57 protein-coding genes (2 of these 57 cut by a window edge) are annotated in these 57,030 nt (G+C 62.2%); 34 read left to right on the forward strand and 23 right to left on the reverse strand.

Going from position 1 to position 57,030, the window contains the following annotated elements:
• Positions 1-864 carry the 3' portion of a slipin family protein gene (locus tag AC27E8_RS04795; protein WP_487098300.1) on the forward strand. Its footprint begins 75 nt before the window's first position, so 864 of the gene's 939 nt are visible here — the last part of the coding sequence; its start codon lies beyond the left edge, outside the window; its stop codon occupies positions 862-864.
• Here AC27E8_RS04795 and AC27E8_RS04800 read toward each other — a convergent pair.
• The 6 genes from AC27E8_RS04800 to AC27E8_RS04825 all read right to left on the reverse strand — a co-directional run bounded on the left by AC27E8_RS04800 (position 861) and on the right by AC27E8_RS04825 (position 6,190).
• Positions 861-1,979: a nitric oxide synthase oxygenase gene (locus AC27E8_RS04800; RefSeq protein ID WP_487098298.1), complete on the reverse strand. Its 1,119-nt coding sequence runs from the start codon at positions 1,977-1,979 to the stop codon at positions 861-863. The two genes, AC27E8_RS04795 and AC27E8_RS04800, sit on opposite strands and share 4 nt — an antisense overlap.
• Positions 1,980-2,143: 164 nt before the next feature.
• Positions 2,144-2,395 carry a hypothetical protein gene (locus AC27E8_RS04805; RefSeq protein WP_487098297.1) on the reverse strand — a complete coding sequence of 84 codons (252 nt, stop codon included), beginning with the start codon at positions 2,393-2,395 and terminating at the stop codon, positions 2,144-2,146.
• A 101-nt stretch (positions 2,396-2,496) separates the two neighbouring features.
• A complete protein-coding gene (locus tag AC27E8_RS04810; protein WP_487098295.1) occupies positions 2,497-2,874 on the reverse strand; it encodes a hypothetical protein in 378 nt (125 codons plus the stop codon).
• Between the two features lie 35 nt (positions 2,875-2,909).
• The gene (locus AC27E8_RS04815; protein ID WP_487098294.1) at positions 2,910-3,632 is read right to left on the reverse strand and encodes a DUF1345 domain-containing protein; all 723 of its coding nucleotides are present in this window, start codon (positions 3,630-3,632) and stop codon (positions 2,910-2,912) included.
• 12 nt (positions 3,633-3,644) lie between these two features.
• Positions 3,645-4,898, reverse strand: a complete 1,254-nt coding sequence (locus tag AC27E8_RS04820; protein WP_487098293.1) for a glycosyltransferase family 2 protein — start codon at positions 4,896-4,898, stop codon at positions 3,645-3,647.
• Entirely contained in the window at positions 4,895-6,190 is a 1,296-nt protein-coding gene (locus AC27E8_RS04825; RefSeq protein ID WP_487098291.1) for an O-antigen ligase family protein, read from the reverse strand. Before AC27E8_RS04825 ends, AC27E8_RS04820 begins: the two co-directional genes overlap by 4 nt.
• A gap of 228 nt (positions 6,191-6,418) precedes the next feature.
• Between AC27E8_RS04825 and AC27E8_RS04830 the strand changes: the two genes are divergently transcribed.
• From AC27E8_RS04830 to AC27E8_RS04840, 3 genes are all read left to right on the forward strand, one after another.
• The gene (locus AC27E8_RS04830; protein ID WP_487098289.1) at positions 6,419-8,536 is read left to right on the forward strand and encodes a peptidoglycan D,D-transpeptidase FtsI family protein; all 2,118 of its coding nucleotides are present in this window, start codon (positions 6,419-6,421) and stop codon (positions 8,534-8,536) included.
• Between the two features lie 88 nt (positions 8,537-8,624).
• Positions 8,625-9,464, forward strand: a complete 840-nt coding sequence (locus AC27E8_RS04835; RefSeq protein ID WP_487098287.1) for a mechanosensitive ion channel domain-containing protein — start codon at positions 8,625-8,627, stop codon at positions 9,462-9,464.
• 81 nt (positions 9,465-9,545) lie between these two features.
• On the forward strand, positions 9,546-10,598 hold the full coding sequence (locus tag AC27E8_RS04840; protein WP_487098428.1) for an NAD(P)-dependent alcohol dehydrogenase: 1,053 nt from the start codon (positions 9,546-9,548) through the stop codon (positions 10,596-10,598).
• Positions 10,599-10,648: 50 nt separating this feature from the next.
• On the opposite strand, the gene AC27E8_RS04845 is transcribed toward AC27E8_RS04840, so the two are convergent.
• Positions 10,649-11,374 carry a VIT1/CCC1 transporter family protein gene (locus tag AC27E8_RS04845; RefSeq protein ID WP_487098285.1) on the reverse strand — a complete coding sequence of 242 codons (726 nt, stop codon included), beginning with the start codon at positions 11,372-11,374 and terminating at the stop codon, positions 10,649-10,651.
• Positions 11,375-11,542: 168 nt separating this feature from the next.
• Here AC27E8_RS04845 and AC27E8_RS04850 point away from each other — a divergent pair, with 168 nt between their 5' ends.
• The 3 genes from AC27E8_RS04850 (at position 11,543) to AC27E8_RS04860 (ending at position 13,874) form a co-directional block, all read left to right on the forward strand.
• Positions 11,543-12,559 carry an endo-1,4-beta-xylanase gene (locus AC27E8_RS04850; RefSeq protein WP_487098283.1) on the forward strand — a complete coding sequence of 339 codons (1,017 nt, stop codon included), beginning with the start codon at positions 11,543-11,545 and terminating at the stop codon, positions 12,557-12,559.
• Between the two features lie 62 nt (positions 12,560-12,621).
• Positions 12,622-13,575 (forward strand): hypothetical protein, encoded by a 954-nt coding sequence (locus AC27E8_RS04855; RefSeq protein ID WP_487098282.1) that lies wholly within the window; start codon positions 12,622-12,624, stop codon positions 13,573-13,575.
• A 26-nt stretch (positions 13,576-13,601) separates the two neighbouring features.
• Positions 13,602-13,874, forward strand: coding sequence for a GNAT family N-acetyltransferase (locus AC27E8_RS04860; protein ID WP_487098280.1), 273 nt, complete (start codon positions 13,602-13,604; stop codon positions 13,872-13,874).
• 63 nt (positions 13,875-13,937) lie between these two features.
• Here the strand turns inward: AC27E8_RS04860 and AC27E8_RS04865 are convergent, their stop codons facing one another.
• From AC27E8_RS04865 to AC27E8_RS04875, 3 genes are read right to left on the reverse strand one after another with little or no spacing between them, the layout of a single operon-like run.
• Positions 13,938-15,155 (reverse strand): galactokinase, encoded by a 1,218-nt coding sequence (locus AC27E8_RS04865; RefSeq protein ID WP_487098278.1) that lies wholly within the window; start codon positions 15,153-15,155, stop codon positions 13,938-13,940.
• A complete protein-coding gene (gene galT / locus AC27E8_RS04870; RefSeq protein ID WP_014465332.1) occupies positions 15,136-16,125 on the reverse strand; it encodes a galactose-1-phosphate uridylyltransferase in 990 nt (329 codons plus the stop codon). Before galT ends, AC27E8_RS04865 begins: the two co-directional genes overlap by 20 nt.
• On the reverse strand, positions 16,122-16,922 hold the full coding sequence (locus AC27E8_RS04875; RefSeq protein WP_487098276.1) for a DeoR/GlpR family DNA-binding transcription regulator: 801 nt from the start codon (positions 16,920-16,922) through the stop codon (positions 16,122-16,124). Before AC27E8_RS04875 ends, galT begins: the two co-directional genes overlap by 4 nt.
• A 173-nt stretch (positions 16,923-17,095) precedes the next feature.
• Between AC27E8_RS04875 and AC27E8_RS04880 the strand changes: the two genes are divergently transcribed.
• The 3 genes from AC27E8_RS04880 to AC27E8_RS04890 all read left to right on the forward strand — a co-directional run bounded on the left by AC27E8_RS04880 (position 17,096) and on the right by AC27E8_RS04890 (position 19,578).
• The gene (locus AC27E8_RS04880; RefSeq protein WP_487098275.1) at positions 17,096-17,770 is read left to right on the forward strand and encodes a spore coat protein; all 675 of its coding nucleotides are present in this window, start codon (positions 17,096-17,098) and stop codon (positions 17,768-17,770) included.
• A 114-nt stretch (positions 17,771-17,884) separates the two neighbouring features.
• Entirely contained in the window at positions 17,885-18,223 is a 339-nt protein-coding gene (locus AC27E8_RS04885; protein ID WP_041695905.1) for a hypothetical protein, read from the forward strand.
• Positions 18,224-18,381: 158 nt separating this feature from the next.
• Positions 18,382-19,578: a hypothetical protein gene (locus AC27E8_RS04890; RefSeq protein WP_487098274.1), complete on the forward strand. Its 1,197-nt coding sequence runs from the start codon at positions 18,382-18,384 to the stop codon at positions 19,576-19,578.
• Positions 19,579-19,594: 16 nt separating this feature from the next.
• Here the strand turns inward: AC27E8_RS04890 and AC27E8_RS04895 are convergent, their stop codons facing one another.
• Positions 19,595-20,818 (reverse strand): MFS transporter, encoded by a 1,224-nt coding sequence (locus AC27E8_RS04895; protein ID WP_487098272.1) that lies wholly within the window; start codon positions 20,816-20,818, stop codon positions 19,595-19,597.
• A 181-nt stretch (positions 20,819-20,999) separates the two neighbouring features.
• Between AC27E8_RS04895 and AC27E8_RS04900 the strand changes: the two genes are divergently transcribed.
• Positions 21,000-21,830 (forward strand): SPFH domain-containing protein, encoded by an 831-nt coding sequence (locus AC27E8_RS04900; protein WP_041695420.1) that lies wholly within the window; start codon positions 21,000-21,002, stop codon positions 21,828-21,830.
• Positions 21,831-21,842: 12 nt separating this feature from the next.
• Positions 21,843-22,358, forward strand: a complete 516-nt coding sequence (locus AC27E8_RS04905; RefSeq protein WP_487098270.1) for a hypothetical protein — start codon at positions 21,843-21,845, stop codon at positions 22,356-22,358.
• Here AC27E8_RS04905 and AC27E8_RS04910 read toward each other — a convergent pair whose 3' ends face one another.
• From AC27E8_RS04910 to AC27E8_RS04930, 5 genes are all read right to left on the reverse strand, one after another.
• On the reverse strand, positions 22,359-24,491 hold the full coding sequence (locus tag AC27E8_RS04910; RefSeq protein ID WP_487098269.1) for an RNA degradosome polyphosphate kinase: 2,133 nt from the start codon (positions 24,489-24,491) through the stop codon (positions 22,359-22,361).
• A gap of 142 nt (positions 24,492-24,633) precedes the next feature.
• Entirely contained in the window at positions 24,634-24,774 is a 141-nt protein-coding gene (locus tag AC27E8_RS04915; protein WP_487098267.1) for a hypothetical protein, read from the reverse strand.
• Between the two features lie 13 nt (positions 24,775-24,787).
• Entirely contained in the window at positions 24,788-25,642 is an 855-nt protein-coding gene (locus tag AC27E8_RS04920; protein WP_487111346.1) for an HD-GYP domain-containing protein, read from the reverse strand.
• Between the two features lie 246 nt (positions 25,643-25,888).
• Positions 25,889-26,236, reverse strand: a complete 348-nt coding sequence (locus AC27E8_RS04925; protein ID WP_367306226.1) for a hypothetical protein — start codon at positions 26,234-26,236, stop codon at positions 25,889-25,891.
• Between the two features lie 184 nt (positions 26,237-26,420).
• Positions 26,421-28,088, reverse strand: coding sequence for a purine-cytosine permease family protein (locus AC27E8_RS04930; RefSeq protein WP_487098264.1), 1,668 nt, complete (start codon positions 28,086-28,088; stop codon positions 26,421-26,423).
• 219 nt (positions 28,089-28,307) lie between these two features.
• On the opposite strand from AC27E8_RS04930, the gene fmdA reads away from it, so the two are divergent.
• Genes fmdA through AC27E8_RS04945 form a run of 3 tightly spaced genes read left to right on the forward strand, consistent with a single transcriptional unit; the run spans position 28,308 to position 30,877 of the window.
• A complete protein-coding gene (gene fmdA / locus AC27E8_RS04935) occupies positions 28,308-29,489 on the forward strand; it encodes a formamidase (RefSeq protein ID WP_487098262.1) in 1,182 nt (393 codons plus the stop codon).
• A gap of 7 nt (positions 29,490-29,496) precedes the next feature.
• Positions 29,497-29,802 carry an FmdB family zinc ribbon protein gene (locus AC27E8_RS04940; protein WP_487098260.1) on the forward strand — a complete coding sequence of 102 codons (306 nt, stop codon included), beginning with the start codon at positions 29,497-29,499 and terminating at the stop codon, positions 29,800-29,802.
• A gap of 31 nt (positions 29,803-29,833) precedes the next feature.
• Positions 29,834-30,877, forward strand: a complete 1,044-nt coding sequence (locus tag AC27E8_RS04945) for an aliphatic amidase (RefSeq protein WP_487098258.1) — start codon at positions 29,834-29,836, stop codon at positions 30,875-30,877.
• 7 nt (positions 30,878-30,884) lie between these two features.
• Here AC27E8_RS04945 and AC27E8_RS04950 read toward each other — a convergent pair whose 3' ends face one another.
• Both AC27E8_RS04950 and AC27E8_RS04955 read right to left on the reverse strand, forming a co-directional pair.
• Entirely contained in the window at positions 30,885-32,183 is a 1,299-nt protein-coding gene (locus AC27E8_RS04950) for an ABC transporter substrate-binding protein (RefSeq protein WP_487098256.1), read from the reverse strand.
• A 17-nt stretch (positions 32,184-32,200) separates the two neighbouring features.
• Positions 32,201-33,316 (reverse strand): HAMP domain-containing protein, encoded by a 1,116-nt coding sequence (locus AC27E8_RS04955; protein ID WP_487098255.1) that lies wholly within the window; start codon positions 33,314-33,316, stop codon positions 32,201-32,203.
• Between the two features lie 180 nt (positions 33,317-33,496).
• Here AC27E8_RS04955 and AC27E8_RS04960 point away from each other — a divergent pair, with 180 nt between their 5' ends.
• A complete protein-coding gene (locus AC27E8_RS04960; protein WP_487098254.1) occupies positions 33,497-34,696 on the forward strand; it encodes an ROK family protein in 1,200 nt (399 codons plus the stop codon).
• 89 nt (positions 34,697-34,785) lie between these two features.
• Complete coding sequence (locus AC27E8_RS04965) at positions 34,786-35,292, forward strand: LabA-like NYN domain-containing protein (protein WP_062305761.1); 507 nt, start codon at positions 34,786-34,788, stop codon at positions 35,290-35,292.
• Here AC27E8_RS04965 and AC27E8_RS04970 read toward each other — a convergent pair.
• Positions 35,268-36,443: an MFS transporter gene (locus AC27E8_RS04970; RefSeq protein WP_487098252.1), complete on the reverse strand. Its 1,176-nt coding sequence runs from the start codon at positions 36,441-36,443 to the stop codon at positions 35,268-35,270. The two genes, AC27E8_RS04965 and AC27E8_RS04970, sit on opposite strands and share 25 nt — an antisense overlap.
• Positions 36,444-36,573: 130 nt before the next feature.
• Positions 36,574-36,768 (reverse strand): hypothetical protein, encoded by a 195-nt coding sequence (locus tag AC27E8_RS04975; protein WP_041695416.1) that lies wholly within the window; start codon positions 36,766-36,768, stop codon positions 36,574-36,576.
• Positions 36,769-36,903: 135 nt separating this feature from the next.
• Between AC27E8_RS04975 and AC27E8_RS04980 the strand changes: the two genes are divergently transcribed.
• From AC27E8_RS04980 to AC27E8_RS05000, 5 genes are all read left to right on the forward strand, one after another.
• The gene (locus tag AC27E8_RS04980; protein ID WP_487098250.1) at positions 36,904-38,070 is read left to right on the forward strand and encodes a glycerate kinase; all 1,167 of its coding nucleotides are present in this window, start codon (positions 36,904-36,906) and stop codon (positions 38,068-38,070) included.
• A 301-nt stretch (positions 38,071-38,371) separates the two neighbouring features.
• The gene (locus tag AC27E8_RS04985; RefSeq protein ID WP_487098249.1) at positions 38,372-39,361 is read left to right on the forward strand and encodes a sugar kinase; all 990 of its coding nucleotides are present in this window, start codon (positions 38,372-38,374) and stop codon (positions 39,359-39,361) included.
• Positions 39,358-39,984, forward strand: a complete 627-nt coding sequence (locus tag AC27E8_RS04990) for a bifunctional 4-hydroxy-2-oxoglutarate aldolase/2-dehydro-3-deoxy-phosphogluconate aldolase (protein WP_487098248.1) — start codon at positions 39,358-39,360, stop codon at positions 39,982-39,984. The genes AC27E8_RS04985 and AC27E8_RS04990 overlap by 4 nt, the downstream gene beginning before the upstream one ends.
• 15 nt (positions 39,985-39,999) lie before the next feature.
• Positions 40,000-41,055 (forward strand): mannonate dehydratase, encoded by a 1,056-nt coding sequence (locus AC27E8_RS04995; RefSeq protein WP_487098246.1) that lies wholly within the window; start codon positions 40,000-40,002, stop codon positions 41,053-41,055.
• 94 nt (positions 41,056-41,149) lie between these two features.
• Positions 41,150-41,947: a 3'(2'),5'-bisphosphate nucleotidase CysQ gene (locus AC27E8_RS05000; protein WP_487098244.1), complete on the forward strand. Its 798-nt coding sequence runs from the start codon at positions 41,150-41,152 to the stop codon at positions 41,945-41,947.
• Here the strand turns inward: AC27E8_RS05000 and AC27E8_RS05005 are convergent.
• The 3 genes from AC27E8_RS05005 to AC27E8_RS05015 form a co-directional block, all read right to left on the reverse strand.
• Positions 41,944-42,723, reverse strand: a complete 780-nt coding sequence (locus AC27E8_RS05005; RefSeq protein ID WP_487098243.1) for a YdcF family protein — start codon at positions 42,721-42,723, stop codon at positions 41,944-41,946. The two genes, AC27E8_RS05000 and AC27E8_RS05005, sit on opposite strands and share 4 nt — an antisense overlap.
• An 8-nt stretch (positions 42,724-42,731) precedes the next feature.
• On the reverse strand, positions 42,732-43,193 hold the full coding sequence (gene msrB / locus AC27E8_RS05010) for a peptide-methionine (R)-S-oxide reductase MsrB (protein WP_487098242.1): 462 nt from the start codon (positions 43,191-43,193) through the stop codon (positions 42,732-42,734).
• Between the two features lie 66 nt (positions 43,194-43,259).
• Positions 43,260-43,751 carry a helical membrane plugin domain-containing protein gene (locus AC27E8_RS05015; RefSeq protein WP_014465293.1) on the reverse strand — a complete coding sequence of 164 codons (492 nt, stop codon included), beginning with the start codon at positions 43,749-43,751 and terminating at the stop codon, positions 43,260-43,262.
• A 179-nt stretch (positions 43,752-43,930) separates the two neighbouring features.
• Between AC27E8_RS05015 and AC27E8_RS05020 the strand changes: the two genes are divergently transcribed.
• The 12 genes from AC27E8_RS05020 to AC27E8_RS05075 all read left to right on the forward strand — a co-directional run.
• On the forward strand, positions 43,931-44,755 hold the full coding sequence (locus tag AC27E8_RS05020) for an AraC family transcriptional regulator (RefSeq protein ID WP_487098241.1): 825 nt from the start codon (positions 43,931-43,933) through the stop codon (positions 44,753-44,755).
• A 198-nt stretch (positions 44,756-44,953) separates the two neighbouring features.
• Positions 44,954-46,714, forward strand: a complete 1,761-nt coding sequence (locus AC27E8_RS05025) for an ABC transporter ATP-binding protein (RefSeq protein WP_487098427.1) — start codon at positions 44,954-44,956, stop codon at positions 46,712-46,714.
• 1 nt (position 46,715) lies between these two features.
• Positions 46,716-48,545 carry an ABC transporter ATP-binding protein gene (locus AC27E8_RS05030; RefSeq protein WP_487098239.1) on the forward strand — a complete coding sequence of 610 codons (1,830 nt, stop codon included), beginning with the start codon at positions 46,716-46,718 and terminating at the stop codon, positions 48,543-48,545.
• Between the two features lie 269 nt (positions 48,546-48,814).
• Positions 48,815-49,162: an AbrB/MazE/SpoVT family DNA-binding domain-containing protein gene (locus tag AC27E8_RS05035; RefSeq protein WP_487098238.1), complete on the forward strand. Its 348-nt coding sequence runs from the start codon at positions 48,815-48,817 to the stop codon at positions 49,160-49,162.
• Positions 49,155-49,463, forward strand: a complete 309-nt coding sequence (locus tag AC27E8_RS05040; protein WP_487098236.1) for a type II toxin-antitoxin system RelE/ParE family toxin — start codon at positions 49,155-49,157, stop codon at positions 49,461-49,463. Before AC27E8_RS05035 ends, AC27E8_RS05040 begins: the two co-directional genes overlap by 8 nt.
• 403 nt (positions 49,464-49,866) lie before the next feature.
• Positions 49,867-50,826 (forward strand): type I pantothenate kinase, encoded by a 960-nt coding sequence (gene coaA, locus AC27E8_RS05045; protein ID WP_487098234.1) that lies wholly within the window; start codon positions 49,867-49,869, stop codon positions 50,824-50,826.
• Between the two features lie 167 nt (positions 50,827-50,993).
• On the forward strand, positions 50,994-52,067 hold the full coding sequence (locus tag AC27E8_RS05050) for a sugar-binding transcriptional regulator (RefSeq protein WP_487098232.1): 1,074 nt from the start codon (positions 50,994-50,996) through the stop codon (positions 52,065-52,067).
• On the forward strand, positions 52,045-53,049 hold the full coding sequence (gene gap, locus AC27E8_RS05055; RefSeq protein WP_487098231.1) for a type I glyceraldehyde-3-phosphate dehydrogenase: 1,005 nt from the start codon (positions 52,045-52,047) through the stop codon (positions 53,047-53,049). The genes AC27E8_RS05050 and gap overlap by 23 nt, the downstream gene beginning before the upstream one ends.
• Positions 53,050-53,215: 166 nt before the next feature.
• On the forward strand, positions 53,216-54,418 hold the full coding sequence (locus AC27E8_RS05060) for a S41 family peptidase (RefSeq protein ID WP_487098229.1): 1,203 nt from the start codon (positions 53,216-53,218) through the stop codon (positions 54,416-54,418).
• A gap of 22 nt (positions 54,419-54,440) precedes the next feature.
• Complete coding sequence (locus AC27E8_RS05065; protein ID WP_487098227.1) at positions 54,441-55,223, forward strand: exodeoxyribonuclease III; 783 nt, start codon at positions 54,441-54,443, stop codon at positions 55,221-55,223.
• Between the two features lie 102 nt (positions 55,224-55,325).
• Positions 55,326-56,813 (forward strand): sugar ABC transporter ATP-binding protein, encoded by a 1,488-nt coding sequence (locus AC27E8_RS05070; protein ID WP_487098225.1) that lies wholly within the window; start codon positions 55,326-55,328, stop codon positions 56,811-56,813.
• Positions 56,786-57,030, forward strand: partial view of an ABC transporter permease gene (locus AC27E8_RS05075; protein ID WP_487098223.1) — the 5' portion only. Its footprint extends 844 nt past the window's final position; only the first 245 of its 1,089 coding nucleotides appear in the window; the start codon lies at positions 56,786-56,788; its stop codon lies off the right edge, out of view. Before AC27E8_RS05070 ends, AC27E8_RS05075 begins: the two co-directional genes overlap by 28 nt.

Consider the following 57,030-nt stretch of genomic DNA (forward strand, 5'->3'; position numbering starts at 1 on the left):
TTCGTGGTGTTCGTGCTTGGCGCCATCGCCACAGCGGCGGGCCTTGGGCGGACGCATCGCGTGATGGGCATCGCGCTCGGCCTGGTGATTCTGTTGGTGGGCTGGGCCATCTCGGCGTCGATCCATGTCGCCAACCAATGGGAAAAGGCGGTCGTGCTGCGCCTCGGGAAGTTTCGCCAACTCGCGGGTCCTGGAACCTTTTTCCTGTTGCCCGTCGTGGATACGGTGGCGGATTGGATTGATCTGCGCGTGCGATCGACGACGTTCACCGCGGAGCAAACCCTGACCAAGGACACGGTCCCGGTTAACATCGACGCGGTGCTGTTTTGGGTCGTGGTGGACGCGGAGAAAGCCGCGCTGCAGGTGGCAGATTACGAATATTCGCTCTCTTGGGCTGCGCAGACGGCCCTGCGGGATTTGATTGGACGGATGATGCTGGAAGATATGCTGTCGAGCCGCGAGGCCATGGATGCCGAACTGAAGCGCCTTCTGGACGAGCGCACGGGGCCTTGGGGGATCTCAATTCAGAGCGTCCAGATCCGCGACATCAAGATTCCGGGCAACCTCCAGGACGCCATGTCCCGCGCGGCGCAGGCGGAACGCGAGCGAAACGCCCGGGTCATCCTGGGCCAGGCCGAGGTTCAGGTGGCTGAGTCGTTTCTAGAGGCGGCGAGGTTGTATCACAGCGATCCCGTCGCGCTTCAGCTGCGCGCCATGAACATCTTGTACGAGGGGTTGAAGGAGAAGGCGTCCATGATTGTCGTGCCGAGCGCGCTCTCGGACGCGATGAACCTCGGCACGTGGCTTGGCGTCGCGAACGCCGAGCGCATGGAGGAGCTGCGTCGCGGTGGGGACCGCGGTTAACGGAACATCGACGGATCGGCGCGGAAGTGCGGTGCTGGGTAGGGGCGCGGCTGGCGCACGAAATTCGGCAGCACAAAGTCGTTGTCGTACCCGCTGTGAAAGATGTGCGTCGCGGCTGGCGACAGGGGCGGGATGAGCCAGGTCCAGTCGCCCGTGACGCGGCGGTTCGCGTCTCGCTCGAGCTGTTCGAAGTAGGCAAATTGGCGCGCGGCCGTGTGATGGTCGACGATGGTGACGTTTCGCTTGCGATACGAGTGGAGCACGGCGACGTTCAGTTCCACCAGCGCGCGATCCCGCCACAGGGTCGCGTCGCTCGATCGGTCGAGGCCCAGCGCGTCGGCGACGGCCGGGAGCATGTTGTAGCGAAACGGATCGGCGAGATTGCGCGCGCCAATCTCGGTGACCATGTACCAGCCGTTGAACGGGGCGGCGGTGTAGCGGATGCCGCCGATGATGAGCGCCATGTCGGACAGGACCGGCACGGCGTACCAGCGCAGGCCGAGTTCGGCGATGCCCGGGTGCTCGGGGTGCTCGATGGGCACTTCGACGACGAGATGGCGCGGCAGATCGAACCAGGCTAACGCCTCGCCGTCCGCAATGACCACGGGGAGCACGTCCCACGGCGTGCCTGCTCCACGCCACCCTAGCCCTTGGCAGACGCGGGTGAAGGCTGCGGAGGCCGGATCGCCCACCATGCCTCGCGGGGTTTCGTAACCCGCATAGCGTACAATCTGGTGATTCCAGATGCGCACTTCGCGCTCTCGCGAGGCCGGGGCGAACACGGTGATGGTGGGGCGAATTTTGCCGCCGTTTTGCGCGAAATCGAGGTGCTCGCAGACGGCCTCGAAGATGGAGCGTGGTCCTTTCAGGTGGCGTCGGTCGAACACGTGGAGCGTCTGCCAGAACAGTCTGCCGATGCAGCGGTTGCTGTTCCGCCACGCCATGCGCGCGCCGTGCTCGAGCTCCTCAAATGTGTGCTCATAGGTGCCGTCGCGGTCGATCTGGCGCCGCACCTCGTCGAGCCGACGCTCGATATCGGCTTCGCTTTTGCCGAGCTCTCGATAGCACACCTCGAGAAAGGCGCGCGCTTCGTTCCAAAGTGGGTTCATCCGCATCTTCACCGTCCCCCACCCATTCTAGCCAAGCTCGACGCGTGCTCCAAAGGCGCGGGCCGTGGGAAGGGCGGTGTTCGGCGTTTCGTCAACTTTTCGTGGCGGTCTCGCCCTCGGCAAACATGTCAGAAATGAGAAGCGCGGCGATGGGCTCGCCGCGCTTCAGCTCACTTCTTTTTCGACTTCGATGTGCTCTTGCTCGAAGTTTTGTGGCTCGCCGGCTTCTTGGCGACGGTCTTCTTCGGAGCAGTCTTGGTGGACTTCTTCGCCACCGCCTTGTGCGCCGCACTCGTCTTGGCCTTGTGCACGTGTACAACCGCATGAGCAGGATGCGCAGCCTTTTCCGTTCCCGCAAACGCAACGCTCGGCGCTGCAAACAGCGTCAGCGCAGCCACGCTTGCCAGAATCGACTTTTTCATGGTAACCCCCACCTCAATGGCTAAGTTTGGCCAGGTTGGCCTACCAGCAATATAGGGGAAAGTTCTTAAAATAGGCTCAAACCGCCTCACCGTGGAAGACCTCAAGGTTTGATGGTGTGGTGGATTTCCTTGAGCAAGCCGTGCAGTTGCCGGTTCTCTTCGCGAGTTGCGTCGAGATCGTCCCGCAGCTTGTTGAGCTCCTCGATGAGCATGTCGTGTCGCTGATGAATGACGCGTTCCTGCTTGTCTCCCACGCTCCGAGCCACATAGCCCAAGACGGGCAACGATGCTCCCTGAAAGATGCTTTGAATGATATATTGCACCCATCCGATCAGCGTCTGGGGCCTCTCGATCAGAAGCGGCAGTACGCAGATGGCGAAGACGATGTAAAAGCAGGCCATGGTGGAAAGGCCATAGGCTAGGTGGTCGCCAAGCCAGTTGTTGAACTTCTTCAACACTTTGATGACGATCACTTCCATATTCGCAAATTGGCAATCCAACCATCCAATCGCAATCATCCAATATTGATGGCGCGCCCTGCGACCACGGCGACCACGACGAGAGCGAGCACGGATTGCGTCATCATAAGCAGTTTCATGCGGCGGGACAGCACTGCGGTGTCGGTCGGGCTGAAGGCCGTATTCGTGTTGAACGCGAGGTAGAGATAATCGATGAACGTCGGCTGCCAGCCGTTCCACCCGGGAACGTCGGCCATCATCTGCGGAAAAAGGAGGTCCGGCGGATCGGGGTTTCCTCGGTGGCGCCGAATGGGTCCCCCGCGGTCGATCTCCCAATACCACACGGCAAAGACGAAGATGTTGGTCACCCAGAGCAACAATGCGTCCCGAAACAGCGCAACGGCCGAGATGTTTTCGTGGAATAGCGCGTGCACTAAGTAGGTGATGCTCACGACGAGGAACAGCGTGAGGACCGAGATGGTGGTGAGGGCGAGTCGGCGCGCCCACACGTCGTGCTCCTGCCAAATGGCCGCGGCGAGAAGAGCCACGAGCACTGCAAACAATCCCGCGCTCATCCACCACGGCGCAATGTGCATCACCATGGACGCGATGGTGAGCAGAATGCCAATGAGCACAAGCGCTCCGAAAAAAAGCGCACGGGGCACGCGCCGCGCATAGTGGGCGATCTCGTCGATTTCTGCCTCGATACGCGACTCGAGAGAGCTGTGCTGCGCGTGGTTGCGCGAATCGTCATGGGAACCGCGGGGGGCTCGGTTCACTGTTCCGCCTCCTCATCGCTCGCGCAGCTCATCCAGGCGAATGGCGCGCTTGTGCACCGTGTGGTACCACGTTCGGTTGCTCCGCGTGAAGTAGGCCTGCAGCGTCACGGGGCCCCAGGTCCAGAGAAAGAACGGAAGGAGGGGCAGGGCAAAATACGCCCGCCAGTTCACCCGTTCGAGCAGCAGCGCAAGGGGAACCTCCAGGAACAGGATGACGTTTACCGCGACCCATAGATTCGTGACCATGAGCGCGGCCGGGTTGGACGCCGCATCGGTTGGATCCGGCGAGAGATAGTGAAGGCCGACCACAATCATCGCGCCCACAAACAACAGCATGGATCTCATGGGCTGAAACAGGTAAATGGCCATGTCGATTTTGGCCAGGTTCCGTTCGCGCAGCCCTTCGAGGAACATCGGGATCAGATGTTCACGTGCACATTGGAAATGCCCCTGCTGCCAGCGCAGGCGCTGGCGGAACGACGCTGCGAAGCTCGTCGGCTTCTCATCGTAGACGCGCGCGTCGTGGGCCCAGACGGGGATGATTCCCCGGCGGACGCAGCGGATCCCGAATTCCAGATCCTCGGTGAGGCCCGTCGCCTTCCATCCCATCTCCTGCAACAGCGGATAATCGATGCAAAGGCCGGTCCCGCCGAGCGTACATGGCAGATGCAGGCGGGCGCGGGCGTACTGCCACAGCCGGTTGTCGAACCAATAGGAGATGGCGAGCGACACGCTGATCCACGAGTCGAAGGGATTCTTGGTGTCCAGATATCCCTGGATGACGCGATCGCCACTGCACAGGTGGTCGTTCATGATGGCGAGAAAGTCCGGATGAACCAAATTATCCGCGTCGAACATCACGATGGCATCGTAGCGCGCGCCCATCTCTTTCAACCGCGAGAGCATCCACTCGATGGCGTACCCCTTACCCTGTTCCGCGCGGTTTTCGCGCACGTGGACAATCGCGCCGTGCGCCCGCGCGCGCTCCGCGGTGCCGTCCGTGCAGTTGTCCGCGATGACGTGCACGTCGTACAGGTGCGCGGGATACGTCTGCCGCTTCAGGCTTTCGAGGAGCGGGCCGATCACGCACTCCTCATTGTGCGCCGGGATGATGACAGCAAATCGCTTCTGCGGCGCATGCGTGATGGGCCGTCTCCGGTGCCAGATGCCGTACACGGACAGCACAATCTGGTACAGCGCCACAAGGCCGGTGACGAGCTTCAGCGCGTCATAGAACGTGTCCCAGAGCAAGTACATGAGTGTCATTCGTCCGACATCCTCGCTTTCCGCCAGCGGCTGCGCGTCTCATCCGCCTCTGGCAAGCTGCGACCCCACGTGAACAAGAGCCCCACGAGCAGATAGTACAAGCTTGCAGTGTAATTGTATTCAAACAGATTCTCGACGAAACTGTGAATCAGAATGGCTGTGATCCCGGTCAGCCCTCCGAGCGCCAACAGGCGGGAGCCGCCCGTCGATCGCCGTACGCATCGAATCATCTCGCGCACGATGGCCACATGCATGGCCATGAACAGCACCAATCCGAGAATACCGGTCTCCCCGAGCACCTTGGCGTAGTAATTGTCGGAGAACGCGGAAAAACTATGGGACGTCGCCACATAGCCGCCGTAGTACCCGAGCCCGGAGCCGAAGAGCGGGTTTCGGGACATCACGTCGAACGCCTGTTGCCAAAGCGCCATGCGCCCGCCTGCGGACGACTTCACGAAGTAGACCGGATTCAACAGGTCGAGCGCCCGGTGTCGAAGGGACGGCACACAGAGCCCGAACGCCGCGATGCCCCCCAAAACGGGCAGGAGGCGCCGCTCAAACGCCGCGGAAACCAGGACGGCGGCCGCGAAGAGACCGAGCCAGGAGCCGCGATCATACGTCATGAAAAGCGCGCCCAGCGCGACGAAGGCGCCCACCAGATACACCCTGCGACGCCGCTTGTCCTGATCGACGGCGAAGAGGCCAAGCATCAGGGGCAGCGTGAGCTCCAGATTCGCGCCGAATTCCGCCGGCGACTTCATCACCGTGAACACGCGGGTCCTGACGTGCTCGCCCACGTCGAGCCACTGGCTCGGGATGGGCACTTTGATGAGAAATTGAAACCAACCGTCTACACCCATCAGCATAGACATGGCGATCACGCCATAGAACAGCTTCAGGGTGTCCTCCGCGTCGAGGGCGAGCGGGACGAGCAGGCCAACGAAGATGTATTCCACGTCCACCGTCCACGCGTTCAGGGCGAGAACGGGATGCTTGAGATCTGCCAGCACGAGGGCCAGCGTATAGACTACGTACCACCATGCGTACTTCGCCCACGCAGGCTGTGAACGCTCCACGCCGTATGCGCGGCGCACCAGCGCTGCCCAAGCGAGCGCGAAGACCGGAAATACACCCCAGACATTGGCGATGGGGTTCAAAAATGTAACGCCCAACCCTTGGTTGATGATGGCAAACGCGCCAAGCGCATAGACCGCCATATAGGCGACGCGCTTGCCCTGCGCCGCCCTCGCGTCGAACGACAACAGGACCGAGCCTGGATCGTCTCGCGACATGCCAGCACTCCTAGCACTCGAAATTCGGACATGGCTCGTCCTGCGAACCACACTATACTCATTCTACCCGAAAATCTGCGGGGCGCATACGCCGCGTTTCCGACATTTTGGCAAACGTTTCGACGAAGATCGCCGGGCGGATCGCGTGGCAGCGGTTGAACTTGCGCTGGGCGGGGTGGGTCTGATTTAAATAGCAAGAGTAGAGACTGAGGGACGGAGTGAGATGCCGTGCGAAGGTCGAGAACGAAGCGCGCACAGCGCCGGGATGGCGCCGTAGCGCCGCCCGATCCGGCGAAGATTGCGAAGCGGCGCCGCTTCCGCGTTCACGTCGTGTACAGCCTCGTGTTTCTCTCGTTCACCTCGCTCATTCTGCGCTTGGCGTACGTGCAGGTGGTGAAGGGCGCCTCGTTTCGCGCTTCGGAACAATTGACCCAATACGCCCGCGTACCCATCCTCCCGCAGCGCGGTTGGATTTACGACGCCAACGGCCAAGTGCTGGCGTGGGACAAACCCGTCCTCACGATTCAGTTCAATCGCTACACGCAGATCTCGGACGCGGAGATGCACCGCGTCGCGTCCATCCTCGCGCCCGTGCTTCAGACGACGCCGCAGGCCCTGTATCAAGCCATGCAGAGCGACCCAGGGGCCCTGCAGGTCACGCTCGCCCGGAATGTGACCGACGCGCAGGTCGCGTACGTGGTCGAGCACCAGAGCGAGTTGCCGAACATTCAGGTGGTCCAAGATTACGAGCGCCAGTACCCATATGGCGATCTCGCCGGGCAAGTGCTCGGCTATGTCGGCGCCATCACCGCTCAGAACGTGAGCCAATACAAGGGGTATTTGTACAGCCAGCAGGTCGGCGAAACGGGCATTGAGTACGAGTATGAGCATCTCCTTCAGGGCAAGCCGGGCTATGAACTGGTGACGGTCACGTCGAGCGGGACGGCCGTGGGCAGCGTGGGCGAGATTGCCCCGCAAAACGGGGACAACATCCAGCTCACCCTCGACGGGCATGAGCAGGCGGTGGCGCAGGAACTCCTGCAGAACATGATCGACTCGTCGCAGACGAACAAGCAGGATATCACGGACGCCGCGGCGGTAATGCTGAACGTCAAGACGGGCGGCGTGATCGCGATGGTGAGCTATCCGTATCTGGACCCCAACTGGTACACAGACGGCACATATGTCAATCACGTCCATTATCTGGAGACCTCAGGGGCTCAGCTGAACAACGTGATTGACACGTTCAACTATCCCGGCTCGACGGTGAAGCCGGCGAACATGCTGGCGGCGCTCAAGGCGGGCGTGGTGACGCCGAAGACCGAGATCTTGGACGACGGGTACATCTACATCGGCACACAGCGCAAAAACGAGGACGAGGGATTCGTGTTTGGCTGGGTGAACCCCATCGAGGCCATCACGGTGTCGAGCGACGTGTTTTTCTACGAGCTTGGCCTGCACCTTGGTAAGTGGTTTGGGTCCAGCCCGACGTCTGGAGGGACGTATCCCGCTTCGGACGGCAGCTATCAGAACTACTTGGATACCGACTTTGTGAAGGGCATCAACGCGATGTTTCAGGAAGAGGAAGACTTCGGCCTCGGCACGCTGACCGGCATCGACTTGCCTTTCGAGGAGCACGGCGAGTTCTATATTGAGGACTATCGGAAAGGCAACATCCAGGTGCCGTACAATCTGCAGGCGAGCGAGGCGTCCATCGCGAAGACCGGAAAGTATGTGAACTACGGCTCGCCAGCGAGCCTGGCGGACGCGGCCATCGGCCAGTCGCAGATGTTCACGCCCATGGAGCTCGGCGTCTACGCCATGACGCTGGCGGACGAGGGGCTCAGGCTCAAGCCCCACTTGCTCGAGAACGTCTATGCGCCGAACGGCACGCCGAACTCGGGCGCAAAGCCCATCTTCACGTACAAGACGCAGATTCTCGGCCGCGTGAGCGCCGCGCCGTGGCAGTGGGATCTCATTCAACAGGGCATGTACGGCGTGACGTCCAATCCGGCGGGCACGGCGTATTACGCCTTCCTGGGAGCGCCCTATCAGGCCGCTGGAAAGACGGGGACGGCGCAGATTGTCATCAACGGACACCGCACCGACAACTCGGTGTTCATCTGCTACGCGCCGCTGAATCACCCGCTCGTGGCGGTGGCGGTGATGGCACCGGGCGGAGGCTACGGCGCGAGCTTTTCGGCCATCCTGGCGCGCAAGATGATCGATGCGTATTTCGACGAGCATCACGAGCCTTGGATGCCGAAGAGCCAGTGGACCAACACGGCCATTCCGTCCAACTGGACTCAGTCGCCCGCGTACCTGCTGCCGGAGCAGAGCCATTGATGGCCATCCGTTCCTGCGCTATCATGGGGGTACTTGTGTGGCCACAGCGATCATCCGCTGTGGCCTTTCTCGAGTCTTGAGATCCGAGGTGTCTTCATTGACGGAAGGGTTCCGCCGTAGGTCCGCCGGGTGGCGGCGGTTCACGATGTATCTGGTGCTCTTGGTGGCGCTCGCGGTGGCCGCGTACCTCGGGCGCGAGTCGGAGCGGCTTCAGTCGCTGCCTTCGCTGGACCGGCAGATCATCGAGTGGGGCATCGCGCTCGTCTGGTTTGTGATGGGCGCCTTGGTCGTCAACCAGCTTCGCCGCACGGTTAACGCCATGGCGGCTCGGCACCCGAGCGCGGACATCCGCGTACTGAGCGTGATCAATCGGGCGCTGAGCGCGGTGGGTTACGTGTTTGTCCTTGTGATTGGCCTCAATCTGCTGCAGGTCAAGGTCGGCAGCATTCTCGTCGGCGGCGCGGTGACGGGCGTCATTGTCGGCGTGGGTGCGCAGTCGACGCTCGCGAATCTCATCGCGGGACTGGTACTGTTTGCGGTCCGGCCGTTTCAGCTCGGAGAATACGTCAGCTTCCGCACGTATCTGTTCGGCGGCGTCGAGTACAGCGGCACCGTCGTAGACGTGAATTGGTATCATACCATCCTCGAAGAGGGCGGCGTCCGCCGCGTTCTGCCGAACGCGTCGGTGGTGAGTTCCGCCATCACGGTGGGCGCGCGCGAAGGGAACAAGCTGTGTACGGTCCCGCTGCCGTATGCCATTTCGTTTCGCGAATTCGAGGCGAAGATGATCGAGATGACCGGAGGGCAGGCGACACTCGCCATCCGGGAGTTTGGCACGGATACGTACACCGTACAGGTGGAGATTCCGGCCGAGATCGATCTCGAGGTCGTTCGCGAGGCCATCGCGGCGTTTCGGGCGCAAACGTGAGCGGTGACCCTTCGCCTTGATCTCCTTCTGTATACTAGAATCGAAGTGCAGGACGCATGAGGAAGGGGAGTTCTCGTGGCAGTGTCGAGCGCCATTCCCAAGACGATGAAAGCCGCCTACCTCGTCGGTACCCGACAGGTGGAAGTCCGCGAGGTTCCGGTGCCTGAGCCTGGGCCGGACGACGCGCTAATTCGGGTGGAAGCGGTCGGGGTATGCGGTTCCGACGTCCACTACTACGAACACGGCCGGATTGGCAGGTACGTGGTCGACGGCCCGCTCATTCTGGGCCACGAGGCGAGCGGCGTCGTCGTGGCCGTCGGCGCGAACGTGAAGCATCTGCGTCCAGGCCAGCGCGTGGCCATCGAGCCCGGCGTGACCTGCGGGCGGTGTGACTTTTGCAAATCGGGGCGGTACAACCTGTGCCCTCACGTCCGCTTCCTCGCGACGCCGCCCGTCGACGGCGCGTTTGCCCAGTACATCGCCCACCGCGCGGACTTCGTCCATCCCATCCCGGACGACATGTCGTACGAAGAGGCGGCGATGGTCGAGCCGTTCTCCGTCGCGCTTCACGCCATCCGGCGATCCAGCATGCGCCCTGGGGATCGCGTCGCCATCGCTGGAATGGGGCCCGTGGGCCTCTTCACGGTGATCGCGGCGCGGCGGCTCGGCGCGGGCGACGTGGTGGTCAGCGATACGGTGGAGAAGCGGCTTCAACTCGCGCTTCAGCTCGGGGCCACGGAGGCGGTGCATGCGAAGCGGGGCGCCATCGCGGACGCGGTTCACGAGCGTTTTCCTGAAGGCGTCGACGTGGCCATCGAGACGGCCGGCCATCCCGACGCGGTGGCCTCCCTCTTGCCGGCGCTGCGCCGCGGCGGGCGGCTCGTGGTGGTGGGCCTGTCGCAGTCGCCGCTCAAGGAACTCGATCTGACGCAGCTTACGGACGGCGAGATCGAGATGGCCGGCGTGTTCCGATACGCCAACACGTATCCTGCGGGCATTCAGCTCATGCGCGAGATCGACGTGTGGGACCTCATCACGGACACGTTTCCCCTCGCGGAGGCCGGGGACGCCCTCGAGCGCGCGCGGACGAACAAGAGCGAGAGCATCAAGGTCATCGTCTACCCGCAGGCGTAAAAACGGGCGATCGCGACCAAAGCCGCGATCGCCCGCTGTGCCATTCGCGCCTACAGCACATGGCTGCCTGCGAGGCCGAGCAGGTACGAGACCACGCCGACAATGACGCCTGCAATCGTCATCTCGATGCCACTCGACCACCAGGAACGAACGGTGACGAGGCTCTTCAACGCACCAACGACAAAGTGTGCGGCAAGGCTCACCGCCGCCGCGGTGATGATGGCTGCCAGCCCGTGCATGAAGAAGAACGGGATGAGCGGGACCACGCCGCCGATGAAGGTCGACAGGCCACCAGAGAATGCCGCACCCCAGGCGTTGCCACGGCTTGCCTCGTGGATGCCGTGCTTCTCCTGTGCCATGGTCTTGAGGAAGAGGTCGTCGTCCTTGGCGATGCGCTCGGCGATTTCTTTGGCCTCGTGCGGCTCGAACCCGCGGGTTTCGTAGATGAGCGAGAGGATCTGCACCTCCCGCTCCCGGTTTTTCTCGATGTCCCGCTTCGCTTCGTGGAACGCCTTGTCCAACAGCTCGTTTTCCGATCTCGTCGCGAGCCAAGCGCCGGCAGCCATGGACAGCGTACTCGCTAAGGCCCCGAAAAAGCCCGAGATGAGGATGGTCTGATTGTTGCCCGTGTAACCGGCGACACCGGCGATGATGCCAAAGATGGCGCCGAGTCCGTCGTTCACGCCGTAAATGGCATCGCCGATCCAGCTCGGCGTCTTGCGCTGTTCTCGTCCCATGAGTTCATCGAGTTTGGCGGATGGTGAAAGGGTGCTCATCTTCCATCGTCCTCAGTTCTGCAAAGATTTGGCCGCCTAAGGCCGGTGCAACACCTACACAACCTCATCATAATGGCGCTTGGTAAAATAAGTCAACCCTAAGCGTTCCAGTTAGCACCACCTTATCGAGCCCATTAGGACAAAGATCGGCCAGGGAGGAGATCGAGCATGACGGATCAAGCGCCGTCTCTGAAAGAAACGTACGCTTCCCGCTTTCGCGTCGGCGCTGCGGTCAACGCGGCGACCGTTCACACGCACGCGCATCTCCTGGCGATTCACTTCAGCAGTGTGACGCCGGAGAACGAGATGAAATGGGAGCGCATCCATCCGGAGGAGAATACGTATTCTTTTTCGGCTTCCGACCAAATCGTTTTATTTGCCCGCGATCACGACATGTTCGTGCGCGGCCACACGCTCGTGTGGCATAACCAGACGCCTTCTTGGGTGTTCCTGGACTCTTTCGGCCAACCTGCGCCCGCAAAGCTCGTGGAAGGGAGGCTCGAGAGGCACATCGCCGAAGTCGTGGGTCACTACCGCGGCGCCGTCTCGTGCTGGGACGTGGTGAACGAGGCCGTGATCGACCAAGGCGACGGCTGGCTGCGCCCGAGCCCATGGCGGCAGGCGCTGGGGGACGACTACATCGAGAAGGCGTTTCGATTGGCGCACCAAGCCGATCCCGACGCGCTGCTCTTCTACAACGACTACAACGAGACGAAGCCCGACAAACGGGACCGCATCCTGCGGCTGCTCGGACACCTGTTGGACCGCGGAGTGCCCGTTCATGGCATGGGGCTGCAGATGCACGTCTCCCTGGACGATCCGCCCATCGAGGAGATGGAGGAGGCCATCGAGCAGTACCGGGCGCTTGGCCTTCGGCTGCACGTCACGGAGCTCGATGTGAGCGTGTACCCGTGGGTGCACGAGCCGGATCGCCCACAGGCGCCTGCGCGGCCGTACGACGAGGAGCTGGCCGAGCGGCTCGCGGCGCGCTACGAGGCGCTGTTTGCGCTCTTTTTGCGGCATCGGGACGCCATCGACAACGTGACGCTCTGGGGCGTGGCGGACGACTCGACGTGGCGAGACGACTTCCCCGTCAAGGGCAGGAAGGACTGGCCGCTTCTCTTCGACGTCCATCACCGCCCGAAGGAGGCGTTCTGGCGGGTGGTGCGCCTCGCCCAACAGTGAGCTTTTCGGCCTCGCGCCCGAGTGGTAGAATGTGCCCAAGAAGGCGAAGGTGAGGGATCGCGATGTCCCTGGGGCGCGTGGTGCGTGGGGTGTGCTGGGCAGGTGTGGTGGGGTTGGTCGCCGCGAGCCCGCCGGTTGCGGCGGCTTCGTCGTCGCCCGGGCCCGAGCTGCAGCAGGCCATTCAATCGTGGCGGCAGGCGCCGTATCGCCAGACGCAGGCATCCGGCGAGGCGAGCCTTTCCGTCGCCTGGCAGGCCGCGTATGCGCAGTCGCCAGCCTGGACCCAGCTCGCCCAGAAGCTCGCGCGCGACGGCCAGTTGGCGCTCTTTCGGGCGGAGGACGACGTGTGGCAGGTAAACGGGAAACAGGCCGAGTCGTACACGTGCGCCGGCGCCACCGGGAATGCGAGCGTGTTCTGGTTCGGAGGCGCGGCGTACGAAAAGGAGCAGGCCGGCTGGGTGAGCACCGCGACGCCGTTGACCCCATGGGATCCTGTGCTCGGCGCGTGGACGTCGCCGCGCATGGTGTCGCAAGGCGGGAGCGAAGACGAGGTGGTGGCGGTCATGGATGCGGCATCCGCGAGATCCGCATTTGGTCCGTGGGTCGCGGGCGTCGTCGGCTCCGCGCTCTTCGGCGGCCGCGGGATGTCAAAATCGGACCTTCAGGCGCTTCTCGCTCACACCACGGTGTACGGCCACTTTGCCATCTCTCGCGCTTCCGGGGCACCGCAGCTTCAGAGTGCGACCGTCGCGGCGGTCATCGGCGTGCCGTCCGCTGTCGTCGCGCACGCGCTGGGGGACAAGGCCGCTATCGCCGTGCGGAGCATGACCTGGCGAATCGTCTGGACCATGAAGACGAGCTACCTGCACGTCTCACAGCCGCTGCCGCAAGGACTCCATCCGGCCGGGTGGCCTTCAACGGGGTCCGGAAATTCGACCGGGAGCGGCGCCGGCGAAGGCAACGCGACGCCGTCCAACAACGAGACCGCGGGCGGATCGCTGGAAAACGGCACGTGATGTCATTCGGGGAAAGGGCGAGGGCGATGCAACTCCTGCGCGTGGAACGCGGTGTGGAACTTCTGAACGACGATGGGGAACGGATAGGGTATATCACCTGTACCGACCGGGGAGATGGCGTGTGGACCATTGATCACACGGTGGTCGATCCGGCCTATCAGGGGCAGGGGCTTGCTGCCAAGCTTGTCGACGAGTTGGTAGCGATGGCCCGCGAGCGGGGCGTGAAGCTGCTCCCCGTGTGTTCGTACGCCGTGCTGCGCTTTCGACGGAGGTCGGACTACGCCGACGTCCAGGCCTGATGGCGCGCTCGGCACCGCGACGCATCCCCCTCCCAAAGAGCGGCGAGGGGGATGCTTCTTCCGTCAGCGCACCAGCGCGTCCAGCGCGGGAACCGCGTGCACGCCGTCGCCGATGTCGGTGATGTAAAACGAGGGACTGCGGCCCATGGCGCGTTGATACGCTGCTTCGACGTGCCTCGTGAACGCTTCCACCGCATCCTCTCGAACCAGACTGACGGTGCATCCGCCAAAGCCCGCGCCCGTCATGCGCGATCCGATGCAGCCCTCCGCGCTCCACGCCGCTTCGACGAGGGCGTCCAGTGCCTCACCAGTCACCTCGTAGTCGTCGCGGAGCGATTGGTGCGACGCGTTCATCAGCTCACCGAACGCTTCGATGTTCCCATCTGCCAACAGCCGCGCGGCCTCCCGCGCCCGGTGGCTCTCCATGACGACGTGCCGCGCCCGGCGGACGAGGATTTCCGCCTCGAATCCTGGCGCGCCCTCCGCGCGCAAGAGCGACTCCACCTCGGGCCACTGGCCTGGCTCGATTTCCGCGAGCGCGTGAACGTCCGGAAACCGGTGTTTCACAATAGCAAGCGCCGCCTCGCATTCCGCGCGCCGCTCGTTGTATTTCGATCCCGAGAGCTTCCTCGGCACGTTGCTGTTGGCGATGACCAGGCGATACCCCTCTGAATGCACGGGCACCCATTCGTACGCGAGCGTGAGGCAGTTGAGTGAAAGCGCCATGTCCTTCTTGCCCATGGCGACGGAGAACTGGTCCATCACGCCGCAGTTGACGCCCACGAATTCGTTTTCCGCCTGTTGCGCGATCACGGCGAGCGACTCGCGGTCCAGCCCAGCGCCCGTCAGGTCGCTGATGGCGAACGCGGTGACCACCTCGACGGATGCACTCGAGGACAGGCCAGCGCCAATCGGGAGATTCCCGAAGAAAAACAGGTCCATGCCTGGCGCTTCCACGCCTCGGCGGCTCAGCACGTCGATCACGCCAAGGGGATAGTTGGCGAAGTCCTGCTCCGGGCGGAACCGCACGTCGTCCGCATCCACCTCGACGACGTGATTCGAAAACGTTGTTGCGAATCGGAACCGGCGGTCGGCGCGGGGGCGCACCACGAGCCATGTGCCCATCGTGAGCGCGGCGGGCAGCACGTAGCCCCCGTTGTAGTCGGTGTGCTCGCCGATGAGATTGACTCGCCCCGGCGCGAAGTACGCCCGCAGTTCACGCGCGTCGCCGGGCGAAAAGGCGAGGATGTGGTCCATCAGGTTAGGCCAGGGGATCGACATGTCGGTTCGCTTCCTTTCGTTTCTGAATCGCTTCCCGCAGTTGCGGCGCGGTCGCCTCGACCGCCATCGGGTTGCACGGCGCCCATGCCCCCGTCTCCGACGACGCGAGGTACTTCAGGCGCGTGGCCGTCTGCAGCGGCGGGTAGAATTCGATATGAAAGTGAAAGTCGACGGGCTCCGCCTGATTCACAGGGCTCTGGTGAAGCACCATCATGTACGGGAACTCGCGGTCAAACAGCGCATCCATGCCGCTCGTGACGCGCTTGAGGATGCGGGCGAGATCCGTCCGCTCGTCGTCCGTGAACTCCAGCAGGCTGCCGACGTGCCGCTTGGACGCGATGAACGCGCCGTACGGGTAGTCCGTGAAGAACGGGATGTACGCGTAAAAGTGCTCCGTTTCTTCGAGCATCCGCTTGCCAAACGCGACCTCCTCGCGGTTGATGTCGCACATGAGGCAGCGGCCGGTCTCCTTCCGGTGTGCCGCAAACGACTCCATCTCGACCCTGAGCTTCTGCGGCACGTACGGGTAGGCATAGATCTGACCGTGCGGGTGTGGCATGGTGACGCCGACCTCAGGGCCGCGATTCTCGAAGATGAGCACATATTGATGACGTGGATTCGAGGCCAGATCCCGAAAACGCTCGGTCCAGAGATCGACCAGCTTGCGAATGTGCGCCACCGGAAGTTCGGGCAGCGTCGTGGTGTGCTCCTTCGAGTATAAAATGACTTCGCATTTTCCGTAAGCGGGTTCAACGCGATAAAGCTCGGTCGCCACGTCGTCCGGCTGCGGCGGATTCGGAGACAGCGCGGGAAAGTCGTTGTCATACGCCAGGACGTCGTAGTCGTCCGGCACCTTGCCCGAGCCAGGACAAAATGGGCAGTTGTCCTTCGGCAGATTCGGGCGCTTGTGGCGATTCGACGCCACCATGGTCCAGTCGCGCAACAGCGGGTTGTATCGGAGTTCGGTCATTGGGCATCACCTCGATGGGAGGATTCGGCGTTCGGCGCATCGGCAATGATGAGCTCCACGTCGCAGTCCGCGAGGGCGGCCGCTTCCGCCTCGCCCGGCCACCGGTCCGTAATGAGCGCATCGATTTCGTTCAGCTTCGCGAAGCTCATGAGCGACTCTACACCCCATTTGGTGTGATCGGCGAGCACCACCACGCGTGCGGCGCGTTCCATCATCGCTCGGTTGACCGCGGCTTCGAGCACGTTGGGCGTCGACAGGCCGTGATCGACGTGCAGGCCGCTTGCGCCCACAAACAGAAGGTCCGCCCGGAATTGGCGGATCATCTGCTCGGCCACGGGGCCCACGAGGGCGTCGCTCGGCGTTCGAAACTGGCCGCCCGTGAGGAAGATGTCGCTGTAGCCGTTCTTGCTCAACTCGGTTGCGACATTCACGGAGTTGGTGAGAAACGTCAGCTTCTGAAAGCCGGCGATATGTTGCGCGAGGACCCACGTGGTCGTGCCGGCGGCAATGGCGATGGTCATGCCGGATTCAATCTGCCGAAGCGCGGCCTTGGCGATGGCCATCTTCTCCGGGATCTGGAGAATGCGCTTGTCGGTGTACGGCAGCTCGCGGGCGGCACGCGCCACCTGGCCGCCGCCAAACGCGGTCTCGACGAGGCCCTGTGCCTCGAGCGCTTTCATGTCGCGGCGGACCGTGATCTCGGACACGCCGAGCTTCTCCGCCAACTGGCGGTACGACGCGAAGCCGTGCTGCGCGAGCAGTTCCAAAAGCACGCGCTGTCGCTCCTTTGGGTACACCCCTCTCACCTCGCGCCCTTTGATCAAAGTTTATCATAACATAGCCTCTCTATTTTCATCATATGATATTTCGTGACGAAGCGGCGCATCTTGCCACGGATGGCGTACATACGGCTGCGTTTCCTGCGCATCCTAAGGCCGACGACACCATACTCACCTTAGGAGGTCGAGTCATGCAGCAGCAGCCACACATGCAGCCTCACATGCAGGGCAACATGATGCCGAACGCCCAGGCGGGATCGCAGGGGCAGGGCCAAAACGCGCCCAACGCGCCCTTTGGTGCGCACGAGATCATCGGGATGAACGAGGTCCTGCAGGCCACGTCGGCGAACGCCGAGGTCCTGAACTTCCTCGCGCATCACGCGCAGGACCCTCAGGTGCGCCAGCTGCTCGAACGCCAGGCCCAGGCTATGGAGCAACACTACATCGAGGGCGTGCGCGTCCTGCAGACCAACAGCCCCATGGGCGGACAGGGTTACCAGACGTCGATGCACACGCAGCCCAAGCTGGGGCTTCGCCATCCCACGTATCCTGCACCTAACCTGCAGGCGCAGGCGCCGTCCGATCGCGCCATCTGCGCCGTCGCGCTGAACCTGCACAAGTTCGGCGCGATGATGTGCACCATGTTCGCGCTGGAATGCGCCAATCCGCAGTTCCGCACGTTCCTCATGACGAGCGCCAGCCTGTGCGACCGCATGGCGTATGATCTGTTCGCCTACATGAATCAAAAGGGAGACTACCAGGTCGCGACGCTGCAGAAGAACACGACGCAGACGATGATCGACTCGTACCAAATGCCCGGGGGGATGGCGCAGCCCGGCATGCCGCAGGCGCCGAACGTCCAATGAGTTGGGCGGCCCGCGCGGGGCCGCCTGCTTTCAATCATGATTCGAGAAATCGCGCGTATGCTGGTCTTCGGAGACCTTCGCCTTCCAGATCTCTCGCGCAAGGAGTCGATCGAGATGCTGTCGACGGTGGATCAGATGGTGGCGTACTGCTTCGGCAGACAGGACATTCTGGACCGTGCGCACAACCACTTTGAGCAGACCATCGACGAATTGCTGAGCGAAGGGGAGGTCATCTGGACGCGCGATCCCGTCGCTGGCGTCATCGCGCACAATGGGCGCTGGTACGTGTGGTTTCGACACGTGCAAGACGACGGCCGGATCGAGGGGAAACTGTTTGCTTGCGACGATGAGATGCGGGTCGTTTCCCTCGTCGTGGAGGAGATCCCTTGGTTGGAGCCCGACTGTCGGATGAAGCTGCTTCGAGCGCTGCGCGCGGCGCATCAAACCGCCTGACGCCGCGCGAGGAAGCTTTGCGCGAGGCCCTGGTTTCAGGGCTTTTTTCATCGCCAAAAAATCGCAGGCCCGATGGCTTTATCTGTCGAGGAGAATCCGATAGGATCGAACCATGTAGAAACCGAGGCAACGCTTCGGGCCATTGCGAGGGGACGCTTGTGAAGACGCTCAAAGGCATGGACGCACTCGAGGTCGCCGCTCGATACGGCATTACGCTCTATGATACATATTATGGGAATGAAGTGACCGTGCAGGAGGCGCGCGAGTTCATCGAGGCCAAGCGGGATCCGGACAGCTTCATCCTCAAGGATTGGCCGGATACCGAGGAAGAGGCCGAGGATGTGCTCCTCATGCACATCTATCAGGCGCTTCGGGAGAAGAAGCAGGCGCACGGGCGGGTGGATCTCGTCATCGAAGAGACGGAGGGCCCCGTCATCAACGTGGCCGCGGCGGAACTGGCGGCGCTTCGCCTCGGCAGCCGTCGCATGCTGGAGGTGGACGATCGCGACGACGGCGTCTACTACCACGTGCCGCGGACCGCTCGGCTGACGGACGAATTCCTGGAGAAGCTTGGCCAGTTCGTCTGCGAGGAGTGCCGCCATTTCGATCTCGCCGGACCCTACCACGAGGCGTGCCTGTACGCGCTTGTGAACGCCATTCGGCGCGGGGAGTTTGAGCTCGAGGACATCGTGGAGGAACGGCCTGCGGACGGGAGCCCGCTCGGCCGATTGTTTGGCTCCAACTTCGGCATGTGGTCCCGCCGCGTCTCGGAGACGAAGTCGCGCCTGCAACAGGCGTGGAAAAAGCGGCGTCGCGCCGTGCTTTCTCGCATTGAGGACAAGCGCGAAGCACAGCCGGGCGAAGAAAAGGCGAAATCCGCCGCGCAAGACTGGACCACGGCCACGTTGCACCGGACGCTCGCCGGGCTACAGCGCACGCGCATGGCGGCAAAGGCCGCGGAAAAGCGGGAGGAAGCCGTCGAGAGGCTCGCGGTGCCGGCGCCCGAAGGCGCGGGCGAAATTGTCGATGCGCTTAGCGAGTCGCCGCACGAAGGCGCGCGCCGCGAGCGGATTACGAAGCGGGCGCTGATTCGATACCTGGAGCAGGTCGAGATTGTCGACGAGTCCGGGGAGGAGGCGCGGGAACTCGCCGATCTCCGCCAGCGGTGCATCGAGCTCGAGGCGCTGCTCGACTCCGCCAACACGCGCTACGATCGCGCCCGCGCCGAAATCGACCGCTGGAAGCGCCAGTACGAGGCGCTGAAGAAAGACATGGACACCGTGCTGCAGGCGCTCCAGATTGCCCGCAGGCACGCAGGGGACGAGGCGGCGCCCACGGGTCAGGACGAGGCGTGACGGCGCGGCGGCTCGGTTATGGAGCCGGCGTGTGCGGGGCCTGCTCGTTCCGGGGCAAAAGGCTTGGGTGGCGCATGAGTGCGTACGCGCCGGCGGCGACGCTGGCGAGCAGCGCCCCGGTCACCCAGAACACGCCGTGGATGCTCGTCGCGTCCGCGATGGCGCCACCCACCAGCGGCCCGACCGTGTTGCCAATCTGGTTGGCCGTCTGATTCAGTCCGAAGGCACGGCCGCGAAACGTGGCTTCGGTCGAGCGCACGATGAGCCCGTTGATGGCCGGGTACACCGCGCAGAAGAACGCGCCGTACACGAAGCGGACGGCCGCGAAGGCAATCACGTTGTGAAACGGGATCTGCATGAAGGTCCATACGGCGCCGCCCGCGAGGCCGATGGTGAGCACCTTCGCGAAGCCGATGCGGTCCGCGTACTTGCCCCAAAGCGGCGCGAACACTACGCTCGCGATCCCGGCGAGCGAAAACACAAGCCCTGCGAGAAACGACGCGTTCTTCGCGCTGGCGGACGGATCGAGCTCGGCGATGTACAGGGTCAGAACCGGCTCGATGGTCATGATGGAAAATGAGACCACCATGTTGAGCGAAAGGGCTGTGAGAAGGGGCTTGTTGTGAAGCGCCCCGCCAATGGCGCCAAGCACTGAGGGCCGGGACGTGGCGCGTTTTTTGTTCATCTCTCGCACGAAGAGGAGAGCGAGCAGGGTGGAGATGAGCACGAGGACGGAAGCGCTCCCAAATGCCACGCGGTTCCCGAACAGCCGCGCGATGGTGCCGCCGAGCAGCGGCCCGACAATGCCGCCCGCGGAACTCGCGGCGGAGATGGTCGACAGCGCGTAACCCACCTTGTCCTCTGGCGTGTTGCTCCCCACCAGCGCCACGGAACCCGGGATGTACCCCGACAGGAGCCCCTGAAGCGTGCGCAGGACGAGGAGTTCCCACGGATGTTGCACAAAGGCCGTCAGGCCATAGATCACGAACAACACAAAGCCCGCCCGGACGATCATCGGCTTCTGACCGTATCGATCCCCGAGCGAGCCCCAGTAGGGCGCCGCGATGGCGCCGGCGACGAACGCCGCGCTGTAGAGTGCGCCGGACCAGATGTCGGTGTGTTGGTGCACCCCGATTTTGAGCAGAAACAGCGGAAGAAACGGGTTGACCATGGAGTAGCTCGCGGACGTGAGCAGCGTCCCAATCCAGAGGACTACTAGGTTTCGTTGCCAGGTTTCCATCTGCCATCACCAACGTTTTTCTTTTTATCTTACCGCTATCTCGATGGCGCGGGGCAACGAATTTCAGCGAATCGAAATGTGGTTCCCAATTTAAGTGCGAAGCGGTATCATGGGTCTAACATGATTAGGAATTTTGCTGAAAACGTTGGATGGAAATCGTTCGTACAAGGGAGGACGCCTGATGCCGCAGATTCGCCAAGTCATCAGCACGCTGACCAACGATGGCAAGGAGATTATGGGACCGGACGTGTTGGTCTATCACTACCCGGACAACAGCATTCTCAACGGCTCGCTGCTCACGGTGGAGTCGAATCATTTCGCGGTGTTGAAGTCGCGCGGCGCCATTTTGAACGTGTACGAGACGGGACAGTACGTCATCCAGACGCCGGATCGCCCCATCATCGGCGCGTTCCAGCAGGCGTTCTTCGGGGGCCAAAGCCCGTGGCAGTACGAGGTAATATACATCAACCGGGCGAAGCTCATCCTTGAGGTGTCGGGCGTGGCCTATTCCAAGGAGATGGCGGAGATGGGCTACCACGTGAGCTGTTACGTCCACGTGGACACCAAGGAGGATGCCCTGAAGCTCGTGCAGCACATGCCGATGTCAGGCCATTACGTGAGCATGAAGGAGGTCAATTGGTACGCGGGACCGGTCATCGAGCAGTCCATCAACAAGATCGTGCAACTGACCGAATTGGAGCGCGTCAATGAACGCATGCCTGAAATTTTGGAACTCGTGAAGGAGCACCTTCAAGAGTTCCTCTCGGTCTACGGGCTCACGCTGAACGACGTGAAGGCGCTCGTGTATCCGCGGGACGAGCGGATGAAGGAGTTGATTGCGCTGCGCGCGTTTGGGCTTTCGGAGATCGACGCGGTTCGGTATTACACGGCGATGATCATGGCGCAAAAGGGCGTCATTTCCGCGCCGAACATGGCTATCGGCGAGCCGTTCTTCATCGGGAATCCACAGGTCGCGGCCGACCGCATCACGCAGGTGGAGAGCAAGCACTGAGGAGGCGTTGCGATGAGCGATCTGATGCGGTACGGCATAGCGGTGTCCCCAGGGACGCCGGTCAATCAAATTCTCACGGGTTGGATGAACGCTTGGTTCGTGAACATGCGTGATCCACGTTTCCGCCTGCGCGAGCGGATGGTTGCGTTTCACAACGCGATGGATCGAGCGTTTGGCGCGTACCTAGCCCAGCTGCGGGAAGAGTTGGCGTCGCTCCGCAAGCGCCTTCCGCAGCCGACGCGCGAGGACCCGTTCCCGAACCTCGAGGCGCTCTCGGCTGTGAAGGAGCTTGAAGCCTATATCCGGCGTGTGGAATCGGTGCGGACCCTTGCGCTGTCGGCGCCGGTGCCGCCGGACGAGTATGTCTTTCACGGCCGAGCGGAGCACGAAGGACTGCTCAATGAGCTCGCTCGGATGGACGGCGAGATCGCCGAGAAGATGCAGGCGCTCTCGCCGGAGACCATCGATGAGGTCGAGCAGATGCTTCGGGCGCGGAACGAGCGGTGGCACGCGCTGGTTCAGCCCTGATTACGGCAGGAGGCGCGGGGGCGTGCGCGGGATCATCGACTCCGCAATCGCCTTCGCCGTCTCGTCCGCCGCGCCGCACGCTTCGAGATAGAACTGCATTTGCGACGCCACCTTGGGTTCGCCGGGCCTGGGCTCGACTTTCTCGTACTGGCCGTTGGCCGCGAGGATCCAGCGGTTGACGTTGTCCCGGAGCTGCACGTCGAGAATGTGCTTCAGGCGCTGCTTGAGATTGTCCTGCAGCACCGGAAACAGAATTTCGACGCGGCTGACCATGTTGCGCGTCATCCAGTCGGCGCTCGCGAGATAGTACTCTTCCTCGCCCCCGTTCAGGAAGTAGTAGATGCGGCTGTGCTCGAGAAAGCGCCCGACGATGCTCGACACGCGGATGTGATCGCTCACGCCGGGGATCCCCGGGCGCAGGCAGCAAATTCCGCGCACCAGGAGATCGATCTCGACGCCCGCTTGTGACGCTTCGAACAGGGCGAGGATGAGGTCCTTGTCGGTCAGCGCGTTCATCTTGGCGATGATCCGCGCGGGCCGCCCTGCGCGGGCGTGATCGATCTCGCGGTGGATGAGCTTGAGAAACGCGTCCTTCAGACCGTGCGGAGCCGTTGCGATGCGCCGCCACGCGGGCGGATCGGCAAACCCCGTGAGGTGGTTGAAAAAGAGCGACGCGTCCTCGCCGAACTCTTCGCGCGCAGTGAACATGCCGAGATCCGTGTACAGGCGCGCCGTGTTGTCGTTGTAGTTCCCGGTGCTGAGGTGGACGTAGCGGACGATCCGCTCGCCTTCGCGCCGCACGACAAGCGCGATTTTGCTGTGCGTCTTGAGCCCCACGAGGCCATAGATCACATGGCAGCCGGCCTCCTCGAGTTTCTTCGCCCACACGATGTTGTTCTCCTCGTCAAACCGGGCCTTGAGTTCCACCAGGACGGTCACCTGCTTGCCATTTTCCGCCGCCCGCGCGAGCGCGTGGACGATGGGCGAATTCCCGCTCACGCGATACAGCGTCTGCTTGATGGCGAGGACCTGCGGATCGTTCGCGGCGAGATGGATGAAGTGAACGACGGGATCGAACGATTCGTAGGGGTGAAACAGCAGGATGTCCCGCTTGGCGATGGCCTCGAACAAGCCGGTTTCCCCGATGAAGTCGGGCGGCACCTGCGGCGAGATGGGCGGGAAGCGAAGGTGGGCGTATTCGGGCATCGCCGAGAAGCGCATGAGGAACGTGAGATCCAGCGGCCCGTCGATGGCGTAGATGTCCTCCGCCTCGAGTTCAAGCCAATCCCGCAGAGTTTCGACAAGCTCGGACGACATCGAGTTCTGGACTTCGAGCCGCACTGCCGCGCCCCGATTGCGCTTTTTAACCTCGCGCTCGATCTCCTCGAGCAGATCCTCCGCGCTCTCCTCATCCACGGTGATGTCCGCGTTGCGCGTGATGCGGAAGCATGCGTGCTCGAGCACGGTATGGCCGGGGAAGAGTGTGTCGATGAACATTTCGATCACGGCCTCGAGCAGGACGAACACTCGCTTGCGGCCATTCGTGGGCAGCTCGAGGTACCGCGGGAGGACGCTTGGCACCTGAACGACGGCAAACAGCGGCGACTCGTGGGGCAGGCGGACGGCGATGGGCTCCAAAAGGACTGCGATGTTCAGCGAACGATTTGCGAGAAGCGGAAACGGATGGCTCGCATCGACCGCAAGGGGCGTCAGCACCGGGAAGACGTGGTGATGGTAGTACTCCTCAAGGTGTGCGCGCTGCGCTTGTGTGAGTTGGCTTGGATGGATGAAATCGATGCCCTCCTTGCGAAGCGCGGGGAGCAGGGTCTTGTTCCACAGTCGATACAGGTGGCTCACGTGCGCGTGTGCTCGGTTGGCCACTTCGGCCAGTTGCTGCGCGGCCGTCATGCCGGTCTTATTGTCGGGGCGCCCGACGCCGAGCTTGAGTTGGTCCTTCAGACCAGCGACGCGCACCATGAAGAATTCGTCCAAGTTGGACGCGCAGATGGCGAGAAAGCGGAGCCGCTCAAACAGCGGATTGTCGCCGCGGGCCGCCTCAAACGCGACGCGCTCGTTAAACAGAAGCCAGCTCACTTCTCGATTGATGAAATGGGCGTGCTGATCCAGGTTCATCGTGATTCCCATCCCTGTGGGTGTGGTGTGGGTTGGCTGAAAGTTGGTTGTGGATGTATTGTGACGGCAAAGGGCGGGGGAATGCAATGGGGAAATGAAAAAGCACGCCCGCGAGGGGGCGTGCGGCTAGAAGCATATTCTATCAGGACCCTGGATAGGGATCCTGAACTACAACGCTCGAACTGACACCATGAGTCACCGCGGCGTCGGCCACGGCCGGGGAAGCAGCCAAAAACAGGCCGAACGTAGCAAGCAACGCGAATAGATTCTTAATTTTCTTCATGAAGCACTCCTCCTTACAAGTCATCAAACTTGTTTACGACCTTTAGAAACGCGTCAACAACGCGTGGGTCGTACAGCTTACCTCGCAGAGCACGAATTTCGTCAATGGCCTCCGCTTTTGATTTCGGATGCTGGTACGGTCTCTCAGATGTCATTGCGTCATAGCTGTCCACAACAGCCACTATCGCAGCAGGAAGATAGATGTCTTCACCTTTGAGTCCATATGGATATCCGCTACCATCATACCTTTCATGGTGTTGTTCTGCCACCGTACTGCCTACATGAAGGAATGGGTGTAGCGGCGACTGCATCATTTCGCGCCCGTAAATTGTGTGCATCTTCATAATATCAAATTCTTCAGGCGTGAGTCTACCAGGTTTCCTAAGAATTTCGTCAGGAATGCGAATCTTGCCGATGTCATGGAAGAGCGCCCCACAACTCAATGAAACCATGTCACGGGCCGGAAGATCCAACTCACATCCAATGAGGACAGAGTATTTACGGATTCTTTCGCAATGAGATGCCGTATATCCGTCTTTCGCTGCAATTTCCGTAGCCATTGTATGGAACAATTCGACCCACTGTTTATACGCCTGGAAGAGAGGTGTAGAGGATACGTAAACAAATTCCGCGTCTTCCATGGCGATTACGCATACAGCATCTTCGACTGGAGACATAGCAATGGTAGCACCCGGTCCGACGAGTTCCGTTCGGTCGTAACAGGTGACCCGTAAAACGCCCATCAGCACGACAATGCCTTCGAAGGCCTTAGATGACGAAGACGGATTAAAGCCCATAAGTCCAAACTGTTTTAGCTCGTGCCAGATCAATTCAACGCCGTCGTACGACGCCAACAACGAAATCGTCATGTTGTTCGTACTCGCGCTGTCCAAGCCTTCGCCGTCTCGCATGATTCGGAGCCACGGTGTGAGCCCTTGGTTCTCGAAGTTCAACGTTTGCACCCGCTTTGCGACAGATGTGATGGTCCCGCGACCACGACAATTGTAGACAACGTGCGACATCTCAAGCTTAAGGACGAGCCTGCCATTTCGTCAATAGACGAAGCGGCGAAGACTTGGCGTCTTTCACGCAATGGCGCGACGAGCGCGAGTACGTCAGGTGTACTCGCGCGAAGACAAAAACGCCACTTCGACGAGGATCAGCAGGAGATCGAACACGCCGTACAGTGTCGAGAACCAAAGCTGCGTGCCGCCGTTGCCGAGGCCGATGATGAACAGGCTCACAACCGCAATGAGCACGATGAGCGCGATGTGCACTGTCTGCGTGAATCCACTCGTCGTTCGCATCCGATAGACGAGAAGCAGGATGGTCAGAAGCGCCACGACCGTCAGGACCATGCCCGGGTGCGTCGACAGGTGAACCATCAAGGCGGTGATGATGATGGCAGCCACCAGGATATAGATAATCGCAAGGGATCCAGCGGTAAACGGCTTCTTCGTCACTCGACATCCCTCCCTCAGGGCTTCGCGTCCGGGATCGAACCGGCTTAGCCTAAGTATAGCCAAGATTTGCTCCACGGAGACAAGCTTTTTCTCGCTTTCCTATCGCGCCATCGGGGAGTTTCGCTCGGAAGGACACGCGAAAAAGCGGCAGCGGAGGGGCCGCTGCCGCGCGTTGAGGCGTGTCTCAGTGCACGTGGCCTGCCTTGCAGAGATCGTGGCATTTGCTCTCCAGGCTGCAACACAGCGAGCAGATGGGCGCTTTGTGGAACGGGCAGTACAGCATATCCATCTTTTCGTATTCAAACCCGCAGGAGGCGCAGGTGAATTCCGCCGGCAATTCGGAATGGCGATGGCCGTCATGGTGGCGATCCGACTTCTCAAACGTGTTTTCCCGCGCAATGTAGTACTTGCCACGCGTGACGATGGCAATGACCGGCGCGAGCACAAACGCGAGCACGAGCGAAAGGAATGGCGAGTACGCCTGCATCACCGGGCCAAACGCGCCGAAAAACGCCGCGATGGAGATACCCGCCGCAAGGATCATGGAGCCAAATCCGACGGGGTTGAAGTTGTACAGGTGGCCGCGTTTGAACTCGATGTACGAGGGGCTAATCTTGAGCAACCCCTTGTTGATGACGAGATCGGACACCACGGCTCCGATCCATGCAACGGCCAGGTTCGAGTAGAAGCCGAGCACGGTGTTCAAGAAGCCGAAGACGCCGGCTTCCATCAGGCCGAGGGCGATCCCGACGTTCAAAAACAGCCACACCACGCGCCCAGGATGCGTGTGAAAGATGCGGGAGAAGAAATTCGACCACGACAGCGATCCAGAGTACGCGTTGGTGACATTGATCTTGATCTGCGATAGAAGGACAAAGAAGGTCGCAAGCGCAAGGGCTGCGTAGCTGTTGCCAATCACGACGTGGAACGCCTGTGTGTACATGTTGATGGGTTCGTCCGCGGCCTTCGCTCCCATGGTCGGCGCAATCCACGAAGCCAGAAGTGACCCGCCAAGCTGCTTCATGGCGCCCAGGATGACCCATCCGGGCCCTGCCAGCAAGACGGCCAGCCACCACTTGCTGCGGTTCTGCGGCGTGAGGTTGGGCATGAAACGAAGATAGTCGACTTGTTCGCCGATTTGCGCGATGAGGGAGAGGGTGACGCCTGCGGCGAGTCCGAACTCGATGGGGCTGAAATGGCTGCCCGAAGCCGAAGCGCCGCCGAAGTGTGTCCACTGGCTGAAGGCCGACGGGTCTCGGAGCGCGATGGCGACGAACGGGCCAAGCATCAGCACGAGCCAGATGGGCTGCGTGACGACCTGCAACTTCGAGAGAGCGGTCATGCCGAACATCACGAGCGGAATGATGACCAAGGAACAGATCAAGTAGCCGACAGGCAACGGGATGTGGAAAAATTCCTCAAGCGCCTGGGCCATGACGGATCCTTCGAGTGAAAAGTAGATAAACGTGAACGACGCGTACACTAGGGACGTCAGCGTGGACCCGTAATATCCAAAGCCCGCGCCTCGGGTGAGAAGGTCCATATCGATGTTGTACTTCGCGGAGTAGTACGCAATCGGAATGCCTGTCAGAAAGATAATGGCAGCAACGACCAGGATGGAGGTGACGGCATTCGCGAATCCGTACGCCAGGACGACGGAACCGCCGATGGCGAAGTCGGCCATGTAGGCGATCCCGCCGAGCGCAGAGTTCATGACGGTCCACTCGCTCCACCGGCGAAACGACTTTGGGGCGTACCGCAGCGCGTAGTCCTCAAGGACCGGATTCTGCACCCAGCGATTGAAGGTGCGCTTGGGCGTGGGCCGCCCGCGTTCAGGTTGCAGTACGGACATCGAAACCCCTCCAAACTCCTCTGAAATCAAAATTGTCTGTGTTTTGAACCGTATCACGTCTCCACAAGCCCAAGCAACCTTTTTTGTCATACAAATTGACGGAAATCAAAGAGTAAACGTTCTCATGAGCGTGTGTTAGGTAAGTTACATTGACATATTGTGTGCTCTTTAAGTGATAATGGACCTGTGCCATCTCGAGAGAGTGGGGTGAATGTAAGGTTGTCGAACGTTCTCTTTCGCGTCGACCTGACGAAGCCGATGGACCAACAGGATGTCCCCGGCCACAACCGCTGGCATCCGGACATCCCTGCTGTCGTGAGCGTCAAACCGGGTGACGTGTTCCGCATTGAGATGAAGGATTGGACCGACGGTCAGATTCAAAACAACGACGATCCGTCCGACATTCGCGATGTGGACCTGTGCAGAGTGCACGTCCTGAGCGGACCCATCTACGTGGACGGGGCCGAGCCTGGAGACCTGCTAGTGGTGGACTTGCTGGATATGGGGCCGCTTCCCGGCGCGGAATGGGGGTTCAACGGCATTTTCGCGCGGGAGAACGGCGGAGGGTTTCTCGTCGACTACTTTCCAGAGGCGCTCAAGTCCATTTGGGACTTTCAAGGAATTTACGCGGTGAGCCGCCACGTGCCGGGGGTCCGCATCCCGTCGCTGATTCACCCAGGCCTCATCGGCGTCGCGCCGTCGGCGGAACTACTGGATCGGTGGAACGCCCGCGAGCGACAGCTTGTGGCGAAGGACCCGAATCGGGTGCCTGTGCTTGCCAATTTGCCGGATCCCCGGAGTGCGGTACTCGGCACCTTGCGAGGCGCTGAGTTCGATCGCGTCGCCAAGGAAGCCGCTCGCACGGTCCCGCCCCGCGAAAACGGCGGCAATTGCGACATCAAGAACTTGTCGAAGGGGAGCCGGATTTATTTCCCCGTGTTCGTCAAGGGCGCCAAGCTTTCGGTCGGCGATCTTCACTTCTGCCAAGGCGATGGCGAGATCACGTTTTGCGGAGCCATCGAGATGAGCGGCTGGATCGAGATGAGCGTCGACGTGATCAAAGGCGGCATGGCGAAATACGGGATTGTCCACAATCCGGTGTTTGAGCCGGGGCCCATGGAACCTAGATTTTCGGAATATTTGGTGTTCGAGGGTGTGTCGGTGGACGAGCGAACGGGCGAGCAGCTGTACCTCGACGCGCACGTGGCCTACCGACGCGCATGCCTCAATGCCATCGAATACCTGCAGCGCTTCGGCTACACGGCGGAGCAAGCTTACATGTTGCTCGGCGTGGCGCCCGTCGAGGGGCGCATCAGCGGCATCGTCGACGTGCCGAACGCCTGCTGTACGCTCGCCATCCCCACCGCCATCTTCGATCGCGACATTCGCCCGAAAGGATGACGCCAGGATGCCAACCTACCGCTTCACGTGCGAAACCTGTGGAACGTTCGATCGCGACTTACCCATGAAGGAGGCCGGCTCCACCGCGCGCTGTCCGTATTGCGGCATGATGGCTCTCCGCCAGTTCACTTCCTTTTATGTGGGTACCGCGGTGTCGGCTGATCGCCGCGCGCGGTCGGGTGGTGGAAAAGAGCCCGTTTGCGTCGTTCGAGACCAACCACCTTTGCAAAACGGACCGCACGCAGGCCATCGCCATGGCCACGCCACGGTTCGCGCAGGCCGGCCCTGGCAGTTGGGGCACGTGCACGGGTGAACATATGACAAAATGAAAGGGGGACGATTCCATGCGGCACGGAGATATCGTGAGCAGTCGAGACACCGTCGGCATTGCGGTGGTGAACTACAAGATGCCCAGGTTGCACACGCGCGAGGAAGTGATGGACAACGCTAGGCGCATTGCCGACATGATTGGGGGATTGAAGCTCGGTTACCCAGGGCTCGATCTCGTCGTTTTTCCCGAATACAGCCTGCACGGCATTATGTATGACGAACAGGAGATGTTCGAGACGGCCGCTTCCATCCCCGGCCCGGAGACCGACGTGTTGTGTGACGCCTGCCGGACGCACGGGGTGTGGGGCGTGTTTTCCGTGACCGGGGAGCGACACGAAGAGCACCCACGCAAGTGGCCGTACAACACGGCCATTCTGGTGAACGATCGCGGCGAGATCGTGCAAAAGTATCGAAAAATTATGCCTTGGACGCCCGTCGAACCATGGTACCCGGGACAGGAGACGTTTGTCTCCAATGGTCCCAAGGGGCTCAAAATCAGCCTCATCATCTGCGATGACGGGAACTATCCCGAAATATGGCGGGACTGCGCCATGAAAGGGGCCGAACTCATCGTGCGGCCTCAGGGCTACATGTATCCCGCCAAGGAGCAACAGATCCTTATGGCCAAGGCCATGGCTTGGGCGAACAACTGTTACGTCGCTGTCGCGAATGCCACAGGATTCGACGGGGTCTACGCTTATTTTGGGCACTCGGCCATCATCGGCTTCGACGGAAGGACGCTCGGGGAATGCGGGACGGAGGAGTACGGCGTCCAGTACGCGGAGATCTCCATCTCCCAAATCCGCGAATTCCGGCGAACGGCTCAGGTCCAAAACCATCTCTTCAAACTTCTTCATCGAGGATACGCCGGTTATCTATATTCCGGTGATGGCAATCGCGGCGTCTGCGAGTGCCCGTTCGACTTCTACAAGACGTGGGTGACTTCGCCGGAGGTCGCGCGGGCCAACGTCGAAGCGCTCACGCGGACCACGCTCGACACGGACGACTGCCCTTACGCGCCCATCCGCGCGAAGACATCTGGCGTACCCGTGGGGTGAGGCGAATTCACGGCAGCGGATTGGCCAGATCGGCCTGCTTCAGGAGTTGCATGAATTGACTCACATTGCCGGTGTTGATGAGCATTGTGATGGCCTGGGCTGCCGCCTGCTCGAACGCAGGATTGGCAGCCTCGCCGTTGGCCAGGCTCGGGACAAGCGCATCTTTGTGGAAGGCCGCGGCCGACGCCTGACTATACGCGTCGAAGCCGGCGAGGGACACGTCGGTTCGCGGCGGGATGGATCCCTTCCATAGATTAAATTGCCGTTCTGCCTCGCGAGACGCCACGACGCGCAGAAAGTCGAGTGCGCCTTCGGGATTTTTGGACCCCTTGGGCATGCCGAACGTGTCGATGATGTACTCGAAGTCACCGCCCGTGCCCGGGAACGGCGTCCAGCCAAAGTCTCGTCCTTCCTTCCAACCGCTGGCCACGAAATACGCCTTGGCCCAGTCGCCCATCGCGTTGAAGGCCGCCTGGCCCGAAACCACGAGCCCACATGCGCCATCCCACGACAACTGGGCGTGATCGGCGTTGGTGTAGGGCAGCAACTGCAGGAAATTGTCGCACGCCTTGCGAATCACGGGCGACGAGATGGGAACTGTGCCGTTCCAGATGCCGTTATAGATCTTGGGGCCTGCGGTCGCGAGTAGCACGTCCTCCCACAGCATCACGGAACCCAGTTGATCCCGGTCTCCATAGGCGATGGGAGTCACGCCGTGCGCCTTGAGGACCTTGCAGTCCGCGAGCAACTGATCAAACGTTTGGGGCGGCTTGAGCCCGTACTTGTTGAGCACGCGCGCGTTGTACCAGAGCACGTTTCCTCGTTCCACGTCGATGGGCACGGCGTAGACGTGGCCGTTGTACGTCACACCGTCCATCACGACCTTGGGCAGTACCTTGTAGAGGTTCAGCTCGCGATACAGCGCGTCGAGCGGTTCCATCTTCCCGGCCTTCACCCAGACCATCAGTTCTTGCCCGACGTGGACCTGAAAGGTCTCGGGCGGATCGCCCGCGGTAATCCGGCTCGCGAGCACGGCCTTGGCGTTGTCGCCGCCACCGCCCGCCACGGCCTCATTCACGATGTGCTCGCGCGGATAGCGGGAGCGAAAGACGGAGATGAGGGCGTTGAGCGCGTTGGTCTCGCCTTTCGCCGTCCACCAGCTGAAAATTTCTACATCTTGCTCCGCCTGTGCCTGAGACACCGGACGAGGCGTGGGCCCAACGTGTTGGCCCGCCGCCCCGCAGCCCGCCAGCGCGAGGCACAGCGCGCTCCAACCCGCCACCTGTGCGAATCTCCGCTGCGCCATGCTTCCACCTCCGCCTTCTACACTTCGAAGCTCGCCATCAGCTGATGGAGCTCGCTCGCGCGCTCGCTCAGCCGGCCGGCCGTCCGGTTCACCTGCTGCACCGCGGACAGTTGCCCCCGCGCTGTCGTGGACAGGCCGTCGAGATCGCGCATCACCTGCGCGAGGTCGTCCATGAGCCGGCTCACGGTCCGCCGCATGGGTTCGAAATCCGGCTCGTTGCTCCGTGAGCGGCGCGTCTCTGCGCTTGCTGCTGCCGCTTCCGCAAGGTGCCCGTCCAACTGGCGCACGTTGGCCATGACGCGCTCGATCCCGTCGCGCACGTGCTGCAACACGTCCGCCATGTGCAGCGCGCCGTGGGCGGTGTAGTCGCCATTTTCGATGAGTTGCTTGAAGTCGCTGTACAGCTCTTCCGCGGTCTCCCCCATCTGAGACACCAGCTGTTGCAGGCTCCGCGCCATGCGCTCGAAGCCGCGCGCGAGGCTTCCCAATTCGTCCTTGCGCCGTGAGGCGTAAAGCGTCACGGAAAAATTGCCCGCAGCAATCTCGTTGGCCGCGTCCATCATGGACTGCAGTGGCTTCGACAGCACCTGCCGCGTGAACAGCCACGCGCACGCGACGGCCACGAGCAAGGCGCAGGCGCCTGCCACCAGAATGTCCGTGAGGAGGCTCTGCAACGAGGCCAAATCTGACGCGATGGACAAGCGGACGTTCGCGCTGTATTGCATGCCGGCGTAGCCTGTGAGGGGCACGACGAGATCGATAGTGGAACCCTCGAGGGATGTGAGGATTCTCCGCTCGCCGAGCGCGATGGTGCTCGAAGGGGACGCCTGGCTGCCGATGCGGCGAGGATCCGTCGACGCGATGTCGTACAGAAAGTCGTTTAATTTGTAGATGTCGAACGAAACCAGATCCGGATTTTGTCGTTTCAGATTGAGCAGCACGGACTCGAACTGATAGTCCGGGACGTCGCTGAGGAGCGCCGAGTCGATGGTCTGGACAATAGAAACCGCTTTCTCCTTCGATAGGTCAATAATGCTCTCGCGGCTCTTGAAATAGACGATGGTCAGCGTGGCGGAAAGGGTGCCGAGGATCACGACGCTGAACAGGATGACGAGTTTGCGAAACAGGGTCAAGCGGGCTCCTCCTCCGTCCCACTTCTGTTCAACCGCCGGACGGCGTATACTGATACGTAACGTGCCATTCTCGCATTCTATGACCTTCATGCTAGGGCATTCCGCGGGGCTTTGCAATAGACGGACGCATCGTCCGCCATGCGAGGCAATGGGGCCGCCAATTCGAGGGGTGACCGAGGGTTGCACGCCAACGTCGACGCTTCGGCCATGCGCCGAATGAACCGCGCCACGGTCCTCAAGCTGATTCGCGATCTCCGGACCACCTCGCGCATCGACATCTCGCAGATGACCGGCCTGAACAAGGCCACCGTGTCGAATATCGTGGATGAGTTGATTGCGGAGCAGTTGGTGCTCGAGGTCGGGTATGGATCCTCGAGCGGCGGACGCAAGCCCATCCTTCTTCGCTTCAACGCCAATGCGGCGTACGCCATCGGCGTGGACGTACAACTGTCGCACATGACGACGGTCGTGTGTAACATCCGCGGCGAGCCGGTGTATCGCCAGGTGCGGGCCCTAGGGCTTTCCGAGGCGCAGGACGTGCGAGCTGTGTTGCTCGAGGCGATTGAGGAGGAGCTGCGGAAGGCCATCGCCGCGGCTCCTCCGAGCCCGTACGGACTCCTCGGTGCGTGCCTCGCGCTTCCGGGCATGGTGGACTTCCGCCGGGGTGCCGTGTACTACCTCCCGAGCGCCTTTGTCGGCGAATGGGAGATTCTCGCCGATCTCGGCCGGAGCGTCGATATCCCGCTCTTTCTCGACAACGACGCCAACTGCGGCGCCTGGAACGAGTACATGGCGCAGGCCATGAAGCTCAAAAACCTCGTGTTTGTGAACATGGGACTCGGCATTGGGGCCGGGATCGTCATCGAGGGAAAGCTATACCGCGGCCGGGATGGCATCGCGGGCGAGGCGGGCCACATGACCATCAATCCCATGGGTTCAGCGTGCATGTGTGGCAGTTACGGATGTTGGGAGGAGTACGCTTCCGAGCGCGGTCTGATGAGGTATTTGCGCGAAGCCGGCGCGGATTTGTCCGCGTTGAATCTGCGCGAATCGCTGCTCGAGCAGGCGTTGGAACAGGCTCAGAACGACAATCGCGCGTGCATTCGCGCGTTTCATTCGCTGGGGCAGCATCTTGGCCTTGGCATTGCTAATCTCTTGAACCTGCTTAACCCCGACGAGGTCATCCTCGGGGGGAGTGTGGCGCGCGCTGCCACGTTCGTGCTCCCTGAAGTGGAGCGCGTCATCAAGCACCGCGCGCTGCTCCAAAACAAGCAGATCCCCGTGCGCGTGGGGAGTCAGCACGCCGTGGCCATCGGCGCCTCGCTCCTCGCCGTGCACGAGACGTTGTTTGCTTCTGCTATGGAGCCGATGCCGACGTGATCGCGCCCCTTCGACACAGGGACTTGGGCAACCTGGTTTGCACCACAGCGTAAGCGCCGAGCCAACCAGAGAAAAGGAGTCATCGGAAGATGAGAGTTTCGCTCTTCGTCGATGGTGCGAACTACTACTACATGCAGCGAGACAAACTGAAGTGGACCATCGACGCGCAGAAGTTGTTGGAGTGGGCCAAGAGCAAAGGCGAACTGGTGGACGCGTTCTACTATATAGGAAGAAGTTCTCCGAGCGACGTCCGGGAGCAGAAGTATTTGGACATGCTCGCGTACAGCGGGTACTCCATCGTGACCAAAGACATCAAGGAAATCGTCCAGGAGGATGGGTCCATCACGCGAAAAGCCAACCTGGACATCGAGATTGTGCTGGACATGTTCAATACCATTGACAATTACGACATGGCCATCCTGGTCAGTGGAGATGGCGACTTTGAGCGGGCCCTCCAGCTGTTGCGGGCCCGTGGCAAAAAATTCATCGTGCTCTCCACCGCCGGATTTATCGCGTCTGAACTCCGCATGGTGGCCGGGATGCATTTCATCGACGTCAATACGCTGCGCGATCAGCTGGAGCGCGTGACCACGTGACGTGCCGCCCGCCCGGGCGCGAGCGCGAACGTGAGGGCGCAGGCGACTAAACTCGTCGCGGCAACGGCGAGGAAGCCGCGGCTGAGGCCGACGTGATCGCCCAGCCAACCGACGACGGCGGGCCCGCCGAACATGCCGATGGCGTAGATGGCCTGATAGAAGCCCATCGCCGTCGCGCGGCGGCCCGCCTCGATGTGGCGGATAGCGAGGCCCATGAGCACGGGCATGCACAGTCCTTGGCCAAAGCCGTTCACGGCTTGGGTGACGTACAGAAGCGGAAGGGCGTGGCAGAGTGGAATCGCCGCCGTAAAGAGCGCCGCAATGGCGAATCCGCTCGCCACCACGTTCCGCTCGCCCATCCAGCGCGAGAACAAGCTGCCGCTGAAGTACGACGCGATGGCGTTGGGGAGCGTGGCCGCGAGCGTGAGCCAGCTGAGATCGGCCTTGTTCGCCCCAAGGCGCGTCGCCTGCTCCGGCGTGAAGCCGAACATCGTGGTGAAGGTCACGACCTGCGCGAGGACCGCGAGGAACGAAACGCCGAGGACAATGCGATCCCGCCCGACCGTCAGCATGTCGGCGATGCGGATGCCGGCTTGATTGCGCGCGGGAGGCTTGTCGACGATGAAACAGGCGAGGAGGGTGGCTGCGAGTCCACCGGCGGCGCCGAGCCAGAAGGCCGCGTGCCAGCCGTATCGCTCGGCCATCACGCCGCCGAGCGTCGATGCCGCGAGCTGGCCAATGGAGGTGTAGAAGCTGAGGACGCCCATCGCCTTCGGCGCCTCGTCGGGTTGGTGATAGCTCGCGTAGAGCACGGTGAAGACGACCCAGCAACCGGCTGCGATGCCGGCGAGAAGGCGGAACGTGAGCGCCCAGAGGACGGAATGAGTTACAGCGAAGCCTAGGCTCGACAGCATGCCGATGGCGCCGCCCGCGATCACGAAGGGCTTCCGGGTGCGAATGTTGTCGGACCACACGCCGATGGGCACCCGCACGAGCATCTGCGAGAAGCCATAGGAGCCTACGACCATCCCCGCCATGCTGAGCGATCCCCCGATGGCAACGACGTACGGCGACAGAAGCGGCACGTACGTGTAGGTCGAAAACCAGTACAGTGCCGTCACGGCGTAAAACAGCGGGATGCGGTTGCCCATGGGGCGGCCATCCTTTCCATGCGAGGTGTGTGTCATGCAAGCGATGTTTGAACTTCTGGGCCTCGCGATGCTGGGCTTATTTATCTGGAGAAGTGCGCAAGCGGAGCGCGACAAGCGAAGGAATCGCCGTTCATGACCCGCCCCATGGCGGGTTTTGTTGATCATCCCCGTGTTTCCGCTTGCGCTCCCCGATGCCAAAGCCCCACTGGAGAAACGCAGGGGTGATGCACAGGAAAAGAAGGCCCCAGCGCGCCGTGATGGCCGAGACCACGAGGCATGCCACCGGGATGGCGATGGAGAGGATGCGCAGCCAGTTCCGATTCATGCGCCTCACCTCGATTCGGTAACGGTTTCATTATAGCGCGGGAGTGGGAGGACGATCGCGTCCAGCCGGCGAATACAGAGAGGAAACGCGAGATTCTCGTGAGCACTCAGGTTTTCTCGAAAGGCGGCGTGGAACGTGTCTCAAGCGACGGGGAATGGGATCGCGCCCCTCCTCCTCGCCCCCGATTCCTTCAAGGGCTGTCTCACGGCGGTCGAGGCCGCCCGAGCCATGGCGGAAGGCGCCCACCGCGCTTGTCGAGCTGCGGAGTTCAGCCTCCTTCCCATCGCCGACGGCGGCGAGGGTACACTCGATGCGATCGCGACCTCTACCAATGCGCGTTGGTTATCGGTAGTCGTCACGACCGCGAGCGGCCAACCTAAGCAAGGCCGTTTCCTTGCCCTCCCCGATGGCACCGCCGTCGTCGAGTGCGCGGAGGCCGTCGGCCTGCCGGACGCCCTCCGTTCGGGCGCGGACGTCTGGCGCCGGACCACGGTCGGGGTCGGCGAGATGATCCGGCACGCGCTCGACATGGGCTATCGCCGCATCGCCGTCGCGCTCGGGGGATCCTCCACGAACGACGCGGGCGTCGGCATGCTCGCGGCGCTCGGCGTACGATTCCTCGATGATGCGGGCCAGGACGTGCCCCCGGTGCCGGCGGAGTTTCACCGCGTGGTGCGCGTCGACGTGTCTGGCCTCGACGAGCGCCTCCGCGGCGCCGAGATGCTCGCCGTGTGCGACGTCGACAACCCGCTCGCGGGCGAAAACGGGGCCACCACCATTTTCGGGCCGCAGAAGGGCGTTCCTGCGGAAGACGTGCCCTACTTGGACGCTGAGCTGACGCACATCGCGGCATTGTGTGAGGCGGAGTTCGGGCGCCAGGCGGCGGACTTGCCCGGCGCAGGCGCCGCAGGCGGCCTTGGCTTCGCGCTCTACCTTCTAGGCGCCACGCGCGTGTCCGGCATTGATTTCGTGCTCGACGCCGTCGGGTTCGATCACGCCCTTCAGCGAGCCGCGCTCGTCCTCACCGGCGAGGGCCGCACCGACGGCCAGACCGCGCGCGGCAAAGCCGTGGCGGGTGTGGCACGCCGCGCGCAAGCCCGCGGCGTGCCGGTGTTCTGTATCTCCGGGGCCATCGGCCCGGGCGCCGAGCAGCTGTACGAGCACGGCGTATCCGCCATGTTCTCCATCGCGCCAGGGCCCATCTCGCTGGACGAGGCCATGGCGAACGCCACGTCGCTTCTCGCATCGGCGACGGAGAACGCCGTTCGCGCGTGGCTCGCTGGCCGCGCAGGCAAGCCGTAGGTCCGCGTCAGCCGAAGGGCGCGAATCCTTCATCGTACACCCTGAGCGGTACGCCTCGCGCCGCGGGTCTCGCGCGTGCCCGTGTTGCCGACCGGCCTGCACTATGGCCGCTTTGGCACCTGTCGTGGGTCGAACCGCATCTGCCGCGTTCATGCTACAATGGCTTTGTGGGCGATCTCGCCCTCATTCTTTCACATCTTCTAACACACAAGTATACAAGAGCTGGCACAGGCTCGTGGCGGTTGTGCGCCGTGCGCACCGCTTGGCGCGCTGGTCGAGCCTGTCGGCGAGGAGGGGCGAGATGGCGGATCGAGAACCGAGCGAATTGCGCGTCTTGACATTTGGAGAACCGCTGGTGGTCTGCGTACCGGATGGCGCCGGGAAACTGCACCAGGTGCGCCGCTTTCACACGGGTTGTGCCGGCGCGGAACTGAACACCGCAGTCGGCCTCGCGCGATTGGAGGTCCCCGTCGCGTACATGGCGAAGGTGGGCGATGATCCGTTTGGCGAACAGATCCGCCGTGCGCTGCGCGAGGAAGGCGTGGATGACCGACTCGTGACAGCTTCCCACCGGTGCCCAACGGGGATCTACTTCAAACAGTGGGCAGGGATCGACGGGCGGACCGAGGTGTTCTACTACCGAAGCCAGTCCGCCATGGCCGAGGAAGGGTTCGCGACGTATTCAGCCGAGGAGTGGCTTGCGTCGGGCGAAATTGCGTGGGTGCACGGGACGGGCATCACCTGGATGATCGGTGAGGCGGCCCGCGCGGCGAGCGATGCGCTCGTGGAGGCGGCCCGGCGATGTGGCGCCACGGTCTCGTTTGACATCAACGTGCGCCTCAAGCTGGCGCCGGAAGACGCGTGGCGGGCGCTCTTGGCGCAAGTCGCGCCGAACGTCACGTGGCTCTTTTTAGGTGACACGGAGGCGGAGTTGCTGCTTGGCACGGCACGCGCTCAGGAGGTCTGGGCGTCCATCCGGGACATGGGCTTTGCTGGTGAAGGCGTGATCGTCAAGCGGGGCGCGGAAGGGGCGGAGTGGCTGTCGGATGGCGGCGTACTCCACGTGCCGGCGTGGCCCGTCTCGAACGTGGTGGACACGGTCGGCGCGGGGGATGGCTTCAACGCGGGATTCATTGCGGGGCGGATGAAGGGCTGGACCACCGAGGAGGCGCTGCGGCTGGCGGCCCTCGTCGGCGCGTGCGCCGTGACCGCCGAGGGGGATTATGACGGCTACCCGACGTGGCGCGAGGCCATGTCGTATCTCGAGGGCCAGGGAGGCGTGGAGCGATGAACGTGGTATCGATGCTGGAACAGGAGAAGATTGTCGCGGTCCTGCGGCGGTTGCCGTCGGACACGTTTCTCGACGTCGTGCGTGCGCTCGTCGACGGCAGAGTGCGAGCCATCGAGGTGACCATGGACGCGCCGGACGGCGCGGACCTCATCCGGCGGACGCGCGAGGCGTTGGGCGATCGCGTCCTGCTTGGCGCAGGCACCGTGTTCACGCGCGACCAGATGCAGGCGGCGAAGGAGGCGGGCGCGTCGTTCTTCGTGTCTCCGCACCTCGATCCCGACCTGATGAAAGCCGCTAAAGAATGGGGCGTCCCGATGGTGCCGGGCGTGCTCACGCCGACGGAGGTCGCCGCGGCGCTTCGGCACGGCGCGCAGGCGGTGAAGATCTTCCCTGGCAGCCTCGTCGGCCCGGGCTATCTGCGCGATCTCCGCGGTCCGTTCAAGGATCTTAAGGCCATGGTGACGGGCGGCGTGGGCGAGGACAATGCGCGCGCCTTCCTCGACGCGGGTGCAGTGGCCGTGGGCGTTGGCAGTTCACTCTTCCCGAAGGCGGATCTCGAGGCCCGGGACTACGCGTCCATCGCGAAGCGGGCGGAGCGCCTGGTCCGCCTCGTGCGCGGCTGAGGGGAGGGACTGCGGATGCAACTTTCCTTTCGCTGGTACGGCCCGGACGATCCCGTCACGCTCGAAAAGATCCGGCAGATTCCAGGGTGCGTCGGCATCGTCTCCGCGCTCTACCACGTGCCGCCAGGCGAAGTGTGGCCCGAAGACGAGATCCGCGAGCTGGTGCGCCGGGTGGAGTCACTCGGCTTTCGCCTGACCGTCATCGAGAGCGTGCCGGTGCACGAGGACATCAAGCTCGGGCGCCCGGCGCGCGACAGGTACATCGAAGCGTACCAACAGACGCTCAGGCGGCTCGCGAAGGCCGGGATCGACACGGTCTGCTACAACTTCATGCCGCTCTTCGACTGGATGCGCACCTCGCTCGCCTATCCGCTGCCGGACGGATCGAACTCGCTCGCGTATTTCCACGACGAGGTGGACGAAGCGGCGCTCCTGTCGGGTCGGGTGAAGCTGCCGGTCTGGAACATCGACGAGGACGGCGAGAAACTGCGCCGGCTGCGGGACGAGTACCGGGAGCGGGGCGACGAGGGACTCTGGGACAGCCTCGCCTATTTCCTGCGCGCCGTCGCGCCCGTCGCGGAAGAGGTAGGCATTCGCCTGGCTATCCATCCGGACGATCCGCCCTGGCCCGTCATCGGCATCCCTCGCATCATCGGCCGGCACGCGTCGTTTCTGCGCATGTTCGAGATCTGCGATTCGCCCGCAAACGGCGTGTGCTTCTGCTCGGGTTCGCTTGGCGCGAGCGCCGAGAACGACCTGCCCGCCATCCTGCGCGATCTCGGCGAGCGCAATCGGCTTCACTTCGTCCACCTGCGAAACGTGAAGCGCGTCGGCGAAAAATCGTTTTACGAGTCCGGCCACCTGTCGCGGGACGGATCGGTCGACATGGCGGAACTCGTGGCCATTCTCGCGCGGCTCGACTACCAGGGCCCGGCGCGGCCGGATCACGGCCGGATGATCTGGGGCGAGACGGGCATCCCCGGCTACGGCCTGTACGATCGCGCGCTCGGCCTCACGTATCTGAACGGCCTCTGGGAGGCGTCCCGTGCGTTCGTCGAGAACAGAGTCTGACGCAGTGGTCTGCGCCGCTCCGCTTTACACCGCCGGTATAATGGAAGGCGGGTGTTGATCTGGGCACGAGGTGCTCAAGGAGTCGGAGGGGCGCATGGACAAGGCATGGCTCGACGGCCTGGCGGAGGTCGTGCAGGAGGCAGGCCGCCTGGTGGAGGACATCGCCAGGCAGGGCTTCGATACGCAATTCAAGAATCCAGAAGAGAGGCGAGATCCGGTCACGACAGCCGATCTCGCCTGTGACGCGTTTCTGAAAGAGCGGCTGCTCGCGCTCCTTCCGGAGGCGGGTTGGCTGTCGGAGGAGACGAAGGATCGGCCGGATCGCCTGAGGAAAAGCTGGGTGTGGATTGTCGATCCCATTGACGGCACGAGGGAGTTCGTCCGACGCATTCCCGAGTACGCCATCTCGGTGGCGCTCGCGCGGGACGGCGAGCCGGTGGCGGGCGCGGTGGTGAATCCCGCGACGGGGGATCTGTTTCTCGGCGCGGTGGGCCTCGGCGCATGGCGGAATGGAACGCCCATGGCCTGTTCCCGCATCCGCGGCGAGCGGCTCACGATTCTCGGCAGCCGGTCGGAGATGAACCGCGGCGAGTTCGAGCCGTTTGCCGGCGTCCTCGACGTCCGGGCGGTGGGCTCCATCGCGTACAAGCTCGCGCTCGTCGCGGCGGGCGAGGCGGATGGCACGTTCAGCCTCGGCCCCAAACACGAGTGGGATATCGCGGCAGGCGTCGCGCTTGTCCTGGCGGCGGGCGGCCGGGTGCACGACGGCGCCGGGCGACCGTTTCGCTTCAACCAGCCGCACACGCTCACCCGCGGCATCGTGGCGGCCACGCGCGAGGCGTACGGCGATCTCGCCCTGCTGCTGGAGCGGCACGCCCCACGGCGCGCCTAGCCGTGGAGGTGCAGGCGCGCGGCGAGGATGCCGAGGTCTTCGTGCAGCGCGGTGTAGGTCTCGTCGAGGCCCGCCTGCGAGGGCAGCCACGCGTACCCGAGGGGCGTGGGGACGGAGCTCGCGACATAGCCGACCGGGTACGGCTCGACCGCCACGCCGACGCGCCGAAAGTCCATGACGGCGCGCGCCATCTGCGCCGCCGATGCGACGAGAACGGGGTGCAAGCGGTGGAGTCTGCGCAGGATGACGGCCGTGTGTTCGGCGTTCTCCTCAGTCGTCCGGCTCGTGGCGTCCACGTAGAGGTCGCGCGGTGGCACGCCGAGTGCGGCGAGATCGCGCGCGGCGATGAGCGCAAACGCGTAGGATTTTCCGTTCGCGCGGATGAGGGGCCCGCCGGAAAGGACGATGGGCAGGTGCAGCTCGCGGTACAGGGCCGCCGCGGCGAGGACGCGCTCGCCTGAGTCGCCGTACAGGGTGCCGGTGTCGAGGGCGGGATCGGCGAAATCCGGCGTGGCCGCCGAAAAGCCCGCGCCGAGCACCACGATGGCGTCACCTGTGGGACGCGCAGGCGGCGCGTAAGCGCGTTCGAGAGGGATGAGAAGCCAATTGCCGACGGCCGTCGTGCACGCGGCAGCGAAGGCCAGCGACACGGCGGCCAACGCGATGGCAAATCTGCGGCGATGGCGTGCGAGGAGAACGGCCAAGACCAACGTGAGGGTGGCGAAGAGGCCCGGCGGCAGGGCGAGGCTCTCCGCCAGCTTGACGGCCCACAGCATAGGGGGAATCAGTCCTCGCCGTCCTCAAACAGCGTGAGGTATTCGCCGTACCCTTCCTTTTCGAGGTCCTGCTTCGGGATAAAGCGGAGCGCCGCCGAGTTGATGCAGTAGCGGAGACCGCCCTTGTCGATGGGGCCGTCGGGAAACACGTGCCCCAGGTGCGCGTCTGCGTCGCGGCTGCGGACCTCGGTGCGGATCATGCCGTGGCTGAGGTCCAGCCGTTCCACCACGGCGTCCTGTGAAATGGGCTTCGTGAAGCTGGGCCAGCCGCAGCCGGAGTCGAACTTGTCTCTCGACGAGAAGAGCGGTTGCCCGGACACGATGTCGACGTACAGGCCCTCCTCGTGGTGGTTCCAGTACTCGTTCTGAAACGGCGGCTCCGTCGCGTTTTCTTGGGTCACGGCGTACTGAAGCGGCGTCAGGCGCTTTCGCAGCTCCTCTTTGTTCCACTTGCGCTGGGATTCGCTCATGGCCATCTCTCCCTCTCGTCAGGCGGGGCGATCGCGCCTTGACGGTCCGACGCGATCGCCACAGGCTCAATGGTGGCCGTGGGACTCGTCTTTGCCGAGTTCCTCGAGCATGGCGGAGACGATGCGGAGGTTCTTCTGCACCACGGGCTCCTTGAGGAGTTTCAGCAGGCTGAACACGCTGTACGTGGTAGTGTCGTGTTCGGCGCGCTCCTTGGCCACCTTGTACGCATCGAGCAGCTTCTTCGCGGGGCCCACGGCCGGTTCGACCATCTGTTTGGCGAGCTTGCCGAATCCTTCGAGCGAGTCTCCGTCCGTGATGACGTCTTCCACGGCCTGAGACACGCGGCTGACGAGGTAGACCAACTTCGCGAGTTGGGGGAGGTGTTCGACGATGGCGGTGAGGCTTTCGAGCGTGCGCTCATCGGCCGTCAGCGCCTCCACCAGCTTGGCGATCTGCGGCAACCGTTCGAGCACGTGGTTCAACGACCGTTGAACGGACGGATCCAGCAGAATGTCCGACACATCCAGCGTCTCTTGCATCTGTTGCGTCTCACTCACGACGGATGAGCCTCCTTGCGCCTTGCACCGTAGAACTGCGTGCTTGGTTGTGATTGTCTGGGACTCTCGATTCCACTGCTCAGTATAGTGGACGCGAGGCCCGATGTCTAATAGAGGATGCCATGAAGAACGCGAGATCTGCGTGGGCAGATGGCCTCGCGATGGGAGTGAATGGCTTCGTGTCTCGAGGGAGTCGCGCGAGCCGAGAGCCTGAAGCCTGGCTTCTCGGCGCAGGATTTGCGGAGCACGATACCCCCTTCGTGCAGACGGTGCACCAAGGGCTCGACTGCTACCTGTTTCGCCTTCAGCTCGACGGCCATGCGGTCGTCACGACGTCCGGTGCATCGATGGTGGTCAGCGCAGGGGACCTGCTCCTCTTTCCGGCAGGGGAACCGTACGAGCTGCGAATCGAGCCGGACGAGGGGGAACGCCCGGGCGAGCACTTGTCGACCGATCTGTACTTGTTCTGCAACGGCCCGTGGGTCGATGAATGGTGGAACCATCGGCCGAGGAAGCGGCACTTGCGCCTGGCGCTACACGAAAACTGCGTGTATCTCTGGCGCCAGCTCATCGAGGAATACCGCCGGCCGGGCAAGCCGGACCAAGAGCTCTGCGACTACTTGCTCCGGTCGCTGTGCCTCACGTTTGACAAATATGGCTACGATCCGAAGCGCGCCACGCCCGTCCCTATCGCAGCGGAGCGCATTCGAGCCTATATCGAGCGGCATGCGGCGGAAGACCTGTCGCTCTCGGACGTCGCCAACGCCGTCGGGCTCTCGGTCTCGCGCGTCGTGCACATCTTTAAAGAGGCTTACGGTCAGACCGTCGTCCAGTACCTGCAAAATGTGCGACTGCAGATGGCGTGCGATCGCATGCGCTTCAGCAACCTGAACCTCGAGGAGATTGCCGACCGATGCGGGTTTCATTCGTACTCCTATTTCTACCGCGTCTTTCGCAAGAAATACGGCATTTCGCCCCGCGAGTTCCGCCAGCGAGCGACGTGATGACACGTGAATCCTGCCGTTTCTGATGGGAACGACGTGTTGATTTTGGTCTTGACGAGCGGTGTTTGCGCACCAGCCACATTCGGAAAAAGATAACCAGATTCGTCATCCCGTTTCGCGGCCGACTGTGATTCAATGTCTGGCGTGCGACTGATCCGGCTCCGGCCGCGAAAAGGGGAGAGACCTGTCTTGGCTGGCGTGTACCGACGATTATCTCGCTTTTATCGGCCGTACCTGTCGCTCCTTTGGGTGAGCCTCGGCTTCCTCGTCTTGACGGCCCTGTTGCAGCTCGCGTATCCCTATCTCCTGAAGGCCATTGTGAATCGCGTGATCCTCGGACGCCGCGAGGATCTGCTGCTCCCGCTCGCCGGGGCCATCCTCCTCGCGTCCCTCGTCAAGGGCGTCTGCAACTTCACGCAGGCGTACCTGGCGCAGGTGTTCGGCGCGCGCACGGCTTTCGATCTGCGCAACGAGCTGTACCGCAAACTCAACCACCTGCCATTTCGGTTTTACGACGAGATCCACACGGGCGACCTCATGTCTCGCCTCACGGCCGATCTCGACGCCTTCCGCATGTTTTTCGCGTTTGGCATCAACAACCTTGTGAACTTATTCCTGACCATCGTGTTCAGCATCGGCATGATGCTCACGCTCGACGTCCGGCTGGCCCTTCTTCTCTCCATCGTCGTTCCCGTGCTCGCCGCGACAGCCATCCGCTTCGACAAGAAGATTGGCCCCGTCTTCATGGCCATCCGCCAAACGCTGGGCAGGCTCAATTCGGGCGTCCAGGAGAGCCTCATGGGCGTTCGCACGGTGAAGTCCTTCGCGCGCGAGGCGCACGAGATCGACAAATTCCGGGAGCGCAATCAGGCCTATTACGACGCCAACATCCGCGCGACCAGGCTGTGGCGCGCCTTCTTTCCCGCCATCGAGCTGACCGGGAATCTCGGCGTCGTGCTCATCCTTCTCGTCGGCGGGTGGCTCGTGATGTCGGGCCACATGAATCTCGGCGATCTCGTCGCCTTTCTCTCGCTCATCTGGTACATGATCTGGCCCATGTCGCAGCTCGGGTTCTTCCTGAACAACTGGACCCAAGCCACCGCCGCCGGCGCCCGCCTCCTCGAGATCCTCGAGCAGGAGGACGATCTCGACGATTCTCTTGAGCAAGAGGACCGCCCGATGGCGGGACTCGTCGAGTTTCGCGGCGTGAGCGTCAAGCTGGGCGGTGAATACGTGCTGCGCGATATCACGTTCACCGCGCGGCCCGGCCAGACCCTCGCGATTGTCGGCCTCACGGGAAGCGGCAAGTCCACACTCGTCTCGCTGATTCCCCGCTTCCGGGACGTGGACGAAGGCGCGGTCCTCGTGGACGGCGTCGACGTGCGCCAATGGAAGCGGGAGGCCCTGCGGCGGCAAATAGGCTTCGTCTTTCAGGAGGCGTTCCTCTTCTCCACGACGCTTTTTGCCAACATCGCCTACGGGCGCCCGGACGCGGACATGGCCCGGGTGCAAGAGGCAAGCGAAGTGGCGGACGCGGCCGAGTTCATCCATCGGCTGCCTGACGGGTATCTCACGCTCGTGGGCGAGCGGGGTCTCGGCCTTTCCGGCGGCCAGCGGCAGCGGGTTTCCATCGCCCGCGCGCTCGTGCCCGAGCCTCGCATTCTCATCCTGGACGACGCGACGAGCGCCGTCGACATGGAGACGGAGGAAGTGATACAGAAGCGTCTCGCCGCACGAGCAGGGCGCGCCACGACGCTTCTCATCGCCCAGCGACTGAACGCTGTGAAAGACGCGGACGAGATCCTCGTGCTCGACGGCGGTCGGATCGTCGAGCGGGGCCGACACCAGGAACTGCTCGATCTCGGCGGCCTGTACCGCCAGATCTACGACATGCAGTTTAGGGATCTCGAGGCTTTGCGCCAGTTCACGAATGCTTGCATGGCGGAAGGAGAGCGTTGAGATGGCACGTGCGCAGGAAGTCCAGGATAACGCCGAGCCGCTCCTCCGCGCGCCGTTCATCTATCGAGACGATGAGGCGCTCGAGAAAAAGCTGCAGCTGTCGCTCATTCTGCGGCTCGCCTCCTACATGCGGCCCTATCCGAAGCTCATTGCGTTGGCGCTCCTCGCGACGGGCGGCAATCTCGTCGTGACGCTGCTCGCGCCGTATCTGGTGGGGCGAGCGGTCGACGCGCTCGTCGGCCATCGCCATTCGCACCTGCTGTTCGAGTACGCGGCGGCGCTCGTCGCGCTCTATCTCCTCAACTTCGCCGCGTCGTTCTGCCGGATTGACCTCACCAATCGCCTCGGGCAACGCGTCATTCAGCGCCTGCGCGACGAGCTGTTCGTCCACGTGCAGGGGCTCTCATCCGACTTTTTTGACGCGCGCCCCGCGGGCTCCATCCTGGTCCGCATCCTGAACGACGTGAACTCGCTCCAGGATCTGTTCACCAACGGCGTCATCAATTCGATCACGAACGTGTTCACGTTAATAGGCATCATCGCCATCATGTTCTCGCTCAACTGGCGGCTCGCGACAGTCGCGCTGGTCGTCGTGCCGTTCATGTTCGTCCTGTCGCTGCGGCTGACTGTGCAAATTCGACGCGCCTGGCAACAGGTCCGCCTGCGTCTGAGCCGCCTGAACGCGCACTTGGCGGAAGCCATTCAGGGCATGCGGGTCACGGAGGCGTACGTCCGCGCAGATGAAAATCAGACCTTCTTCGAGCAAATGAACCGCGATTACATGCGGACCTTTCTGAGAGCGCAGCGCTTCAGCATCCCGTTTGGCCCGCTGGTCGACCTCACCGGTGCCCTCGGAACGGCACTTCTGTTCTGGTACGGCGTTCATCTCGTGCACACGGGCGTGGTCACCGTCGGGCTTCTCGTCGCGTTCGCGAACTATCTGGGCAGCTTTTGGACGCCCATCAGTCAGCTCGGGCAACTGTACAACCAGGTGCTCGTCGCAATGGCGTCGTCGGAGCGCATTTTTCAATACCTCGACACCCGGCCGACGGTGACGGACCGCGGCGTCGTGCGTGAGTTACCGCCTGTCCGGGGGCACGTGGAATTCTGTCACGTCACCTTCGCCTACCAGCCCTCGCGCCCAGCCATTGAGGACGTCTCGTTCGTCGCACGCCCGGGGGAGACCATCGCGCTCGTCGGCCACACCGGCGCTGGAAAATCGACGGTCGTCAATCTGCTCGCCCGCTTCTACGATCCGACCTCGGGCGAGATCCGCATCGACGGGCACGACCTCCGCTCCGTTTCACTGGGCAGCCTTCGTCGGCAGATGGGCATGGTGCTGCAGGAGACGTTCCTCTTCTCGGGCTCGCTCATGGACAACATCCGCTACGGCCGGCCGAATGCGACGGACGAAGAGTGTATCGCAGCGGCCAAGGCCGTGTACGCGGATGAGTTCATCCGCCGCCTCCCGGACGGTTACTTCACCGAGGTGCAGGAGCGCGGGACGCGGTTGTCCCAGGGGCAGCGCCAGCTCATCTCGTTTGCGCGCGCCATCCTCGCGGATCCCAGGATCCTCATTCTTGACGAGGCCACGGCGAGCATTGACACATACACGGAGCACCTCATTCAGCGGGCGCTCAAGGTCCTCCTCGAAGGGCGTACTTCGTTCGTCGTCGCGCACCGGCTGTCCACCATTCGCGAGGCGGATCAAATTCTCGTGTTTGACGGCGGTCGCATCGTCGAACGCGGCCGGCACGACGATCTCATGCGCCGCCGCGGCGCCTACTACAAGCTCGTGCAGGCGCAGTATCGAAGCATGATGGAAGGATGACGTTGGGTCGCACGGAGCGTAGAAGGGTCAATTGGCACTGACAGATTCTACGCCATGAATGGAGACTTTCACAATGATGAAGTTGGAAAGCTCCTACACATACTTGATGAAGTCGTTTTCCTGCGCGGAACTTTCGCATGTTCCGCGCACATTTTTTCTTTACGTGGTTCATCCGTTGCTGTATCCTTGAATCAAGGATGCAAGGAGGTCGTCTAAACATGACGAGATCGGCGTATGCTGTCAGTGTGCAAGGAAGGGGGCGCACGGCAGTGGAAAAGTACGTGCGGATCACAGGTAAGCGGCAAGTGACGATTCCGAAGGACTTTTTTGAGCAACTCGACATGGGGAGCATCCTGCGTGCCTACATCGAGGATGGTAGGTTGGTTTTGGAACCGGTGCGAGCCGAAGACCCGGTCGACTTTTCGCAGGAAATCATCAACGATCTGGCTGATGAGGGTCTGACCGGCGAGGAACTCAAAAGAGAGTTTGCGCGCCGTCGCGAGGGAATGCTTGCTGCCATCAAGGAACTCGTTGCAGAAGCCCGGAGGGAGGCGCTGGATGGCTCGGAGCCAGACGGAGACGCCTTCATGGAAGAGTTGATCAACCGCGATGAGTGAATACCGGTACAAGTTATCGTCCAGAGCGAAGCAAGTGTTGAAGAAAATCAATGACAAGAAGCTCCTTCGCAAGTACCAGGAGACGATGCAGGACATCTGCGAATCTCCTTACGAGGGAGACCAAAAAGTCGGGGATTTGAGCGGACTTTTTACGGTCGGGTTTCGCTACGTGGACGGCGAACATCGAATTGCTTACACGGTCGTTGAAGACGAGGGCACAGAGCCTTTTGTTCTTATTTTGCTCGTTGGGACGCGCCAAAATTTCTACGAGGAATTGAAGCGGATATGGACGGGGCAGTAGTGGTGGCCGGGGCATAGCGGTTTCCAGCTTGTGTAGTGCTCTGCTCGAATCGAGTTTGACAGCACCATGGGTATGGAAGCGGATTGTAGGGGCAAGTTTGTACCACACGCACTTTAGCCCTGCGTGGCTGCGAGGCGAATGAGAGCCCGATTCGCCTTGTGGCATCTTGCATGGTCTACACAGCCGATGTCATGTGCTGGCACCGACGCTTATGCATCACCGCATGATGGTCTAACACAGTGGGGCCCCCTACGTGAACTGGATACGCACGACTGTACAGCATTCCTTTTCTTTGACGGATTGAACATTGTATACTGTCGTTGGCCCGGCGAGTCAGGCCGGGCTTTATGCGTTCATGACGGACTCATCCATCCGCTTCGAGACAGATTGCGGGGGGCGAATGATGCAGAATCAGGCACAGGCCAGCGAGCGCTTTTCTCCCTTTTTGACTCTTTCGCGCGAGGAGTGGAGCCGACTGCGCGACTCCACCCCGCTCCTTCTCTCCGAGGACGATCTCGCCCAGCTTCACGGCTTGAACGAACGCGTGTCCCTGGAGGAGGTCGAGGAGGTTTATCTGCCCCTTTCCAGGCTCCTCAACCTGTATGTGGCCGCGACGCAGAACCTCTACGAGGCCACTCACGCGTTTTTGGGCCATCAGTCGCGCAAGGTCCCCTACATCATCGGCATCGCGGGCAGCGTCGCCGTCGGCAAGAGCACGACCGCCCGCATCATCCAGGCGCTCTTGTCGCGCTGGCCCAACCATCCGAAGGTCGATCTCGTCACCACCGACGGCTTTCTCTATCCGAACGCTGAACTCGAACGGCGAGGCTTGATGCAAAGAAAGGGCTTTCCAGAGAGCTACGACACGCGGCGGTTGATTCGATTTCTGGCGGACATCAAATCCGGCAAACCGCGCGTCGAGGCGCCCGTCTACTCCCACATCGAGTACGACATTTTGCGCGGGGAGAGCATCGTCGTGGAGCAGCCCGACATCCTGATTCTCGAGGGGTTGAATGTGCTTCAAACGCGCATGTCTTCGAGCGGGCGCCCGATGACCATTTTCGTCTCCGACTTCTTTGACTTCTCCATCTACGTGGATGCGCCGGAAGACCTCATCCGCGGCTGGTACGTCGACCGGTTTTTGAAGCTGCGGGAGACGGCGTTCCGCGATCCCAAGTCCTACTTTCGGCGTTACGCGGATTTGTCCGATGAGGAAGCCGTGGCAACCGCGTTGCGCATCTGGGAGGAGATCAACGCGAAGAACTTGCGCGAAAACATTGCGCCGACGAAGTCCCGGGCGGATCTGATCCTGGCCAAAGGCGCGCACCACCGCGTACAGGAGGTCCATTTGCGCAAGATATGAACGGGCCGGGACGCATTGCGCCTGCGCTGCAAACGCGCTACACTGAAAGCGATGGGACGGTATGAGGATCCTACGGGACGAAAAGTGTCCCTTTTGTTCCGCCGGATCCTCCCCGACGATAGGCGTTGTGGCGACACGACCGAGCAGTGACGATGAGGAGAAGTGGCATGGAGTGGACGGTGTGGGCCGCGGTTGAACGGGTCGCGCCTGAGTTGGTGAGGGCCATGGAACACCGCGTGCGCGTGATGCAGCGCATCGATGCGCATGCGCCCATCGGCCGGCGAGCCCTCGCGCAAGCCATGGGCCAGTCGGAGCGGACGCTTCGCACCGAACTGGAGTATTTGAAGCAACTCGGGCTCGTGGCGACGTCCTCGTCCGGCGTGTCGCTGACGCCGGAGGGCAAAGCGCTTTTGGCCGAGCTCGAGCCGCTCGTCGCGGAAATCGCGGGGCGCTCCGATTTGGCCTGGCGCGTCTCTTCGCTTCTTCGCATTCCCCGGGTCATCGTGGTGGAAGGCGATGCGGACGAGGATGCCTGGGTGACGGATCGCATTGGCCAGGCTGGCAGCGATGTGCTCGCCGAGGTGCTTCAGGACGGGGACATCATCGCGGTGACGGGTGGCACCACCGTCGCAGCTGTGGCGAAGGCCATGAGCGCAAAGCCTCTTCGGCAGAGCATTACTGTGGTGCCCGCGAGAGGCACGGTTGGCGAGATCGTCGCTTATCAGGCCAACACCATTGCGTCCGAGCTCGCGGCGAAACTCGGCGGATCGTCCGTTCTCCTGCAGATCTCCGACAGCCTATCGCAGAAGGCGCTCGAGCAACTTTTGGACGATCCTTACATTCAGGAGCGCTTGCCCATCATCCGCCGGGCGACCGTTGTGGTGCATGGCGTCGGGGACGCTCTGGCGATGGCCCGGCGTCGCCACGCGACGGAAGAAGAGATCCAACTCCTTCAGGCGCGCGAGGCGAAAGCCGAGGCTTTCGGGCACTACTTCAATGCGAAGGGCGAGGTCGTCTACGCGATGCGGACCATCGGGCTTCGGCTCGATGATGTGGCGCGCGCGAGGGTCGTGATCGCCGTGGCTGGAGGACAGAGAAAAGCCCAGGCCATCGCCAGCGTGGCAAACGCCTATCGAATTGACGTGTTGGTGACGGATGAAGGCGCAGCGCGCCGCATCTTGCAGCTCGAAACTCCAGCAGGCAAGGAGAGGGTCGAACATGGCAGTGAAGGTAGGCATTAACGGCTTCGGCCGCATTGGCCGCAACGTGTTTCGTGCGGCGCTTCACAATCCGAACATCGATATTGTGGCGGTGAACGACCTCACCAACGCGGAGACGCTCGCCGCACTCCTCAAGTACGACTCCGTGCATGGCATCCTGCCCGAGGACGTGCGGGCAGAAGGCAACGATCTCGTCGTCGCGGACAAGACGGTGAAGGTGTTCGCGGAGCGGGATCCGGGTGCGATTCCTTGGGCCGAGATCGGCGTGGACATCGTGATTGAGTCGACGGGGCTGTTCACGGACCGCGAGAAGGCCGAGGTGCACATCACGAAGGGCGGTGCGAAGAAGGTCATCATTTCGGCGCCGGCCAAGAACGAGGATATCACCATCGTGATGGGCGTCAACCACGAGATGTACGATCCGGCCAAGCATCACGTGATCTCGAACGCGTCTTGCACCACCAACTGCCTTGCGCCGGTCGCGAAGGTGATTGACGACGAGTTCGGCATCGTGAAGGGCCTCATGACGACGGTGCACTCGTACACGAACGACCAGCGCATCCTTGACCTGCCGCACAGCGATCTGCGCCGCGCCCGCGCCGCCGCGCTGAGCATCATTCCGACTACCACCGGCGCCGCGAAGGCCGTCGGCCTCGTGCTGCCCCACTTGAAGGGCCGCCTGAACGGCATGGCGATGCGTGTGCCGACGCCAAACGTCTCGCTCGTCGACTTCGTCGCGCAGACGAAGAAGCCCGTGACGGTCGAAGAGGTGAACGCCGCGCTGAAGCGCGCCGCGGAGGGCCCGCTCAAGGGCATTCTCGCGTACAACGAACTTCCGCTCGTCTCGAAGGACTACAACGGCGACGCGCATTCGTCCACGGTCGATGGCCTGTCCACGATGATCATCGACGACATGGTGAAGGTCATCGCGTGGTACGACAACGAGTGGGGTTACTCGAACCGCGTGGTCGATCTCGCCTGCTACATCGCATCGAAGATGTGACGCTCGCGAAGCACGAGCCCGCGCCCATAGTGCCAACTGGCACTGGCGGCGCGGGTTTTTTCCTTACATTTGGCCTTTGGGACGGATCTCAGGCGGGAGGGGTTCCGAGGGGCCTGACCGAACTTGATATGAAGATGAAGGGAGTTCGGGATGGGAGGCGCAGAGGATGGAGCGCGCGGTGAGCCTCGAAGACCGCCTGTGGATGGTCGGCAAGATGTTCGCGATGGTCGAGCGGTACTTCGCTCACTGGGAGGATTCCTACATCCAGCCCGATGCGTGGGACAATCTCTATTCGGCCTATCTCCAAGAGGCCACGCGGTCTTCCACGCGTCGAGACTTTGAGCAAATGATGCAGCGGCTGGTCGCCCAACTGGGCAATCGCCACACGTGGTTCCGAGACACCTTGACGGTCCGCGGGAGCTTGGGTCTACGCCTGCGCAGACTTGACGGTAGCTGGCATGTCGTCCGAAGCGCGCACGCAGAGCTGCGTCCAGGGGTGGCCGTCGTGACATTGAACGGGCGGACGCCAGCAGAGTGGATGGATGAGGCGAGTCCTTATATGCGGAGCCGGGACGAGCGCTTGCGTGAAGAGGAGTGGCAACGGGTCATTCCGGTCTTGGTGGACGGGGATTCGTGGGCCCTCGAATTTGACGACGGCCTGCGCAGGCGCACCGTCACGATCCCTCGAATGCTCCCTGATTCGCGCAAGGAGACGCCGGAAGGGCGGTGGCTCGTGCCGGATGGCGTCGCATATCTTCGCGTGCCAAGCTTTGCAGATCCCGCATATGAAGAGGCTGCCGTGGCGTGGGTGACGCGCGTGTCGAACGTAGACGCCCTCGTGGTGGACGTCCGGGGCAATACTGGAGGAGCGACGCCCACAAAGCTCCTTCGGGCCTTGATGGAGAGGCCGTGGCCGTGGTGGACGGAGTTCGCTGCTGATGTAGGCTTTCTGTGGCGAAGATCCGGCGGAGAGGGGGAGTTCTCCATTCGGCCGGACGGCAGCGGTGCCGTGTGGCGACCGCCGTATGAGCAACCGGAGGAACCTGTGTTCCGAGGGCGATTGGCCGTTCTGGTGGATCGGGCGACCGCGTCTGCGGCTGAGGACTTCGTGATGCCGCTCCTCGTGACGAAACGCGCCATCGTGTTGGGAGAAACGACGTCCGGGTCGACCGGGCAACCCATCATCTGTAAGCGCGCCGGCTTCAGCATGGGCGTCGGCGCCATTCGAGCATCGCTTCCTGATGGACGTGCGTTCGAAAACGTTGGTCTGCGGCCCGATGTGTCTGTGGACATGTCGCTCGAGGACCTGTCTTCGGGGCGCGATCCGGCATTGGAGCTAGCCCTCGAACTTCTTGCGAGCGACGATTGAGGATCTGGTGAGGAGGACGACGTTGAGATTCGTATCGTGGAACGTGAATGGGCTTCGCGCCTGCGTGAACAAGGGCGCATTTCTGCCGTATTTCGAGTCCGTCGACGCCGACGTGTTTTGCGTTCAGGAGACGAAGCTGCAGGCGGGACAGATCCAGCTTCCCATCGGCGAGGCGTACCAGCAATTCTGGAACTATGCAGAGCGAAAGGGCTACTCCGGCACGGCCGTGTTCACGCGCATACCGCCGCTCGACGTTCGCTACGGGTTCGGCGACGGCGTCGATCCGGAGGGCCGGATCATCACGCTCGAATTCCCGTCGTTTTACGTAGTGACGGTGTACACGCCAAACGCGAAGCGGGACCTGTCGCGCCTGCCGTATCGCCTGGAATGGGAAGACGCGTTTCGCGCGTATCTCTGTGCGCTGGACCGAGAGAAACCCGTTATCGCGTGCGGGGATCTCAACGTGGCGCATCAGGAGATCGACATCAAAAACGCGAAATCAAATCGCGGCAACTCGGGATTCACCGACGAAGAACGGGCCAAGATGACCGAACTTCTTGGAGCGGGCTTTGTGGACACCTTTCGCGCGCTGTATCCGGACGTGACGGACAAATACACGTGGTGGTCGAACATGCCACGTGTGAGGGAGCGGAACATCGGATGGCGGATCGACTATTTCCTGGTCAGCGAGAGGCTGCGGGATTGCATCCTCGACGCTCGCATCGACGATCACGTCCTCGGGAGCGATCACTGCCCGGTCGTGTTGGAGATGGCGCTTGAGGCGTGGCAGGATTCGGGTAAGTAAGCTGATGTGCAAGATCGCCCATCAAAGATCAAAAGATTGCTCGCTGCGCACGATATCTGCCCTCGTTACAATCGAGATGTACGTACAAGGAGGGGAGTGAGGGTGGAGGAGATCCTGCGAGTGGAAGGCGTATCGAAACAGTTCCCTGGCGTGAAAGCACTCGACGGTGCCCGATTCGACTTGCGCAAAGGCGAAGTCCATGTGCTCTTGGGCGAGAACGGCGCAGGGAAGTCCACGCTTATGAACATCATCGGGGGGGTGTATAGGCCGGATTCAGGGCAGATGTGGCTCCGCGGAGAGCCCTACCGCCCACAGTCGGCTCTGGACGCACTGCGCGCGGGCGTCGCGGTCATCCACCAGGAACTTCAGCTGTGTCCCCAGCAGTCCGTCGCGGAGAATGTGTTTCTCGGTGATGAACAGTGCCGGGCTGGGTGGCTCCGCAAGCGACAGATGGAAGAGATGGCCGAACAGTTGCTGGCAGACCTCGGGATGCGGATCGATCCCCGTGTCCCGGTGGGCCAGCTTGGGATTGCAGCTCAGCAACTCGTCGAGATCGCCAAAATGGTGCGCCGCAGTCCAGATATTCTCGTCATGGACGAACCCACTGCATCGCTCAGTGAGCGAGAGGTGGATCGCCTGTTCGAAATCATCGGTAGACTCAAACAAGGCGGGATGTCCATCATCTACATCTCGCATCGCTTGAATGAGATTCCACGCATTGGGGACCGTGTCACCATCATGCGAGACGGAAGAACCATCGACACGCTCGATGCAAAAGCATCGGATCGGGACACGTGGATTCAACTGATGGTCGGGCGAGAAGTGCATCAAACGGAGTTCGAGACCGTGGAGCGAGGTGAACCGCTGCTTTCGGTGAAAGGGCTTACACGCCAGGGCGTGTTTCGCCATGTGACGTTTGATGTCCACCGAGGAGAGATTGTCGCACTCGCTGGTATGGTGGGCTCGGGCCGAACGGAGGTTTTGCGAGCCATCTTCGGCGTCGATCCCGTCGACGCGGGAGAGGTCTGGGTGCGCGGCCGCCGGACAAACATCCGTGGACCTGCGGACGCCATCCGCTTAGGAATTGGGTTTCTCCCAGAGGACCGAAAGGCTCAGGGACTCGTACTGGAGCATGCGATTGCACACAACGTGGCATTAGCGTCGTACCCACGCGTGAGTGGTCCCGTGTGGTATCGTGGTCGCCGTACGGAAGCGCTCGCAGACTTATACGGACAACGATTGCGAATCAAGATGTCGAGATCGTCCGAACGAGTTGCGACGCTTTCCGGTGGAAACCAGCAGAAGGTCATGCTCGCGCGTTGGCTTGCCGCGGAAAGTGAGATCCTGATGATCGACGAACCGACACGGGGAGTGGACGTCGCGGCCAAATTTGAAATTTATCAGCTCCTTCATGAGCTGAGACGCAAGGGGCTCGCCATTCTCATGGTGTCGTCCGAATTGCCCGAGGTACTGACGCTTGCCGACCGCATCCTCGTCATGAGGGAGGGCGAGATCGTCGCGCATCTAACAAGGGAGGAAGCATCGGAGGAGGTGATTGCGCAATGGGCGATGGCGGGCTCTCGTCCGTAGAAACGAAGCCGTCAGAGGTTGCGCACAGTGCTGTCCCGCGGACGCGTTGGCTGAACGCCCGCCTCAACCAAACGGGCGCCCTTCTCGCGCTCATCCTTCTGGCGGGTGCATTGAGCCTTGCATCTCCCGCGTTCAGGACGTGGGGGAACATTCAAGACATCGTGATCCAGGCGAGCATCGTGGCTATCATGGCTGCAGGACAGACCTTTGTCATCGG

It is taken from the genome of Alicyclobacillus sp. CIJ1 (assembly GCF_057538885.1).

Bases quoted from the DNA above. Each gene is read 5' to 3' on its own strand.
- AC27E8_RS04800 (WP_487098298.1), bottom strand. From the start codon at position 1,979: ATGCGGATGAACCCACTTTGGAACGAAGCGCGCGCCTTTCTCGAGGTG.
- AC27E8_RS04805 (WP_487098297.1), bottom strand. From the start codon at position 2,395: ATGAAAAAGTCGATTCTGGCAAGCGTGGCTGCGCTGACGCTGTTTGCA.
- AC27E8_RS04810 (WP_487098295.1), bottom strand. From the start codon at position 2,874: ATGGAAGTGATCGTCATCAAAGTGTTGAAGAAGTTCAACAACTGGCTT.
- AC27E8_RS04820 (WP_487098293.1), bottom strand. From the start codon at position 4,898: ATGACACTCATGTACTTGCTCTGGGACACGTTCTATGACGCGCTGAAG.
- AC27E8_RS04825 (WP_487098291.1), bottom strand. From the start codon at position 6,190: ATGTCGCGAGACGATCCAGGCTCGGTCCTGTTGTCGTTCGACGCGAGG.
- AC27E8_RS04845 (WP_487098285.1), bottom strand. From the start codon at position 11,374: ATGAGCACCCTTTCACCATCCGCCAAACTCGATGAACTCATGGGACGA.
- AC27E8_RS04850 (WP_487098283.1), top strand. From the start codon at position 11,543: ATGACGGATCAAGCGCCGTCTCTGAAAGAAACGTACGCTTCCCGCTTT.
- AC27E8_RS04855 (WP_487098282.1), top strand. From the start codon at position 12,622: ATGTCCCTGGGGCGCGTGGTGCGTGGGGTGTGCTGGGCAGGTGTGGTG.
- AC27E8_RS04860 (WP_487098280.1), top strand. From the start codon at position 13,602: ATGCAACTCCTGCGCGTGGAACGCGGTGTGGAACTTCTGAACGACGAT.
- AC27E8_RS04865 (WP_487098278.1), bottom strand. From the start codon at position 15,155: ATGTCGATCCCCTGGCCTAACCTGATGGACCACATCCTCGCCTTTTCG.
- galT (WP_014465332.1), bottom strand. From the start codon at position 16,125: ATGACCGAACTCCGATACAACCCGCTGTTGCGCGACTGGACCATGGTG.
- AC27E8_RS04880 (WP_487098275.1), top strand. From the start codon at position 17,096: ATGCAGCAGCAGCCACACATGCAGCCTCACATGCAGGGCAACATGATG.
- AC27E8_RS04885 (WP_041695905.1), top strand. From the start codon at position 17,885: ATGCTGTCGACGGTGGATCAGATGGTGGCGTACTGCTTCGGCAGACAG.
- AC27E8_RS04895 (WP_487098272.1), bottom strand. From the start codon at position 20,818: ATGGAAACCTGGCAACGAAACCTAGTAGTCCTCTGGATTGGGACGCTG.
- AC27E8_RS04900 (WP_041695420.1), top strand. From the start codon at position 21,000: ATGCCGCAGATTCGCCAAGTCATCAGCACGCTGACCAACGATGGCAAG.
- AC27E8_RS04905 (WP_487098270.1), top strand. From the start codon at position 21,843: ATGAGCGATCTGATGCGGTACGGCATAGCGGTGTCCCCAGGGACGCCG.
- AC27E8_RS04910 (WP_487098269.1), bottom strand. From the start codon at position 24,491: ATGAACCTGGATCAGCACGCCCATTTCATCAATCGAGAAGTGAGCTGG.
- AC27E8_RS04915 (WP_487098267.1), bottom strand. From the start codon at position 24,774: ATGAAGAAAATTAAGAATCTATTCGCGTTGCTTGCTACGTTCGGCCTG.
- AC27E8_RS04920 (WP_487111346.1), bottom strand. From the start codon at position 25,642: ATGACGATTTCGTTGTTGGCGTCGTACGACGGCGTTGAATTGATCTGG.
- AC27E8_RS04930 (WP_487098264.1), bottom strand. From the start codon at position 28,088: ATGTCCGTACTGCAACCTGAACGCGGGCGGCCCACGCCCAAGCGCACC.
- AC27E8_RS04940 (WP_487098260.1), top strand. From the start codon at position 29,497: ATGCCAACCTACCGCTTCACGTGCGAAACCTGTGGAACGTTCGATCGC.
- AC27E8_RS04945 (WP_487098258.1), top strand. From the start codon at position 29,834: ATGCGGCACGGAGATATCGTGAGCAGTCGAGACACCGTCGGCATTGCG.
- AC27E8_RS04950 (WP_487098256.1), bottom strand. From the start codon at position 32,183: ATGGCGCAGCGGAGATTCGCACAGGTGGCGGGTTGGAGCGCGCTGTGC.
- AC27E8_RS04965 (WP_062305761.1), top strand. From the start codon at position 34,786: ATGAGAGTTTCGCTCTTCGTCGATGGTGCGAACTACTACTACATGCAG.
- AC27E8_RS04970 (WP_487098252.1), bottom strand. From the start codon at position 36,443: ATGGGCAACCGCATCCCGCTGTTTTACGCCGTGACGGCACTGTACTGG.
- AC27E8_RS04975 (WP_041695416.1), bottom strand. From the start codon at position 36,768: ATGAATCGGAACTGGCTGCGCATCCTCTCCATCGCCATCCCGGTGGCA.
- AC27E8_RS04985 (WP_487098249.1), top strand. From the start codon at position 38,372: ATGGCGGATCGAGAACCGAGCGAATTGCGCGTCTTGACATTTGGAGAA.
- AC27E8_RS04990 (WP_487098248.1), top strand. From the start codon at position 39,358: ATGAACGTGGTATCGATGCTGGAACAGGAGAAGATTGTCGCGGTCCTG.
- AC27E8_RS04995 (WP_487098246.1), top strand. From the start codon at position 40,000: ATGCAACTTTCCTTTCGCTGGTACGGCCCGGACGATCCCGTCACGCTC.
- AC27E8_RS05000 (WP_487098244.1), top strand. From the start codon at position 41,150: ATGGACAAGGCATGGCTCGACGGCCTGGCGGAGGTCGTGCAGGAGGCA.
- AC27E8_RS05005 (WP_487098243.1), bottom strand. From the start codon at position 42,723: ATGCTGTGGGCCGTCAAGCTGGCGGAGAGCCTCGCCCTGCCGCCGGGC.
- msrB (WP_487098242.1), bottom strand. From the start codon at position 43,193: ATGAGCGAATCCCAGCGCAAGTGGAACAAAGAGGAGCTGCGAAAGCGC.
- AC27E8_RS05030 (WP_487098239.1), top strand. From the start codon at position 46,716: ATGGCACGTGCGCAGGAAGTCCAGGATAACGCCGAGCCGCTCCTCCGC.
- AC27E8_RS05040 (WP_487098236.1), top strand. From the start codon at position 49,155: ATGAGTGAATACCGGTACAAGTTATCGTCCAGAGCGAAGCAAGTGTTG.
- coaA (WP_487098234.1), top strand. From the start codon at position 49,867: ATGCAGAATCAGGCACAGGCCAGCGAGCGCTTTTCTCCCTTTTTGACT.
- AC27E8_RS05050 (WP_487098232.1), top strand. From the start codon at position 50,994: ATGGAGTGGACGGTGTGGGCCGCGGTTGAACGGGTCGCGCCTGAGTTG.
- gap (WP_487098231.1), top strand. From the start codon at position 52,045: ATGGCAGTGAAGGTAGGCATTAACGGCTTCGGCCGCATTGGCCGCAAC.
- AC27E8_RS05060 (WP_487098229.1), top strand. From the start codon at position 53,216: ATGGAGCGCGCGGTGAGCCTCGAAGACCGCCTGTGGATGGTCGGCAAG.